The sequence below is a fragment of the Rhodobacter sp. SGA-6-6 genome, assembly GCF_011043545.1.
Classification (GTDB): domain Bacteria; phylum Pseudomonadota; class Alphaproteobacteria; order Rhodobacterales; family Rhodobacteraceae; genus Pseudogemmobacter.
Window position 1 is genome coordinate 274,741 of record NZ_JAAKGP010000005.1, and the last position, 54,929, is coordinate 329,669.

Sequence of the window (54,929 nt, forward strand, 5' to 3'; positions counted from 1 at the left end):
GTAGATATGCGCGCCCTCGGGGGCGGTGATCTCGACCCGCAGGTCGTAAAGCTCGAACTCGTCGGTCATTCCGCCCTCCGATAGGTGATCTCGCAAGCCCCCGTCTGGCGGATGCGGCCGCAGGCGGCGGCCAGCGCGGCGCGGTCCTCCGCCGCGACCTGCGCCACCACCGAGCCCGCCAGCCAGCCGATCGGGAACAGCATCCGCGCGCCGGGGCCGTAGAAGAGGCCGATGTCGAAGACCGGGTCCGGGTTGCCGCCCCACATCCGCGCCGGCACATAGGCCAGCACCACGTCGCCCGGCTGCGGGTGCAGGGTGGCGTTCTCGGGCGGCAGGGCAGGCTCGTCGCCCAGATGCGAGGGCGGGATCGGGCAGGAGATTTCCGGGCCGGTCCAGATCGCATGGATCGAGGGCACCACCCGGGGCGTTTCCAGATAGCGCCAGAGGAAGGCGGCATTGGCCGGGGCCTTGTCCTCCAGCAGGGCGGCGGCGACGGAGAGGCCGCTTTTCGCTTCGGAAATCAGGATGCTGCGGGTCATGCCATCTCTCCGGTCCTTGCCAGCTTCTCGCGCAGATAGGCGAAGGGGCGGCTGATGTCGGCCACCAGCGCCGCCCGCGCCGCCGCGGCGTCGCCCCGTTCCAGCGCCGACAGCAGGGCGCGGTGGAAGCTGGCGGTGTCGTGCTCGCCGGCCTCGGAGAAGGCGAAGATCGCCGCGCGGGTGCAGGGGCCGGATTGCAGCCAGAGGCTTTCGATCATCGGCAGCAGCACCTCCGAGCCGCAGGCGCGGTAGATGGTGAAGTGGAAGGCCTGGTTCAGCGCCGCCTCGCGGTCCATCGTCTCGGGGCTGGTGGTCAGCCGCAGCGCCTCCCATTCCCGCAGATGGCCGCGCAGGGTGGCGATCAGGTCCGGGGTCATCCGCGGCGCGGCCATCGCCACCGCCTCGCCCTCGATCAGGATGCGGGCGCGCAGGATGTCGTCCAGCCGCCCGGGCGTCGCCTCCGGCACCCGGATCTGCCGGCTGGGCAGCGCCTCCAGCGCCTGTTCGGTGATCAGCCGGCCGAGCGCCTCGCGCACGGGCATAGTGGAGGTCATCAGCGCATCGGCCAGCTGGCGGATGGTCAGCACCTGCCCGGGCGCGAACAGCCCGGTGATCAGCGCGCGGCGCAGTTCGGTATAGACCCGGTCCTGCACGGTTTCCCGCCCCACCGGCGCCAGGGCGATCCCGGCCTCCTGTCCCATCCGACCCTCCAACGAATCGTCTTGTCTCATCGGATTACACGTCCATACTGTGATCAAAGCAAGAGTGATCACAGATCAAACATCAGGGACGGACGATGACGACACCCCCGATACTGGAGGCTCAGGCGCTGACCAAACGCTTCGGCGGCGTGACGGCGGTGAATGGGATGTCGCTGGCCGTGGGGCAGGGCGAAATTCTCGGCCTGATCGGCCCCAACGGCGCCGGCAAGACCACGATGTTCGACCTGCTGGCCGGATCGGTGACGCCGACCTCGGGCCGCATCCTGCTGGCCGGGCGCGAGGTGACCGCCGATCCCGCGCATCGCCGGCTGTCGCGCGGGCTGGGGCGGACCTTCCAGATCCCGCGGCCCTTCCCGGAACTCTCGCTGGTCGACAACCTGCTGCTGGCGCGGCAAGGCCAGACCGGCGAGCATATCTGGGCCAGCTTCCTGTCGCCCCGCCGCATCGCCGCAGAAGAGCGGGCGGCGGCGGAGAAGGCCCGCGAGATCCTGTCGATGATGCTGCTGGACAAGTTGGCCGACCAGCCGGCGCGGGTGCTGTCGGGCGGGCAGCGCAAGCTGCTGGAACTGGCGCGGGTGATGATGGCCGACCCGCAGGTGATCCTGCTGGATGAGCCGGCGGCCGGGGTGAACCCCTCGCTGCTGGAGGTGCTGATCGACCGCATCCGCGCCATCAACGCCACCGGCGTGACCTTCCTGTTGATCGAGCACAACATCGACATGGTGACCCGGCTCTGCCACCGGATCGTGGTCATGGCCTCCGGCGCGCATCTCTGCGAGGGCACGGCCGAGCAGGTCTCGCGCGACCCCCGGGTGATCGAAGCCTATCTCGGGGGGGCGGCGGCATGAGCCTGTTGACCGTCAGCCAATTGGAAGCGGGCTACGAGCCGGGCTTGTCCATCGTCAAAGGCGCCTCGATCCATGCCGACAAGGGCGAGATCGTGGTGATCCTCGGTCCCAACGGCGCCGGGAAATCCAGCCTGATCAAGGCCATCGCCGGCATCGTTCCAGTGACCGGCGGCAGCGTCGTGCTGGACGGCGAGGACATCACCGCGGTGCCGGCGCATCTGAAGATCCGCAAGGGCCTGGCCTTCGTGCCGCAGACCGAGAACGTCTTCCCGCTGATGAGCGTGGAGGAGAACCTCGCCGTCGCCGCCGGGGTGTTCCGCGGCGCCGCCGCGCCCATCGAAGAGATGTTCGCCCTCTTCCCCGACCTCGCCCGCCAGCGCCGGCTGGCCGCGGGCAGCCTGTCGGGCGGGCAGCGGCAGATGCTGGCCTGCGCCCGGGCCCTGATCGTGCGTCCCGGGGTGCTGATGCTGGACGAGCCCTCCGCCGGCCTGTCGCCGAAATTCGTCGAGCAGGTCTTCGCAAGGCTGGTGGAGATCCGCGCCTCCGGCGTGACCATCGTGCTGGTGGAGCAGAACGCCCGCGCCGCGCTGGCCATCGGCGACCGCGCCTATGTGCTGGTCGAGGGGCGCGAGGCGCATGAGGGGCCGGCGAAGACCCTCTGGGACGATCCGCTGATCGCCGAGCTTTACCTCGGCCACCGCAAGGAGGGCGTGCAATGAGCCTGCAATTCCTGCTCGACGGGCTGATTTCCGGCGCGATGATCGGATTGGGCGCCATCGGGGTGACGCTGACCTATTCGATCCTGCGCTTCTCCAACTTCGCGCATGGCGACCTGATGGCCTGGGGCGCCTATGCCGCGCTGGTGGCGGTGGGGGTGGTCGGCGGCTTGGCCGGGCCGATCGCGCCCCTGTCCTTCGGCCTGCCGCTGATCCTTGCCACGCTTTTCGCCATGGGGTTCACCGCCGGGCTGGCGCTGCTGCTGGACTGGCTGCTGTTCGCCCGGCTGCGGGCGCGGGGGCAGGCGATCATCGTCGTCATGGCCTCCTTCGGCGCCTCGATGGCCTTGCGGAACCTGTTGGAGTTCCTGTTCTCCTCCAGCCCCGCCTATTACTCGCGCGCGCTTCAGATCGCGCAGCCGGTGGGCTTCGGCATCCGCATCACCCCCGACCAGGGGGCGCTCCTGGTGATGACCGTGGCGCTGGTGACCGGGATGCACCTGTTCCTGACCCGCAGCCAGCGGGGGCGCGAGATGCGGGCCTACAGCCAGAACCCGGCGCTGGCCCGCGTCACCGGCATCGACGTGTCCCGGGTGGTGCGGACGACATGGATCATCGGCGCGGCGCTGGCCGCCGCCGCCGGGGTGATGGTCGGCACACTGGTGCAGATCCGGCCGCTGATGGGGCTGGACCTGCTGCTGCCGATGTTCGCGGCCGCCATCCTGGGCGGCATCGGCTCGGTCCCCGGGGCGGTGCTGGCCGGGCTGATCATCGGCTTGTCCGAGGCCGCCGCGGTGATGTTCATCGGCGCGGAATGGCGGGCCGGGGTGGCCTTCGTGATCCTGATGGCGGTGCTGCTGGTCCGCCCCACCGGCCTGTTCGGAGTGACCGAGAGATGATCGACCTCATCGGCTACGGCGCCTTCTTCCTGTCCACCGCGCTGATCTTCGCCATCATCACCCTGGGCCTGAACCTGCAATGGGGGCTGACGGGGTTGTTCAACGTCGGCATCGCCGGTTTCGTGGCGATCGGGGCCTATACCTCCGCCATCCTGACCACGCCGGACACGCCCGACCGGATCGGCGGTTTCGGCTGGCCGATCCTGGCTGGCTGGGCGGCGGCGATGGCGCTGACCGCGGCGGCGGCGGGTTTCACCGGCTTCGCCACGCTGCGGTTGAAGTCGGACTATCTGGCGATCACCACCTTCGGCGTGGCGGTGGTGGTGCAGCTTGCCGCGCTGAACGCCGTCGGCCTGACCGGAGGGCCCTTCGGCGTCGCCTTCATCCCGCGCCCTTTCGCCGGGCTGCAATCCGACCCGCTGGCCTTCAACCTTGTCAACCTCGGCATCATCGCCGCGGTGACGCTCGCCTGCTACCTGGCGCTTGAACGCCTCTCGCGCAGCCCCTGGGGCCGGGTGCTGCGGGCTTTGCGCGAGGACGAACGCGCCGCCATTTCGCTGGGCAAAAGCGCGCGCAGCTACCGCATTCAGGCCTTCGCCGTGGGCGGGGCGGTGATGGGGCTGGCGGGCGCGGTGCAGGCGCATTTCATCGGCTTCATCGCGCCGGACAACTACATCCCGACGTTGACCTTCCAGGTCTGGGCGATGCTGATGGTCGGCGGGTCCGGCTCCAACCGCGGGGCGGTGATGGGCGCCGTCGTGGTCTGGGCGGTCTGGATCGGCGCGGGCTGGCTGACCTCGGCGCTGGTGCCGGTGGACTGGCAGGCGCGGGCGGCCTCGCTGCAGATCGTCGCCATCGGGGTGATGCTCTGCCTGATCCTGCTGGGACGGCCGCAGGGCTTCTTCGGGCCGCGGCGGGGCAGGGGGATGGAATGACGCCTGTCCCGGAGACCCTCTGGCACGCCACCGCCGCCGCGATCCCGCCCTTCCCGCCGCTGGCAGGGGGGGCGGAGGCCGATCTGCTGGTCGTCGGCGGCGGCTTCACCGGCCTCTCCGCCGCGCTTCATGCCGCCGAGGCCGGGCTGCGGGTGGTGCTGGTGGAAGCCGAGGGCATCGCCTTCGGTGCGACCGGCCGCAACGCCGGCTTCGTGGTGCCGAACTTCGCCAAGGTCGACCCCGACGACGTGCGCGCGAAGCTGGGCGAGCCCCGCGCCGCCCGGTTGCTGGCGATGGCCGCCGGCAGCGCCGATCTGGTCTTCGCACTGATCCGCCGCCATGGCATCGCCTGCGAGGCGCTGCAATCGGGCTGGATACAACCGTCCCACTCCGACGCCGCGCTGGCCCGGGCGCGGGAGAGGGTGCGGCAATGGCAGGCGCTGGACCGGCCGGCGGAGCTGCTGGACGCCGAGGCGGTGCAGGCGCTGACCGGGGTGAGGGGCTGGCGCGGCGGCTGGATCGACCGCTCGGGCGGGGTGCTGAACCCGGTGGCCTATGCCCGCGGGCTGGCGCTGGCCGCCGCCGCGGCGGGGGCGGCGATCCACGAGGGCACGCCCGTCACCGCGCTGGAGCGGGAGGGGCAGGGCTGGCGCGCCGCCACCCCGGGCGGAGACATCCGGGCCACGAAGGTATTGCTGGCGACCAATGCCCATGCCGGCGGGCTCTGGCCGCGGCTGGCCCGCAGCTTCTTCCCGCTGAAGGTGTTCCAGATCGCCACCGAGCCGCTTGCCCCGTCCGTCCGCGACCGCCTGCTGCCCGGCGGGCAATGCGTCTCGGACAGCCGCCGCAACCTCTTCACCTTCCGCTTCGACGCCGGGAACCGGCTGATCACCGGCGGAATGCACATCCTCGGCCCCGGTGCGGCGACCCGGGTGCCGCGGGCGATCCTGGCCCGCATGGCGCGGGCGCTGGACCTGCCGGAGGCCCCGCGGCTGCAATTTTCCTGGTCCGGCATGGCCGCCGTCACCCCCGACTTCCTGCCGCGGCTGATCGAGCCCGCCCCGGGCCTGCTGGCCGCCTTCGCCTGCAACGCCCGCGGCATCGCCCTGACCACCGCCCTGGGGCCGGAGCTGGCCCGCTGGGCGGCGGGAGAGCCCGCCGACAATCTGGCCCCGCCGCTGGCGCCCTTGCGGGCGATCCCCTTCCACGGGCTGGCGAGGATGGCGCCGAATGCGCTGTTGCCGCTGAGCATCCTGCGCGACCGCCGCGAAAGCCCGCCGGGGCTGGCGCGGTAGTCCGCGGCCTCGTTCGGGCGGGATCAGGCAAGGCACTGCCTTGCCCCCGCCCGTGCGCGGGGGTTGCACCCGGAGACGGTGCGGCACGAGACCCCGAGAGGCCAGCGCCCGACCCGGCGGGCGAGAAGCGCCTGGCCCAAGGGCGGGGCGGGCGCTGGCCGGGCCTTGAGGGCCCGGCCGGGACAAGGGGAAGCGTTGTGCTGTGGCGAAGGCACGCGCCTTCGCCATGGAGGCCGAGCGGAGGCCCGCCCCTCAGCCCCTCAGTTCAGCGTCGCGCGCTGCGACAGCGGGGTCCGGCCGTAGAAGGCGCGGAAGGTCTTGGTGAAATGCGAGGTCGACTTGAAGCCGCAAGCCATGGCGATCTCGGTGATCGACTGGTCGGTCTGCACCAAGAGGTTCCGCGCCCGGTGCAGCCGCAGCTCCATGAAGTAATGCTTCGGCGTGGAGTTCAGGTAGCGGCCGAACAGCCGCTCCAGCTGGCGGGTGGAAATCCGCAGCGTCTCGGCAATGCAGCTGGGCGAGCGCGGCTCCTCGATGCTCTGCTCCATCAGGCTGATCGCCCGCACCAGATGGGCGTTGCGCATCCCGTGGCGCGATTGCAGCGACACCCGTTGCGGCGCCGTCCCCTCGCGCACGGCGTTGTAGCACATCTGGTCGGCGACGGCGATGGCGAGGTCGGCGCCGTGCTGCTTGCCGATCAGGTGCAGCATCAGGTCGGCGGCGGCGGTGCCGCCCGAGGCGGTGATGATGCGTCGGTCGCAGAAGACGCTGGGCACCAGCCTCACCTCGGGGAATTCCTCGGCGAAGCTGTCGTGGTAGTCCCAGTGGATCGCGGCCTCCATCCCGTCCAGCATCCCCGCCCGCGCCAGCACATAGGCGCCCGAGCAGATCGCGCCGAGCGCGGTGCCGCGCGCCCTTTCGCGGCGCAGGAAGGTGAGGATCTCGGGCGAGCAATGCGCCTGCATGTTGATGCCGGAGATGACGAACAGCCGGTCCACGCCCTTCGACGGCTCCAGCCCGGCATCGACCAGCGTCACCGTGCCGTTGGAGCAGGCGGCGGTCCTGCCGTCGGCGCTGACCAGCGACCAGCGGTAGAGCGGCCGGCCCGAGACCAGGTTGGCGATGCGCAGCGGCTCCAGCGCGCAGGAAAAGGCGAGGTGCGAGAAATCCTGCAGCAGCAGGAAGGCGAAATGGGTGGTGGTCGTGGCTGGCGTCATGGCTGCAACGGCGAAAAGGGGGTGGTCGGGGGTAGGGGGCGGCACCCGGGCCGCCCCCTTGCCGGGTCATTCCGCGGCGGCGCGCGCCTCGGCCAGCCAGCCGTCGAAGGTGGCGCGGTTGTCCACGATCCACTTGTCGGCCAGGCCCCAGATCGCCTCGGTCGAGTTGGCGCCGTTGGCGATCTCCAGCGCCTGCGCGGAGACGTCGTTCACCGGGATCTTGGCGACCTCGAACAGCTTCGCCGCGGCCGGGTTGGCTTCGAGGAAGTCGTTGCGGGCCAGCACGCCGACGCTTTCGACCCCGAAGCCCACGTTCTTGCCGTCGACGATGGTGTTCAGGCCCTCGCTGCCCTCGGGCAGGGCGGTGTAGGGCACCGACAGCCATTCCACGTCCTTGCCCGGGACCAGCACGCCCGAGACCCAGTAGGGCGTCCAGGTGTAGTAGATGATCGACTCGCCGTTCTCGTGGCGGGCGATGGCATCGCCGATGATCGCCTGATAGGCGCCCTGGTTGTGGGTCACGGTGTCGCGCAGGCCGTATTCCGTCAGCTGGAACTCGATCGCCCGCTCGCAGCCCCAGCCGGGGGTGCAGCCGACCAGGTCGGCCTTGCCGTCGCCGTCGGCGTCGAAGCGCTTGGCGATCTCGGGGTCCTTCAGCATGGTGAAATCGGTGATGCCGGCGTCATAGCTGGCCTTGTCGACCAGATAGCCCTGCAGCGCGCCCTCGATCAGCACGCCGACCTTGGTCATCACCTCGGCGCCGCCGGATTCCTCGTAGAAGGCGGCGTGCAGCGCGTGCCAGTGGTTGGCGGTGAAGTCGGCGTCGCCGCCGCCGATGGCGATGTGCATGGTCTGGTATTCGGCCTCGGCCGGCTCGGCGGTCTCGTAGCCCAGTTCCTGCAGCGCGCGCAGCAGGATGTAGTGGTGGAAATGCTCTTCGATCTGCGCCGGCATCACCACGCGGACCGCGGGCTTGCCCTCGCCCGGCTTGTCGTTGGCGAAGAGCGGCGAGGCCAGCGACAGCGACATCGCCAGCGCGGTGGTCAGGGTGAACAGTTTCATCGGTGTCTCCTTGTTGGTCTGGATGGTCTTGCGGTTTCTTCTTGTCGTTGAAGTCTGAGCGGCTCAGCCCTTGGTGGTGAAGAGGCCGGTCACCAGCCCCACCGGGCCGGTCTGCCACCAGTGGCGGTGGCCGCGGTTGCGCCCCGACCGGCCCAACCCTTGCGTGATCCGGTCCAGCACGATGGCCAGCATGACGATGCCGAGGCCGCCGACGATGGCCTTGCCGGCGTCGAGCCGCCCCATCGCCCGCAGCACCTCGTTCCCCAGCCCCTTGACCGAGATCATCGAGGCGATCACCACCATCGACAGCGACAGCATGATGGTCTGGTTCAGCCCGGCCAGGATGGTGGGGGTGGCGAGCGGCAGTTCCACCTTGAACAGGATCTGCCGCGGCGTGGCACCGAAGGCGCGCGCCGCCTCGACCACGCCGGGGTTGACGGTGCGGATGCCGAGGCTGGTCAGCCGCACCAGCGGAGCGAGTGCGAAGATGATCGTCACGATCACGCCCGAGACGTTGCCGATGCCGATCATCATCACCACCGGCACCAGATAGACGAAGGCCGGGATGGTCTGCATGGTGTCCAGCACCGGGCGCACCGCGGCCTCGAACCTGTCGCTTTTCCCGGCCAGCACGCCGAGCGGCAGGCCGATCAGCACGCAGAGGATCACCGAGGCGATCACGATGGCCAGCGTGGTCATCGCCAGCGACCAGGCGTCGGGGGCCAGCAGGCCGAGGATCATCAGGCAGAAGAACACCAGGATGGCGACGCGCCGCCCGGCCGCCTGCCAGGCGATCAGCACCAGGATCACCAGCATGACCAGCGGCGGCACCGAATGCAGCCCCTTCTCGATGCCGGTGATCACCCCGTCGAAGAAGTTCTTCAGCGGCTGGATCACGCTGCGGTTGGACATCGCCCAACCCTTGATGCCGTCGGCCCATTTGCCGATGCCGAGGTCGATCGAGGCGAAGGGGTTCAGCCAGTCGAAGCTCTTGTCCATCACACCGCCTCCGCTGCCGGTTCCCGGGTTTCCTCGCGGCCCTGGATGCCGCGCAGGAGCGCGCGTTTCGACACCACGCCCACCGGCGCGCCGTTCTCGGCGATCAGGATCGGGTGTTCGGTGCCCACGGCCAGGTCGACCAGCGCGTTCAGCTTGTCGCCCGGCGCCGCGACCGGCCAGGCGGCGGTGTCGGCGGGGCCGTTCTTCTGCCGGTATTGCTCCAGCGGCTGCATGATCCGCGCCGCGGTCACCAGGTCCAGCTTGCTGATGCCCGCCACGAATTCCGCCACGTAGTCGTCCGCGGGCTCGGTGACGATCTGCTCGGGCGTGCCGGTCTGCACCAGCACGCCGTCCTTCATGATGGCGATGCGGTCGCCGATGCGGATTGCCTCGTCCAGGTCGTGGGTGATGAAGACCGTGGTCTTGTGCAGTTCCGCCGAGAGCTGCATGAAGGTGGTCTGCAACTGCCGCCGGATCAGCGGGTCGAGCGCCGAGAACGGCTCGTCCATCAGCAGGATGGTCGGGTCGGCGGCGATGGCGCGGGCCAGGCCGACGCGCTGCTGCATCCCGCCCGACAGCTCGTCGGGGTATTTCCTTTCCCACCCGGTCAGGTCCACCGCGTCGATGGCCTGTCCGGCGATCTTCATCCGCTGCTCTTCCGGCATCCCCCGGACCTCCAGCGAGAAGGCCACGTTCTCGCGCACGGTCCGGTGCGGCATCAGCGCCATCGACTGGAACACCATGCCGATGCGCTCGGCCCTCAAGCTGCGCAATTCGCGCGGGTTCATCGCGCTGACGTTCTGCCCCTCGATGTAGACGGTGCCTGCGGTCGGCTCGATCAGCCGGTTGATGTGGCGGATCAGGGTGGATTTGCCGGAACCGGAAAGGCCCATGATGCAGAAGATCTCGCCGCGGCCGACGCTGAAGCTGGCGTCCTGCACGCCGACCACGCAATCGAACTGCTCGCGGATGTCCTTCTTGGACAGGCCGCTGCTGCGCACGGCCTCCATCGCCTGGCGCGACCTGTCGCCGAAGATCTTCCAGATCCCCTCGCAGCGAATGACATCCTCTCGCGGGCTTTCTGTCATGCGGTTCCCCCCTCTTTTGGCGAAACAAACACAGATTTTTATTGTAGACAATATGTATTTTGTGCGGCTACACATTGGTCACGCTACTTGAGTCCCGGCCGGACAGCCGGCGGTTCAGGAATGGGAGAGCGCGCGTGGAAACCGAGACCAGGAGCAGGAAGGCGCTGTGCCTCGAGGATCTTCGCAGGAAGATCCTGACCGAGGAGCTGGCGCCCGGTTCCTACATCGACGAGATCGAAGCCGCGGAAATCTATGGAGTTTCCCGCCCGCCGCTGCGCGAGGTGCTGCGCCTGCTGGCCGGCGAGGGCTATATCGTCCTGCACGAGAACCGCGGCGCGCAGGTGGCGCCGATGACCCACAAGACCCTGCGGAATTTCTTCATGGCGGCGCCGATGATCTATTCGGCGGTGACCCGGCTGGCGGCCGAACATGCGACGCCGGCGCAGATCGTCAAGCTGAAGGAATGCCAGTGGTCGTTCCGCCAGGCGATTCGCAATGGCGATGCGGCGGAGCGGGCGCTGGAGAACGAACGCTTCCATTCGATCATCGGCGAGATGGCGGACAACGAGTTCCTGACCCCCTCGCTGCGCCGGCTGCTGATCGACCACACCCGCATCGGCATGACCTTCTACAGCCCGCGCAAGCCCCAGCTGGCGGCCGAGCGCGAGATCGCCGCCGACCAGCACGACCAGTTCATCGACCTGATCGAGGCCGGCGACGCCGATGCCGCCGCCGCGCTGGCCGTGGCGCATTGGGAGCTGTCGCGGGCGCAGATCGAAAGTTTCGTCACACCCGAGGGGATGCAGATCCCGCTGGGCCGCGCGCCCGGAGCAGACCGCAGAGGAGTCTCATGAAGTTCGAGGGAATCTACACGCCCGTCATCACGCCCCACCGCGAGGACGGCAGCATCGACCGCGACGCCTTTGCGGCGATGATCGACCATCTGATCGGGGCAGGGGTGCATGGCCTGATCAACGGCGGCTCCACCGGCGAATACTACGCCCAGTCGATGGAGGAGCGGGTCGAGATGGCCGCCTTCGCCAAGGAGGTGATCGGCGACCGGGTGCCGCTGATCGTCGGCACCGTGGCGATTCGGTTGGAGGATTCGCTGCGCATGGCCGAACACGCGGGGAAGATCGGCGCGGCGGCGCTGCTGGTGGGGTCTCCGCCCTATTCGGTGCCGACCGAGCGCGAGAACGCGCTGAACGCGCTGGCGATCGACCGGGCGGCCGACCTGCCGATCATGCTTTACAACTACCCCGGCCGGATGGGCATCATGATGGGCGAGGAATTCCTCGACCGCGTGGGCCGCAGCCGCAACTTCTGCGCCATCAAGGAAAGCTCGGGCGACATCAACCGGGTGCACCTGCTGGCCCGCGACTACCCGCATGTGCAGCTGTCCTGCGGCATGGACGACCAGGCGCTGGAATTCTTCGCCTGGGGCGCGCGTTCCTGGGTCTGCGGCGGCTCCAACTTCCTGCCGAAGGAGCATCTCGCGCTTTACCGCGCCTGCGCCGTCGAGGGCAATTTCGACAAGGGCCGCCGGATCATGTCGGCACTGATGCCGCTGATGCGGGTCTTGGAGCAGGGCGGCAAGTTCATCCAGTGCATCAAGCACGGCTGCGAGATGGGCGGCCATTACGCCGGCCCGCCGCGCCCGCCGCTGAAGGGCCTGAACAAGGACGACAAGCGGCAGCTGGAACAGGTGGTGCGCGTGCTGCAGCGCACCGTGGCCGAGATCGAAGCGGAGTGACGACGATGACCCTTCTGACCACCGAGGAATACAAGGCCATCGCCGCCGGGCTCTCCTTTCCGACCCAGGCCTTCATCGACGGCAGCTTCCGGCCGGCCAAGTCCGGCAAGACCTTCGACACCCTGAACCCGGCGACGGGCGAGGTGCTGGCGAAGGTGGCGGCCTGCGATGCGGCCGATGTCGATTTCGCCGTGCAGAAGGCCCGCGACGCTTTCGAGGACGGCCGCTGGTCGCGCCTGCACCCGCGCGAGCGCAAGGAGGTGCTGATCCGGCTGGCGAAGCTGATCAAGCGCAACGCCCGGGAACTGGCGGTGATGGAATCGCTGGATGCCGGCAAGACCATCTACGACTGCGAGACGGTCGATGTGCCCGAGACCATCAACTGCCTGACCTGGCACGCCGAGCTGATCGACAAGATCTACGACCAGGTGTCCCCGGCTTCGGACGACCATATCGCCATGGTGGTGCGCGAGCCGGTGGGCGTTGTCGGCCTCGTCCTGCCCTGGAACTTTCCGCTTCTGATGCTGGCCTGGAAGATCGGCCCTGCGCTGGCCGCCGGTTGCTCGGTGATCGTGAAGCCCGCGATGGAGACCAGCCTGACCGCGCTGCGCGTCGCCGAACTGGCGATGGAGGCCGGGGTGCCTGCGGGCGTCTTCAACGTGCTGCCCGGCGGCGGGGCCGAGGTGGGCGAGCCCATCGGCCGCCATATGGACATCGACGCGGTGTCCTTCACCGGGTCCACCGCCACGGGGCGGCGCTTCCTGGCCTATGCCAGCGAGTCGAACCTGAAGGAGGTGACGCTGGAGATGGGCGGCAAGAATCCGGCGGTGGTGCTGGACGATGCCGAGAACCTCGACCGGGTGGCGGCGCATGTCGTCAACGGCGCCTTCTGGAACATGGGCGAGAACTGCTCGGCCTCCTCGCGCCTGATCGTGCAGAAAGGGGTCAAGGACGCGCTTTTGGAGCGCATCTGCGCCCATGCCCGCGAATGGCCGATGGGCGACCCGCTGGACCCGGTGAACCGGGTGGGCGCTCTGGTCTCGAAGGCGCATTTCGACAAGGTTTCCGGCTATTTGGCGAAAGGTCCTAAAGTTCTGCTCGGCGGCACCGCCAAGGACGGTTTCGTCGAACCCACCATCCTCGACGTGACCGACCGCGAGGCGAAGCAGGTGCGGGAAGAGATCTTCGGCCCGGTGCTCTCGGTCCTGACGGTGGAGACCTTCGACGAGGCCATCGCGCTGGCGAACGACACCCAATACGGCCTTGCCGCCTCGATCTTCACCGCCAACGTCAAGCGCGCCATCCGCGGCGCCCGCGCCATCCGCGCCGGCACCGTCACCGTGAACAGCTTCGGCGAGGGCGACATCTCCACCCCCTTCGGCGGCTACAAGCAATCGGGCTTCGGCGGGCGCGACAACGGCATCCATGCCCATGACCAGTATACCCAGCTGAAGACGATCTGGGTCGACCTGGCCGACGACCGCGACGAGGCGGTGTGATGCAGGCCCTGACCGCGCGGCGCACCCCGGTGCATCGCGGCCCGGCCGGCTGGTCGGCGATCCTTCCGGGGCAGCCCGCCCCGGAGGTGCTGGAGGGCGACCTGACCGCCGATTTCGCAGTGGTCGGCGGCGGCTTCGCCGGCCTCTCGGCCGCGCGGCGCCTGCACCAGCTGAACCCGCAGGCGCGGATCGTGGTGCTGGAGGCGACCCGCATCGCCGAGGGCGCGGCGGGCCGCAACTCCGGCTTCATGATCGACCTGCCGCACGACATCTCCTCGGACGACTATTCCGGCCACGGCGCCGGCTCGGATGCGGCGATCATCGCGCTGAACCGTCACGCCATCGGCTTTGCCCGCGAGGCGGCGGCGGACTACGGCATCGACGCCAATTACTTCGACCCGGCGGGCAAGGTGAACGGCGCCGCTTCGGCCAAGGCCGATGCGCTGAACCGCAGCTATGCGCAGCACCTCACCAGCCTGGGCGAAGCCAGCGAGCATCTGGACGGGCAGCAGATGTTCGACCTGACCGGCAGCCGCCACTACGTCTCGGGCCTCTATACCCCCGGCACGGTGATGCTGCAGCCGGCGGGCTATATCCGCGGGCTGGCGGCGGGACTGCGGCGCGATGGTGTCAGGGTGTTCGAGAACAGCCCCGTCACCGGCTTGGCCCGCAAGGGCCGCGGCTGGGAGATCGCCACCCCGCGCGGCAAGGTCGGCGCGGCCTATGTGATCCTGGCCAACAACGGCCATCTGGAAAGCTTCGGCTTCGCCCGCGGCCGGCTGATGCATGTCTTCCTCTATGCCTCGATGACCGTCGACCTGGACGCGGCGGCGCTGGCCGCGCTCGGCGGCCAGCCGCGGTGGGGGATCACCCCTTCGGACCCGATGGGCACCACCATGCGCCGGATCGACACCGGGCAGGGCGGCAACCGCATCGTCACCCGCACCTGCGCCACCTACGAGCCGGGGATGGAGGCGTCGGAGGCCTCCCTCCGCCGCACCGCTGCCGTCCACCGCGAGAAATTCGCCGAGCGCTTCCCGCAGATCGCCGATGTGCCGATGGAATACGCCTGGGCCGGGCACCTGTGCCTGACGCGCAACGGCGTCTCGGTGATGCGGCGGCTGGACGAGGGCCTGTTCGCCGCCTGCGTCTGCAACGGGTTGGGCACCGCCCGCAGCACCCTGACCGGCATCGGCGCGGCAGAGCTGGCCTCCGGCGTGGAAAGCGACGTGACCCGCCACTTCACCGCCGAGGTGCAGCCCCCCCGCCTGCCGCCGCCGCCGTTCTCGACCATCGGCGCGAATGTGTTCCTGCGCTGGAAGGAATGGCGGGCGGGGGAGGAGTAGGGGGCGAGGTCGGCGCGGGAAAAACCCCGAGAGGCCGGCACCGCCGAGGCTGGAGCCCTACCAGAGCCGGTTCCCGGCCAATCCCTCCCCGAACCGCGAAATCCCCGGCGCCAGCGGGAAGAGGTCGGCCTGCAGGGCGTGGTAGATGTCGGGCTTGCCGTCGAACTGGCCGGTTGCCGGGGTTCCGTCTTCGCCGACCTCGGGGAACCAGCCGCCGCGGGCGTGGTCGATGAAGGCGGCGTCGGCGGAGGTCCAGAGGCGGCGATACCAGGCCTCGTCCTCGGCCCGCCGCTCCAGCTTGACCAGCGCGGCCATCACCCCGATCGCCTCGGTCACCGGCCACCAGTAGCGCGAGCGGATCGCCGGCCGGCCGTCGAAATCCAGCGTGTAGTGGATGCCGCCGCGGGCTTCGTCCCAGCCGTCGCGCAGCGCGGCCTCGGCGATGCTGCGGGCCAGGACGGGGGAGCCGTCCTGCGGCCGCCCGCACAGGTCCCACCAGTGCAAGAGCAGCCGGGCCAGCTCGAAGCTGTGACCGGGGGTGGTGCCGGCGGGGCGGAACATCGGGTTGCCGGAATAGCCGCGGTCGATGGACCAGTCCTCGCGGTAATGCTCCGGGATGCGCCAGCGGTTCTCCGGCGCGATGCGGCGCAGGAAGAAGTCCAGGATGCGGCCGGCGCGGTCGAGGTAGACCTGCCGCCCCGTCGCCTCATGGGCCGCCAGCAGCGCCTCCACCCCGTGCATGTTGGCGTTCATGCCGCGGTAGCTGGAGAAGGGCGTCCAGTCGCGGTTCCATTCGTCGGCGAAAAGGCCGGGGCCTTCCTCCCAGAAATGCCGGTCCAGGATGGCGGTGGCCTCGTCGATCAGCGCCTGCGCCTCCGGGTGGCCGGCGAGCTTGGCCGAAGACGCCGCCAGCAGCACGAAGACATGGCCATAGGCCAGCTTGCGGCTGTCGTGGATGGCGTCGCCCTCCAGCGCCCAGAGCCAGCCGCCATGGGCGCGGTCGCGGTGGTGGCTGGCGAGGTAGCGCATCCCCTGGTCGATGATCGCATCGCAGCCCGGCCAGCCGGCCAGCTTTGCCAGCGCGTAGGAATGGATCAGCCGGGTGGTGGTGTGCAGTTCCTGCACTCGGCTGGCCAGCGGGGCGCCGTCGGGACCGAGGGTATGGAAGCCGCCTTCCGCGGCCGGGCTGGCGGCGAAGAAGCGCAGGGCGGCGGCGGCATCGCCGGCCAGAAAGGCGCGGTGGCCGGGATCGTCCAGCCAGAACCCCGTTGCCGCCTGATCTCCGGGTCCGTGCCGAGCCATCCATGCCTCCTTTGCCTGTGCCCGACTTATAGGCCGGAGGCGTCCTGTCCCGCCAGCCCACTCTGAGGTCGGGTTGGGCGGGAGAAGGCGAGGCACTGCCTCGCCCCGCCCGTGCGCGGCGACTCAACCGGAGACGGTGGCGTCACGAGACCCGGAGAGGCCAGCGCCCGACCGGGCGGGCGAGAAGCGCCCGCCGAGGGCGGGGCGGGCGCTGGCCGGGTGCTTTGAGCACCCGGCCGGAAAAGGTGAAGCGTTGCGCTGTGGCGAAGGCGATGGCCTTCGCCAGGGAAACCGGGATGTGGCGGGGTTCACCCCGCCCCCTCACGCCACCGCCAGTTCCGTCGCCAGCCGCTGCACCTGGTCGCGGATGTCGGGGATGGCGGTGATCTCCCAGAAGGCGGCGCGGGAGACCGGGCCGATGGCCAGCAGGCGGTCCGCCGGGCGGCCCCGGCCATCGACCAGGCGGCAGCGCGTGTCCACCTCCAGCCCGATCCGCAGCGGATCGACCCGCGCCCGGCCCCGCGCCAGCAGGTCGGCGATCAGGGCCGAGGCATTGCGGCCGGGATCGCGCCGGATGCCGCGGCAGTCGAAGATGCGGGCGGCGGGGATCGAGGCGCCGACCTCGCCGCCGAAAAGGCGGATGCGGGCCACCGGACCCGAGGGCAGCAGCTCCGCCCCCAGGAATTCCGCCCGTTGCAGCCGCAGCTGGCCCGAGGCCAGCGCCGCATGGACCACCGCTTCCGAGGCCGGCGGCACCCGGTGGCGATGCACGTCCCACCAGGCCGCGGCATGGCGCAGGAAGCGGGCGCGCTCCACCGGCGGCAGGCTGCGCCAGATCGCCTGCACATGCGGGCGGATGCCGTCCACCGCGTCGCGCCAGCTGCCGCCCTGCGCCTCGGCCCGCCGCACCAGGGCCCTTGCCCAGCCGGCCAGCGCGCTGACCGGCGCGCCGAAGGGCACCTCGGCGCGCGACACCGGCAGCGGGGCCCCGGCGGCATGGGCGCGCGGGACCAGGCCGCGGCGCGAGACCGCCAGGATCTCGCCGCGATGGCCGGATTTCAGCAGCGTCACCACCCGGTCCACCATGGAAAGGCCGGAGCCGACGAGGATCACCCTGCCGTCGGGATCGGGCGGCGCCGGCGCGTCCCAGGCCCCGCTCAGCCCCGGGGCGGGCGCCTCGTGGACATGGCCGGTCGCCAGCACGGCGAGGTCGCCGATCACGGTCTGGCCGTCGGCCAGGCGGACCACCACGCCGCGGGCGCTGTCCTGCAGCCGCAGCGCCTCCTGCCGGACGATGCGCAGCCGCTGCGGCACCGCCTCGCCGGCCCAGGGGGCCAGGAGGTCGGCGAGATAGGCGCCATAGGTGGCGCGGCTGACGAAACATTCGGGCGTCGCGCCCTCCGCCCGCGCCGCCAGCCAGTCGTGGAAATGCCCGGGCCGGTCGGGAAAGGCGCTCATGTTGCGCACCCGGGTGTTCAGCAGGTGGTCCGGGTCGGCGGTGGCATAGGCAAGGCCGGGGCCGGGCAGCCGGGCGGGCTCCAGGAGCGTCACCCGGAAGGCGCGGTCGGGGCGCGACAGCAGCTGCACCGCCATCAGCACCCCGCTGGCCCCGCCGCCGATCACCACCACATGCGGCTGCGGCGGCAGCCAGCCCAGGCCCGGCGGCCGGGCGGCGGCGGGCTGGTCCGGCCGGGTCATGGCAGCACCGCGAAACAGGCCAGCAGGGCTAGGCCGATCAGCACCGCGGCCAGAAGCACCGGGCCGGTGGCGGAGCCCGGCGGGCCTTTCTCGCGGCCGGCGAAGATTTCCATGAAATGCTGGTCGAAGCGTCCGTCGATCATCTTTCCATCCTCCTTGCAGGGTCAGAGGGCCAGCCGCTGCGGCTCGGCCCGGCGAAGCGGGGCCTGCACCAGCAGCCCGTCGCGCAGCGCCTTGCCGCGGGGCCAGGGACCGAAGCCGGAGGCGACGTTGACATGCCCCGCCTGGCCCATGTCGACGAAGCCGCCGCCCCAGGCCGCCGCCAGTCCGCGCGCGCGGGAGAAATCCATCCAGGGATCGTTGCGGCTGGCGACCACCAGCGTCGGGATGTCGAGCCGCTGCTCCGGGATCGGGCCGAAATGGCCGATGCGGTCGCTGCCTGCGGTCTCGGCCGGGGCGACCAGCAGCGCCGCCCGCACCCGCAGATGCGGCCAGGTCGTCAGCAGCCGGGCGATCAGCACCGCCCCCAGCGAATGGCCGACCAGCACGGAGTCGGGGTGGTGCAGGATCATCGAGGCCAGTTCCACCTCCCACAAGTGCGGCATCGGCCGGCCGGGGTTGGTCAGCTCCACGGTCAAGGCGCGCGGGTCGGTTGCGGCCCACCAGTGCTGCCAATGCGGCTCGGGCGAGCCGTCGAGCCCGGGAACGATCAGCGTCTTGGTCATGTCCTTGCTCCTGCTGCGGTCGATGATTAAATCTAGCAGGTGTGTCGTGATTTCGGTTTCCAAAGAGCGGGACGGGAAGGGAAGATCCTTCTCCGCTTTTGGCGACAAACCCGACATTGATTCCCGGGGTTGCAGGGCGTAACGCTGATCCATGATCACGCAGAAGATGAAATACGCGCTGAAGGCGCTTCTGGCGCTGGCCGACGAGGCGGCGAAGGAGAAGCCGCAGGCGCTGACCATCGAGGAGATCGCCCGCCGCTCCGGCACGCCGAAGCGGTTCCTGGAGCATATCCTGCTGGAGGTGCGCAATGCCGGCGTGATCGCCTCCACCCGCGGCAGGGCCGGCGGCTACAGCCTGATCAAGAAGCCGGCGGAGATTTCCATCTCCGAACTGCTGCGCACCATCGACGGCCCGATCGCGCCGCTGCCCTGCCTGTCGCGCCGGGCCTACCAGCGCTGCGAGGATTGCTCCGACGAGGCCGCCTGCCGCATCCGCAAGGTCTTCGCCGAGGTGTTCTGGTCCTACCTGCTGATCATCGACTCGCTGACCCTGGAGGACATGCTCCGCCAGGGCAGCATCGCAGATCAGGTCCTCGGCGTGGAAGCGCAGGGGTAACATTCCCCGGAGCCAAGGGGCGGCCGGGCGGGAACAGGCGAGGCACTGCCTCGCCCCCGCCCGTGCGGGACAATTGCACCCGGAAACGGTTGCAGTCCTAGACCCGGGGAGGCCAGCGCCCGACCCGGCGGGCGAGAAGCGCCTGGCCCAAGGGCGGGGCGGGCGCTGGCCGGGCCTTTGGGGCCCGGCCGGATGGGTGGAAGCGTTGCACGGTGGCGAAGGCGATGGCCTTCGCCAAAGAGAGGCGGGAGAAGGTTTGCGCGAAATCACGACTATATTTAGCGTGAATATTCCCTTGCGCCGGAGCCTGCCCTGTGGCGCAATCGGCGGCAGGCGGGACCGAAGTCCCGGCCGCCGTGAAAGGAGACGGATGATGACCGCAGCGACGACCTTCCCCCGCAGCCCCCTCGGGCAGGCCGGACGGGCCATTCCCGCCGCTGGACAGCTGCTTCCCACCTGCGCCGTGCGGCTGATCGACCGCCGCACCGGCCGGCCGCACCGGATCAACGGCAGCCCGCTGGTGCTGTTCACCCGCCGCCCCGAGGAAGCCGCCGCCGAACTGCTGGACGGCCGCGACCCCGCCGTCTGGGAGGCGAGGGTGGAGCCGATGGGAACCTGAGCCTTCCTTCTCAGAATACTGATCTGAAACGGAAACCCCCGGGAGCCGCCAAGGCTGCCGGGGGTTTTCAGGTCCCGCCGCTGCGGCGGACAGCAGCCTCTCTTCCCCCCGGCGGCCAGCCAGCCCCTGTCCGGCGATGTCGCAAAATCGCCAATCCGCTTCGCCAATGTTACTGTCGGCCTGCGCCCTTCGCCGCCTTATGCGCGCAAAGTCCATGCTTTCAGGGGCCGACGAGATGAACGAGACCACCCTCCGGCAAGGCCGCGCAGGCGGGCGCGGCGCAAGGCGAGCGATGCGCTCCGCCCCGGATTTCGAGATGCTGCCCGCCCTGAAGCGCGGGCTGCCGCTCTGCGAGCCGATGACGCCCGAGCAGGTCGAGCGCATCGACGATGCCTCGATGGCGATCCTCGAAGAGGTGGGCGTGATCTTCCGCGACGAGATCGCGCTGGCGGACTGGAAACGCGCCGGCGCCGATGTCCGCGGCGAGCGGGTCCATCTGGACCGGCATCTGGTGCGCGAGCTGATCGCCAGCATCCCCTCGACCTGGACCTACCGGGCGCGCAACCCCGACCGCTCCTTGCCCTTCGGCGGCAAGCATTCGATCTTCGTGCCGATGACCGGCGCGCCCTTCATCCGCGACCTGGACGACGTGCGGCGCTGGCCGACGATTGCCGACCTGAACGACTTCCACAAGCTCAGCCACATGTCGCCGGCGCTGCATTCGACCGCGCATCACATCGTCGAGCCGATGGACATGAAGGTCAGCCACCGGCACCTGCACATCACCTATTCCTCGATGAAACACTCGGACAAGACCTTCATGGGCATGACCACCTCGGGCAAGAACGCCGAGGACGTGATGGCGATGTGCGAGATCCTGTTCGGCAAGGATGTGATGGAGGAAACGCCGGTAACCACCGGGAACTGCAACGGAAACTCGCCCCTGGTCTGGGACGAGACCATGCTTTCGGCGATGCGCGCCTTCGTCAGGCGGCGTCAGCCGGTGCTGTGCTCGCCCTTCGTGCTCGGCGGCGCCAACACGCCGGCCTCGGTCGCCCCCGCGGTGGCGCAGCTGAACGCCGAGGCCCTCAGCGCGCTGGCCTATACCCAGGTCATCCGCAAGGGTGCGCCGGCGATCTACGGCCATTACCTCTCGACCGTCAGCATGAAATCCGGCGCGCCGATGGCGGGGACGCCGGAGATTTCCCTGATGAACTTCATGATCGGCCAGATGGCGCGGTTCTACGACGTGCCGTGGCGGACCAGCAACCTGCTCGGCGGGGCCAAGACCTTCGACGCGCAGGCCGGCTATGAAAGCGCCATGACGATGAACGCCGTCCTCCACGCCGGGGCCAATTACATCTGGCACTCGGCCGGCTGGAACGAGGCCGGGATGCATTGCTCGATGGCGAAATTCGTGGTCGATGCCGAGATGTGCGCCATGGGCTACCGCATGGCCGAAGGCCCCCGCTGGGACGACTTCGACGAAGGGCTGGCGGCGGTGCGCGATGTCGGCCCGGGCGGCCATTACCTCGGCCATCCGCATACGCTGGAGAACTTCGAGCGCGCCTTCTTCATGCCGAAGCTGTTCGACAACAACTCGATCGAGCAATGGCAGGCCGAGGGCTCGGTCGAGATCACCCGAAGGGCGCTGGACCATGCGAGGAAGCTGCTCGGCGACTACGAGGAGCCGAAGCTGGACCCGGGCGTGGACGAGGCGCTCCGCGACTATATCGCCCGGCGCGAGCGCGAGATCCCGGCCGAGGACGCGCTGAACACCGAATACTGAAACCTCCCCGACTGGCCGCCCTCCCGGCGGCCGCTTTTTTCCGCATGAGCATGAAATGAAGATCACGGAGATCCACGTCTACGCCCACGACCTGCCGGTGAAGAACGGCCCCTATACCATGGCCAACGCCAAGGTCTGGTCGCTGGACACCACGCTGGTGAAGATCGTCACCGATACCGGCCTGGTCGGCTGGGGCGAGACCTGCCCGGTCGGCCCGACCTATCAGCCGCACCATGCCAGGGGCGCGCGGGCGGCGCTGGAGGAGATGGCGCCGGGGCTGATCGGCAGCACGCTGCATCCCGTCGCGCTGCGGCGCCGGATGGACGGCCTCCTGAACGGCCACCGCTATGCCAAGGCCGCGGTGGACATCGCCGCCCACGACCTGCTGGGCAAGGCTTGGGGCGTGCGGGTGGCCGACCTGCTGGGCGGCGCGGTGACGGAAAACGTGCCCTCCTACTACGCCACCGGGGTGGGAGAACCGGAGGAGATCGCCCGCATCGCCGCCGAGAAGGTGGCCGAGGGCTATCCCCGGCTTCAGGTCAAGATCGGCGGCCGCCCGGTCGAGGTGGACATCGAGGTCCTGCGCCGGGTCTGGGAGGTGATCCGCGGCAAGGGCGTGCGGCTGGCCGCCGACGGCAACCGCGGCCTGCCCACCCGCGACGCGCTGCGGCTGAGCCGCGAATGCCCCGACATCCCCTTCACTATGGAGCAGCCCTGCAACTCCATCGAGGAGATCGCCGCCATCCGCGGGCAGGTGCAGCATGGCATCTACATCGACGAGGCCGGCGAGGACCTGGCCACGGTGATCCGCGCCGCGGGACAGGGGCTCTGCGACGGCTTCGGCATGAAGGTGACGCGGATCGGCGGCTTGCAGCAGATGGCCGCCTTCCGCGACATCTGCGAGGCCCGCACGCTGCCCCACACCTGCGACGACGCCTGGGGCGGCGACATCATCGCCGCCGCCTGCACCCATATCGGCGCCACCGTCAGCCCGCGGCTGATGGAGGGCGTCTGGCTGGCGCAGCCCTATATCGAAGGCAACTACGACAAGGCGGGCGTGAACATCGTCGGCGGCCATATCCGGCTGCCGGAAGGCCCCGGCCTGGGTGTGGTGCCCGACGAAGGCATCTTCGGCGCGCCGGTCGCGTCTTTCGGATGAGGGGAACCATGGGACGTTTTCAGGACAAGACCGCGCTGGTGACCGGCGCGGCGGGCGGCATCGGCGCCGCGGTGGTGCGGATGCTGCGGGCGGAAGGCGCCCGCGTGGCGGCGGCCGACCGCGATGTCTCGGCCGTCGAGGCCGAGGCGCATCTGCCGGGCAACCTGCTGGAGCCCGCCTATGCCGACGGCCTGCCCGCGGCGGCGGCAAGGGCGCTCGGCCGGCTGGACATCGTGGTGAACAACGCCGGGGTGATCACCCGCGGCAAGGTGACCGAGACCTCGGACGAGGACTGGGCCCTGACCCTCGGCGTCAACATCGAGGCGCCGTTCCGCATCACCCGCGCCGCGATCCCGCTGATGGCGGCGCAGGGCGGCGGTTCCATCGTCAACACCGCATCGTGCTGGGGGCTGCGGCCGGGGCCAGGCCATGCGGTCTACTGCATGTCCAAGGCCGCGCTCGCCAGCCTGACGCAATGCATGGGCATGGACCACGCGGCGCAAGGCATCCGCATCAACGCCGTCGCCCCGAACGAGGTCAACACGCCGATGCTGCGGACGGGCTTCGCCAAACGCGGCTTCGACCCGGATACCGCAGTGGCGGAACTCGGCAAGACCGTCCCCTTGGGCCGCATCGCCGAGCCGGAAGACATCGCCGAGGTGATCCTCTTCCTCGCCTCCGACGCCGCCCGTTATGTCTGCGGCGCGGTCTACGAGGTCAACGGCGCCAAGGCGGTGGCATGATGCGGTTCTCGGGAAAGGTCGCCCTCGTCACCGGGGGCCGGATGGGCATCGGCCTCGCCATCGCGCGGCGGCTGCGGGCCGAGGGCGCGCGCGTCTTCACCGCGCAGCGCGGCATGGACCCGGAGTTCGAGAGCTTCCCCGCCGATTTCGCCGACCCGGACTGCCCGGCCACGGTGATCGGCCAGGTGGTCGCCGCGGCGGGCCGGCTGGACGTGCTGGTCAACAACGCCGGCTTCATGCAGGAGGCCCGCGCCGAGGACATGGCGCCGGAGGACTGGAACCGGATGATCGCGGTCAACCTGACCGCGCCTTTCCTGCTGATCCGGGCCGCGCTGCCGCATCTGCGGGCGACGAAGGGCGCCATCGTCAACATCGGCAGCATCGAGGGCATCGGCTGCAACCCGCACCACGCCGCCTATTCCGCCACCAAGGCCGGGCTGCACGGGTTGACCCGCGCCATCGCCGTGGATCACGGCGCCGAGGGCATCCGCTGCAACGCCGTGGCACCGGGCTGGATCGACACCGAGCTGTCCGAGGTCTACATCGACTCGATGCCCGACCCCGCCGCCTTCCGCGCCAACATCGGCCGCATCCATCCTGTCGGCCGCACCGGCAAGCCCGAGGACGTGGCCGCCCTGGTCGCCTGGCTGGCGTCGGAGGAGTCCGCCTTCGTGGCGGGGCAGGTCTGGACCATCGACGGCGGCAGGATGACAAAGCTCAGCCTGCCGTGAGACGCCGGCCCGACCGCGGCAGAAGGGGTCACTCCGCCGCCGCCTCCAGACAGGCGAGCAGAGCCCGCGCCGGGGCCGAAAGCCGCCGGGCGGGCGTCGAAAGGTAATATCCCCAGGGGCAGGGCCAGCTTTCCGCAAAGGGCGCCACCAGCGCGCCGCGGGCCAGATAGGGCCGGGCCAGCGTCTTCACCGCCAGCGTCACCCCCAAGCCGGCCGCCGCCAGTTCCAGCGAGACGTTGCTGCTGTTGGTGCGCATCACCTCGGCCGGCGGGGCATCCTCCAGCCCGTGGGCGGCGGCGAAGATGGCGAAATACTCCTGCCGTCCCGCTACCCGGATCTGCGGAAGCGCCAGCGCCGCCTCCGGCCCCGTCACCCGCGCCGCCACAGAGGGCGCGCAGACCAGCATCAGGTCTTCGCGCAGCAGCAGCCGGCAGTCCGGCGGCACCTCGTCGTCGCGGCGGACCGAGATCACCACATCGGCCGGATCGGTCTCGTCGCGGTCCCAGATCGTCGCCTGCACCAGCACCTCCACCCCCGGATGCGCCGCCCGGAATCCGGCCAGCACCGGCGGCAGCCAGCCCTCCGCCAGGCTGATCGGGCAGGAGAGCACCACGCTGCGCTCGCGCGCCGACTTGGCGATGGCCTCCGCCGCGCCGTCGATCTGCCGCAGCGCCTGCCGCAAGGTCGGCAGCAAGGCCTCGCCGACCTCGGTCAGATCCAGGCTGCGGGCGTTGCGGCGGAAGAGCCGCTGGCCGAGATGCGCCTCGAGGCCCCGGATATGGGTGCTGACGGCGGCCTGGGTATAGCCCAGGTCCTCCGCCGCCCGGGTGAAGGACAGGTGCCGCGCCGCCGCCTCGAAGGAGCGCACGAAGTTCAGCGGCGGCGGCGCGCGGCGCTTGGGGGCCATTCCACATCTCCTGCAAATCCGCCCCATCCATAACATTCCCGCCGCCAATGGCATCGAAATATTTATGCGACAGCCTCGCGCGCCCCGGCTAGCTTGCCGGTGGAAACAGGCGGAGACGAAGATGCGGAGCCATGCGCAGGCGGTGGTGATCGGCGGGGGGGTGATCGGCTGCTCGATCCTCTACCACTTGGCGAAACTCGGCTGGACCGAGGTGGTGCTGCTGGAACGGTCGGAGCTGACCTCCGGCTCCACCTGGCACGCGGCGGCCAATATCCACGGCCTGCATGACGTGACCAACATCAGCCGGCTGCAGCACTACACCATGCAGCTTTACAAGGAACTGGAGGCCGAGACCGGGCAGGGCTGCGGCGTGTTCCAGCCCGGCAGCCTGTATCTGGCGCAGACCGAGGCGCGCGAGCAGCAGTTGCGGCTGCAGGAGGCCAAGGCGCGGCGCTACGGGATGAACTTCCACGAGGTCTCGCGGGCGGAGGCGGAGCGGCTGCACCCGCTGGTCGATTTCGACGGCATCCGCTGCATCATGTATGAACCCGACGGCGGCAACGTCGACCCTTCGGGCGTGACGCAAGCCTATGCGGCGGGCGCGCGGGCAAGGGGCGCCGAAATCCACCGCTTCACCCCCGTGACGGCGACGGAACGCCAGCCGGACGGCAGCTGGATCGTGCGGACGGAAAAGGGCGAGATCCGCACCCCCTGGGTGATCAACGCCGCCGGTCTCTGGGCGCGCGAGGTGGGCGCCATGGCGGGGCTGGCGCTGCCGCTGATCCCGACCGAGCACCAGTATTTCGTCACGGAGACCATCGGCGAGATCGCCGCGCTGGACCGCCGGTTGCCGTCCGTGGCCGACCGCGACGGCGAATACTACCTGCGGCAGGAAGGGCAGGGGCTGCTGGTCGGCGCCTATGAGCGCGACATGAAGTTCTGGGCCGAGGAGGGCACGCCGCCCGGCTTCGGCCACGAGCTTTTCGCCGACGACCTCGACCGCATCACGGACAACATGATGCGCGCCATCGCCCGGGTGCCGGCGGTGGGGACGGCGGGGATCAAGCGGGTGATCAACGGCCCGATGATCTGGTCGCCCGATTCGGCGGCCTTGTTCGGCCCGGTGCCGGAACTGCCGGGCTATTTCTGCTGCTGCGGCATCATCCCGGGCTTCTCGCAGAGCGGCGGCCTCGGCCGGCTGGCGGCGGAGTGGATGGTGGAGGGCGAGCCCTCGCTGGACCTGTTCGGCTGGGACCTCGCCCGTTTCGGGGATTGGGCGGACCGCGCCTTCACCAAAGCCCGCGTGCAGGACCAGTATTCCCACCGCTTCAAGATCCATTTCCCCGGCGAGGAACGCGCCGCCGGCCGCCCCGCCCGCACCCGCCCGGTCTACAAGCTGCAGAAGGACCTCGGCGCGGTGTTCGGGCTGAACACCGGCTGGGAGCATCCGCTCTATTTCGACGCCGCCACCCCGGATTCCGCCGGCTTCACCCGCCAGCCCTGGTGGGACAGCGTCGGCCGCGAGGCGCGGATGCTGCGCGAGCGGGCGGGGATCATCGACATCTCCAACTTCGCCCGCTATCGCGTCGCCGGGCCGGGGGCGGAGGACTGGCTGAACGGGCTTTTCGCCAACCGGATGCCGCGCCAGACCGGCCGCTCCTGCCTGACCCCGCTGATCGGCAAGCGCGGCGGCATTGCGGGGGATTTCACCGTCACCCGGCTGGGGCCGGAGGAGTTCTGGGTCATCGGCTCCGGCATGGCCGAGCGTTTCCACCAGCGCTGGTTCCGCGCGGTGCCGCTGCCGGAAGGGACCAGCTTCGAGTCGCTGACCGAGGCCACCGCGGGCTTCAATATCGCCGGGCCGCAGTCGCGCAAGCTGCTCGGCCGCCTGACCAATGCCGACCTCTCCGACGACACCTTCCCCTTCTTCCGCTCGGCCCGGATCGCCGTGGCCGGGGTGGATTGCGTGGCGCTGCGGGTCTCCTTCACCGGCGACCTGGGGTGGGAGCTGCACTGCGCCGAGGCCGACCAGCAGGCGCTGTATCTGGCGCTCTTGGAGGCCGGGCGGGACCTCGGCGCCGGGCCGGTGGGCAGCCGCGCACTGATGAGCCTGCGTGTGGAAAAGGGCTACGGCTCCTGGGGCCGGGACTATTCGCCCGAATACTGGCCGCAGGAATCCGGGCTGGCCGGGCTGATCCGCGACGACAAGCCCTTCCTGAACCGGGAGGCATGGCTGGCGGTGAAGGACAAGGCGCCGCGCGACCTGATGGTGATGCTGGAGATCGGCGAGACCGGCGCCGATGCGCTCGGCGGCGAGCCGGTGTTCCTGCCGGACGGCACCCCGGCCGGGCAGGTCAGCTCCGGCGCCTATGGCTATACGGTCGGCAAGCCGCTGGCGATCGCCTATCTGAAGGCCGGCCTCGCCGCGCCGGGGACGGAGCTGCGGGTGGCGATCCTCGGCGGCTCGGTCCCGGCCCGGGTGCTGGAGCGGCCGCCCTTCGACCCGGAGGGCCGGCGGCTGCGCGGGGGGTGAGGGCGCCTTTGGGGAAGCGGCGGGGTGAACCCCGCCCTACGCCATCGGTAGGGCGGGGTTCACCCCGCCGTTCCTGCCGCTTCAGGCCAGCGCGACCAGATGGTTGTCCCAGGACAGGTTGTGTCGAGCCAGAAGCCGCAGCCCTTCCGGCTCCACCGCCCAGATGCCGCCCTGGCCGTCGGTGGCGACCAGTCCCTCCGGCCCCGGCGCCACGCCGGACAGGTCGGCCCGGCGGTGCACCGCCAAGGGCGCGCCGGCTGCGTCGAAGACCATCAGCACCCCGCCCGGCGGCGAGGTCAGCGCCACCAGCCCCTGCGCCGCGGCGATGGAGCCGGCATAGCCCTTCATCGCGAAGGCCTCGGCCTCCCCCGGCGGGCACAGCCACGGCGCCTGCCCGGGCTGCCAGAGGCCCAGCTGGGGCACCGGCTCGGCCGGGTCGCCCTCCCATTGCATGGCGAAGGCCACCCGGTTGCCCATCAGCGCCAGATGGCGGATCGAATTGGTGTGCAGGTCCTCCTCCAGCACCGCCTGTTCCAGCACCGCGCCCTCGGGCGACAGCAGCGTCAGGTTCGGCCGCATGGTGGCGATGTTCAGCTTGCTGCGGTCCTTCGGATCGGTCTCGATGCCGCCGTTCGCCACCACCAGCCGCCCGTCCGCCAGCCGCTTCATGTCATGCGGGCCGATGCCGCCCGAGTCCCATTCGCCGATGCGGGTGTAGGTTTCGGTCTCCCACAGCCCGATCCGGCCGAGCGAGCCTTCCGCCACCACTTCCGAGGTCATCAGCAGCCCGCCCTCGGCGGTGAAGACGCCGTGACCGTTGAACTGCCGCCCCTCGGGCGGGGTGAGCCGGGCCTTCACGGTGCCGGCCACGCAGTCGATCACCAGCGCGAAGGTGCCGGGGCGGCGGGCGAAGGCGACGGCCTCGGCCCGCACCGGATGGGCGGCGGCGGCATGGCCGCGGGCGGGCAGGGGGATGGCGAAGAGGCTGTCGCCCGCGGCGGTCAGCCCGTGCAATTCGTAGGCCTCGCCCGCCTTGGCGGCGGCGAGGAAATCCGGGCTGCCCGCCGCGGCCCAGCCGATGCGGGGCAGGCCCGCCGCCATCATCCCCGCCAGAAAGCCCCGCCGTGTCGCCATGGTCAGTCCCCGTCCGCCGAGTTGAAGCCCACGCTCACCCCCAGCTGGCCGCCGAGTTCGGCGATCACCGCCTGCCGCAGGCTGCGGATCGACTGTTGCAGGATCTCCACCTTCAGGTGGCCTGAGGGATCTGCGACGCCGGCGAAGACCGGGTCCTCCAGCGCCTCGGCCCGGGCGATGGCGCGGTCGAAGGCGGCCAGGCTTTGCGGCAGGTCGGGCGAGAGTGTCTGCGCGAAATCCCGCAGCGCCTGCAAGGACAGCACCAGATTGCGCAAGGACCGGCCGGAGGCCGCGGCCTCCGCCCGTTCCGGCCGCGGCTTGTCGAAGGTGCCGAGGGGGCGGCCGAGCCGCTGGTCGGCATCGAATTCCAGCGCGGTCGCCAGTTGGGTGAAGAGGGCCTGCTTCGCCTCCTCGGCGGTCAGGTAGGTGGTGTTGCCGGCCTCGCCCGCCGTCAGCAGCACCTCGGCGAAACCGTCCTGCCAGCCGGCCTGCACCTCCCCGGCCATGCGGGCCAGGTCGGCGGCGGTGGCGCGGATCAGCGGGCAGGGATCGGCGGGCAGGTCGCCGGCGGGGTAGAGCAGCCGCTCCAGCCCGAACAACCCGCGCGCGGCGACCGACTGGTCGGCGAAGGCCGCGGGCTCCAGCGCCGCCGGGTCGCCCGCCATCAGCGCCTGCTGGTGCTTCCACCCCAGCCCCTTGGGATCGGGCCAGAAGGCGATGGCGAGGCCGCGGCCGTCCTCCTCCACCGGGCCGAGATGCAGGTGCGAAACGCCCATCCAGGCGTCGAAGGCGGCGTTCCAGGCCGGGCGCAGCACCTGCGGGTCGCAGGAGGTTTCCGCCGCCTGCGCCAGTTCCCCTGCGGCCTCGGCGAAAGCGGCATAGCCGGGCAGGATGTGGTCGCGCAGGGCATCGGCCACGTCGGCCTGCGCCGGGGTGGCCAGAAGGGCGAACAGGGCCAGGGTCTTGCGCATCAAAGGCTCTCCAGGAAGGCGATCAGCGCCTCGCGGTCCTCCTTGGGCAGGCCAACCACGCCGTCGCGCGCGCCTTGGGCCTCGCCGCCGTGCCAGAGCACCGCTTCGAGAAGGTTGCGCGCCCTTCCATCATGCAGGAACTGGGTGTGGCCGGAAACATGCTTCGTCAGCCCGATGCCCCAGAGCGGCGGCGTCTTCCACTCCGACCCCGAGGCGCGGCCCTCGGGCCGGTCGTCGGCCAGCCCCGGGCCCATGTCGTGCAGCAGAAGGTCGGTATAGGGCCAGATCAGCTGGAAGCTCTGTTCCGGCTGGCCCTCCAGCCGGTGGGTGACGAATTTCGGGTGGTGGCAGGACTGGCACCCCAGCCCGTAGAACACGTCCTTGCCGCGCAGCACCTGCGGGTCGTCGACCCTGCGCCGCTCGGGCACGCCGAGGTTGCGGGAGTAGAAGGCCACCATTTCCAGGCTCTCGCGGTCCACCTCCAGCCCGTCGCGGCTGCCGTCCTCCTGCCCGTTGGGGGCGGCGCGGCAGGCGGATTCGGCCCCGGTGCAGTCGCCCCAGGGATCGGGATGCAGCACGGTGGACAGCCCCATGTCGCCGGAGAAGGCGCCCGAGGACTGCTCCTTCACCGTCGGCGCCCCGGCCTTCCAGCCGAAGCGCCCCAGCATCGGCACGCCGAATTCGACCGAAGGCACGATCTGCGCCCGGCCGGAGATGCCGTCGCCATCGGCATCCCCGGGGTCGGCCAGCGCCAGGATGTCGGCGGCGGGGATCGCCTCCAGCAGGCCGAGGCCGATCATCTGCGGCGCCACCCGCGGGCTGATCATCAGGTCGGCGGAGGGCGCGCCATAGCCGGGATCGGCGAAGGCATAGGTCGGCGCGCGGAGCGAGACGACCGTTCCGTCCGAAAGGGTTACCGGCTGTTCCTCATACGTCACCTCCATCCGCCCCTCGGCGGCATGGCCGGGGGCGGCGAGGTCCTGCAACTGGCCGCCGTAGACCGGATCGGGCTGAGTCGCCAGCCACTCGGCGATCCCCTCCGGGTCCGGCCCGCCGGGGATGGAAAGGCGCAGGAACATCGACACCCGGCCGTCCTCCGGCCCCTCGGGCGGGTGGCCGCGGCCGTCCTTCAGGTGGCAGTCCTGGCAAGCGCGGGCGTTGTAGAACGGCCCCAGCCCGTCGGAGGCCAGCGTGGAGGAGGGCGAGGCGACCCAGGTCTTGCGGAACAAGGCATTGCCCAGCTTGAAGGTCATCTCCGAAGAGAAGGGCATGTTGCCGGAGAACTGGCTGAAGGCATCGCGGTTCGGCCGCGCCCGCACCGAGGCCGCGCCGCCCGGCATGGCCTCGAAGGCCTCGGGCTTGGAGAAATCCGTGGGCGGGGCCAGCACGCCGGCGATCCTTGCGGCCTCGTCCTCCGTCCGGGCGACGATGGCCAGGTGGCGGTCGTCCAGAGCGGCATCCGGGGGGGCGGCCGCCGCGACGCGGGTTTCCTGCGCAAGGGCAGGGGCGGCGGCAAGGCAGAGGAAAGCGGCGAGACGCATGGCAATGCTCCTTGCCGCCGAGATAGCGCCCCTTTCCTTACGGTTTCAATCGGAAAGCGGGCACTTCCCCGCGACCCCGCGCCGCGCCCCTCCGCGCAAGCCAAAGGGCAAGGCCCGATGCCTTGCCCCTTCGTCCCGGTCCGGGTCCCGCGCGAGAAGGTCCGGAGGGGCGCGAGGCCCCTCCGGTCACGGCTGCGATGGCTATTCCGCCTGGTCGGCGGGCTTGGCGTTCAGCAGGCCGTATTTCTCTTCGCCCAGCTTGTCGAACAGGCCCAGCTGGGTTTCGAGGAAGTCGATATGGCCTTCCTCGTCCTGGATCAGGTCGTCGAAGAGGGCGCGGGAGACGTAATCGCCGACCGCATCGCAATGCCGCCGCGCCTCGATATACAGCGTGCGGGCGTCATGCTCGCCGGCCAGGTCGCATTCCAGCGTCTCGCGGATGGTCTGGCCGATGCGCAACGGGTCCAGCTTCTGCAGGTTCGGATGGCCCTCCAGGAAGATGATCCGGGCGATCAGCCGGTCGGCGTGGTGCATCTCCTCGATCGACTCGGCGCGCGACTTGGCGGCGAGGTGACCGAATCCCCAATCCTCCTGCAGCCGGAAGTGCAGCCAGTATTGGCTGACCGCCGTCAGCTCGGACCGGAGTGCAGCGTTCAGATATTCAATGACTTTCGCGTCGCCCTTCATGGCCGTTCCTTTCGCGCTGTGCAGGACTGTTCCCCGGCTTCGGCAGTCCGCCGTGGCTTGGATGGCGCGAAAGTAATCGCGCCGCCCGCCCTTGTCCATGGGGCGGCGACGACAATCGTAGATTTTTCAATACCTTAGCAAAGAAGTAAGGTTTGTCGGCGGAAGTTCCGCGGTCTGGCCGGGCGGGAAAAGGCGAGGCACTGCCTCGCCCCGCCCGTGCGGACGGGGTCACCCGGAGACAGTGGTGACGCAAGACCATGAGAGGCCAGCGCCCGTCCGGGCGGGCGAGAAGCGCCCGCCAGGGGGCGGGCGGGCGCTGGCCGGGCCTTTGGGGCCCGGCCGGGACAAGGGGAAGCGTTGCGCCATGGCGAAGGCACGCGCCTTCGCCAGAGGGGCCGTCGCAATCAGGAATACATCCCTAGCGCCGGGCGATCACCGCCAGCCGGTTGCGCAGCATCGGCGGCGCCTCTCCGGCGGGGACGGGGAAGCTGTCGCGCGCCCGCATCGTGTCCAGAAGCAGCGGCATGCAGCCGCCGCAATCGGCCCGCTTGCCGAGCGCATGGTAGATCTTGCCCGGGGTGATGACGGTATCGGGGTCCGAGGCGCGCATCCAGTCCACCGCGGCGCGGATGTCGTGGTCGGTGATGCTCTGGCAGTGGCAGACGATCATCTCGGGCCCCGGGGTTCGCTTACTGGAAGACGGCGGAAGGGTTGTCGAGGCTGTCCGAACCCTCGAAGTCGATCTTCGACAGGCCGAGCGCCGCCACCGCCCGCTCGATGGATTTGGTCTGGGTGACCAGCGCGTCCACGCCGCCCATGATCAGCGCCTCGCCCTCCTTGTTGCCGGGGGCCAGCATCATGTCATAGGCGAAGCCGCCCTCGGCCGCCGCCTTGATCGCGCCGAGCGCGGCGACGGTGGCGTCCAGTTCGGCCTTCAGCTGGGTATCGACGGCGGCGTCCTTCGCGGCCACCAGCTCCGACAGCGAGGGGCCGGAGACGACCGAGCCGTCCACGCGGGTATAGCTGCCCAGATAGACATTCCGCACCCCGAGACCATCGTAGTAATGGCTGTTGTGGGTGTTGTCCGAGAAGCAGTCGTGCTCTTCCTCGGGGTCGTTCAGCATCAGGCCCAGCTTCATCCGCTCGCCCGCCTGCTCGCCGTAGGAGAGGCTGCCCATGCCGGTCAGCATCGCCAGCAGCCCGGCGTTCGGGTCGGCGGTGACCGTGGCGCGGCCCTCGCCGCCCTCGGCCCATTGGGCGGCCATGAATTCCAGGTCGCTGACCAGCAGGTCGGTCGCCGCCTTCAGATAGGCGGCGCGGCGGTCGCAGTTGCCGCCGGTGCAGCCGTCGCCCTGGACGTAATCGGTATAGGGACGGTTGCCGGCGCCGGCCTCGGTGCCGTTCAGGTCCTGGCCCCAGAGCAGGAATTCGATGGCATGGTAGCCCGAGGCGACATTGGCCTCGATCCCGTCGGCTTCCTGCAGGGTGTCGGAGATCAGGTCGGGGGTGATCTGCGTCGCATCGACCTCGGTGCCCGACAGGGTGAACTTCGGCGTGGCGATCACGTTCAGCCCGGCCAGCGCGTTCTCCTCGTTCTCGGCGGTGCCCTGCGCCACGTAGTCGATCAGCCCCTCGTCCAGCGGCCAGGCGTTCACCTTGCCTTCCCAGTCGTCGACGATGGCATTGCCGAAGCGGAAGACCTCGGTCTGCTGGTAGGGCGCGCGGGCGGCGAGCCAGGCGTCGCGGGCGGCCTTCAGGGTTTCGTCCGAGGGCGTGGCGATCAGCGCATCCACCGCGGCCTGCAGCGCCTTGGCGGTGGACAGGCTATCGGCATAGCCCGCGGCGGCGATGTCGGCATAGGTCCTGACCACGTCGGCCGGATCGGCGGCGCGGGCCGTGGCGGGCAGGATCAGCGCCAGGGCGGTCGACAGGGCAAGCATCTTGACGCGGGTCATTGCAGGGGCCTCGGTATGGAACGGGGAGGGAACGGAAACGGGTCATTTGGTCAGGATCAGCTTGCCGGCCCGGGTGATGCGCAGGGCATAGACCTGATCGCCCAAGAGGATGCGGGCGGAGCTGCCGCCACCCGTCAGGACCCGCGCATCGTGGCAGGGCTCGCTGCCGAAGGGTTTCGGCGCGGCGGGGGGCAGGGCCGGTTCGGCGGCCGGGTCGGCCTCCTTGCGGTCCATGTCTCACCTCCATCAAGGGCATGTCGCTTGCTTGCCTTCCGGGGCTGGCTGCGGATTGCCCTATAGGTGACAAAATCAGTCGGAAGTGTAAAGCCGATTTTTCGGTAAGGTATCTTTCCGGCCTTTTGCCGCAGGCCCTGCCGCCAAGGTGAATTGACAGAATCACGAGGCGCAGGCGTAAGCTGCGGCCACAGGCGCCTGCCCGGCGCCGCTTCCTTGTGTTCCCTTTCGCGCGGCATCCGGGCGGACCAAGACCTGACGGGACGGAATGGTCCGGTCCCGGATAACATCGCAATCAGGGAATACGGAATTGACCCAATCCTCCACCCTCAGCCGCCGCCGCTTCCTGAAGGCCTCGGCGGCCGGCGCCGGCCTGCTGGCCGCGCCCGCGCTCGTCTCCTCCCGCGTGCTCGCCTCTTCGGGCGAGCTGAACTTCGTCGGCTGGGCGGGCTATCCCGTGCTGGCCGAGAAGGTCTTCCCCGCCTTCACCGCCGCCACCGGCATCACGGTGAACTTCAAGGAACTGCCCGACCAGGACACCATGTTCGGCGAGGCCAAGGTGGCGCTGCAGTCGGGCGGCATCGACGTGATCGAGCCGACGATCGACCGCGTCGGGGCCTGGGCATCGAACGGCTTGCTCGGCGCCTTCGACGAATCGAAGCTGGCGATGGACAACTACCTGCCCGGCCTGGCCGACGGCGCCGCGGGCGAGCGCAGCCGGGTCGACGGCCAGCTGGTCTATGTGCCGTCGAACTGGGGCACCGAGTCGCTGGTGGTCAACGAGGCCGATGCCAAACTGTCCGACCCGCCCTCGCTGGGCGACCTCTTCAACCCCGAGAACCCCAGCGTGGTGCGCCCGCATTCGGCGCTGGCGGCGATGGGGCGCTGGCTGGATGCGCAGGGCAAGCTGCCGCGGCCCTGGATCGACGGCTACAGCGACATGGGCGCCATGGTCGAGCTGTGGGACATCGCGCTGGCCGAGGCGATCAAGGTCAAGGGCAACATCGTGCAGTGGTGGACCGGCGAGAACGACGCCAACGCCGGCTTCACCGCCAACGGCGCCACCATCGGCCTGTGCTGGGACGCCACCGGCTACAACCTGCGCAAGGACGGCTACCGCTATGTCGCCCCGACCGAGGGCGCCTTCGCCTGGCATCAGGGCTTCATCATGATGAAGAACGCCACCAACGTCGACCAGTCGCATGAGTTCGTCAAATGGGTCTCCACCCCGGAAGGGGCGGCGCATTGGGCCTCGGCCTTCTCGTCCAACCCGGTGGGCAAGGGCGCGTCGGACCTGCTCGATCCCGAAGTGGCCGCCTATTACAACGGCACCTTCAACGACGAGGCGCTGTCGAAGCTGTGGTGGTGGCCCGACCAGTCGGCCGACTTCCTGGCCAAGCGGGCCGAGTATTCGGACAAATACAAGGCGGCGTAAGCGGACGCAGGGTCCGGGCGGGAGAAGGCGAGGCATTGCCTCGCCCCGCCCGTGCGGACGGGTTCACCCGGAAACGGTGTCCGCGAGAAACCCGGTGAGGCCAGCGCCCGACCGGGCGGGCGAGAAGCGCCCCGCCAGGGGGCGGGCGGGCGCTGGCCGGGACTTATGGTCCCGGCCGGGAAGGTTGAACCGTTGCGATGTGGCGAAGGCACGCGCCTTCGCCAGACCGTTCCTTTCAGGTCAGTGTCGGCCAATGCATCGACGGCGGGCGGCGGGGATTCCCCCGCCGCCCGTTTTTCGTTCACCGTTCCGCCATCGGCGCGTTACACAGGACTGGCAAGGCTGCGCCCACCCGCGCGCCGTTGCGCAGATGAAGGAGAGCGTGATGACCACCCGACTGAACCGCCGCAGATTCCTGCAGACCTCCGCCGCCGGGGCGGGCCTTCTGGCCGCGCCCGCGCTGGTCTCCTCCCGCGCGCTCGCCTCTTCGGGCGAGCTGAATTTCGTCGGCTGGGCGGGCTACCCGGACCTGGCCGAGAAGATCCTGCCCGCCTTCGAGGCCGCGACCGGGATCAAGGTCAACTTCAAGGAGGTCCCCGACCACGAGACGATGTATGCCGAGACCAAGATCTCGATGGAGACCGGCGGCATCGACCTGATCGAGACCACCATCGACCGCTGGGGCAGCTACAACGCCAACGGCCTCTTGCAGCCCTGGGACGAGACCAGGGCCGACCTGAACGCCTATCTGCCGGGGATGCTGGACGGCGAGGCGGGCGAGATGTCGCGGCTGGAAGGCGCGCTGATGATCCTGCCCTCGGTCTGGGGCACCGAGTCGCTGGTGGCCTCGGAGGCCGACGCCAAGCTGTCGTCGCCGCCCTCGCTGGGCGACCTGTTCAACCCCGAGAACCCCGCCGTGCTGCGCCCGCATTCGACGCTGGCCGCCATGGGCCGCTGGCTGGAGGCGCAGGGCAAGCTGCCGAAGCCCTGGCGCGAGGGCTACCGCGACATGGCGGTGATGACCGAGCTGTGGGACATCGCGCTGGCCGAGGCGATCAAGGCCAAGGGCAACGTGGTGCAATGGTGGTCGGGCGAGAACGAGGCGGTGGCCGGCTTCCAGGCCAACGGCGCGGTGATCGGCCTGTGCTGGGATTCGACCGGCTTCAACGTCCGCAACGACGGCTACAAATACATCGCCCCGGTCGAGGGCGCCTTCGCCTGGAACCAGGGCTTCTCGCTGGTGAAGGGGGCGAAGAACGCCGATGCCGCGCTGGAGCTGGCGAAGTTCGTCGCCACCCCGCGGGCCTCGGCCGACTGGGCCACCGCGTTCAAGGCCAACCCGGTGGCCAAGGGCGGGCCGGAGCTGATGGAGCCGGAGATCGCCGCCTATTACGCCGGCACCTTCGACGAGGCGGCGCTGAAGTCGCTGTGGTGGTGGCCCGAGCAGGGCGCCGAATTCGTCGCCAAGCGCGGCGAATATGCCGACAAATACAAGGCGGCCTGAACGGGTGACGAAGACGGTTTGCCGTGGCGAAGGCCATCGCCTTCGCCACAGTGCGATCTTGCAATCGGGGCCGGCCGGGCCTCAATGGTCCGGCCAGCGCCCGCCCGCCCCTCGGCGGGCGCTTCACGCCCGCCCGGGCGGACGCTGGCCTCTCGGAGTTTGGCATGACCAATGTTTCCGGGTGCTACCGTCACGCACGGGCGGGGCGAGGCAATGCCTCGCCTTCTCCCGCCCGGCCCTGCCACTTTATCCGCCATTCGCGGGCCTTCCGCCGTGTCCTCTCGGCCCGCCCCGCGATAGTATTTTGCACACGGCCCGTGGCCTGCTAGCTTCGCGCAAAACAACAAACTCTCAGGGGGACCACGACGCGATGAGCGCCGGCATTGATCTGGAAAACGTCTGCTGCGATTTCGGCACCTTCCGCGCGGTGGACGACGCCAACGTGTCGATAAGACCGGGCGAGTTCTTCTCCTTCCTCGGCCCCTCCGGTTGCGGCAAGACCACCATCCTGCGGATGATCTCGGGCTTCATCGAACCCACCGCGGGGGTGATCCGCATCGGCGGCCAGGACGTGCGCGGCAAGCGGCCGAACCAGCGGCCGACCGCGCTGATCTTCCAGAACCTCGCGCTGTTCCCGCTGATGCCGATCTGGGAGAACATCTCCTTCGGGCTGGAGGTGCGGGGCGTCGACAAGGCCACCCGCCGCCGCAAGGCCGAGGACCTGCTGCGGCTGGTGGACCTGCCCGACGCCGCCGACAAGATGGTCAGCCAGCTGTCCGGCGGCCAGAAGCAGCGCGTCGCCATCGCCCGGGCGCTGGCGGTGGAACCCTCGGTGATGCTGCTGGACGAACCCCTCTCCGCCCTCGACCTTAAGCTGCGCCAGCACATGCGGGCGGAACTGCGGGCGATCCAGAAGCGCACCGGCGTGACCTTCGTCTACATCACCCACGACCAGGGCGAGGCGCTGGCGATGTCCGACCGGGTGGGGGTGATGAGCCAGGGCCGCATCCAGCAGATCGCCGACCCGCGCGAGATCTACAACACTCCGGTGAACGGCTTCGTCGCCAGTTTCGTCGGCGAGAACAACATCTTCGAGGGCAGGGCGGGCGCCGCCGCCGGGGGCATGGCCGCCTTCGACACCGAGGAGGGCCGCTTCCGCGCCCGGCTGGCGCCGGAGGCGGAGGGCAAGCCGGTCAAGCTCTATGTCCGCCCCGAACACACCGTCCTCACCGCCGCCCCGGGCACCGAGAATTCGGTGCCCGTCACCGTTGCGGAGGTCTCGTTCGAGGGGCCGTTCATCGCCGTCCTCGCCCGCACCGCCAAGGGCCGCGCCATCGTGTCGGAAATCCGCAACGACGGCCAGGCCACGGTGCCGCAGATGGGCGCCGCCATGCACGCCAGCTTCGCCGCCGAGCGCGCGGCCTTGCTGCCCGATGCCAGCGTCAGGGGGTAGCGATGCAGGACATGATCCGCCGCTACGGCCCCGGACTGACGCTGATCATCTGCCTTCTGGTCGCCTTCTGGCTGGTGATGCTGGTGATCGTGCCCAACATCACCCTTCTGGAGCAGAGCTTCCGCCCCTACCTGCCGGTGGCCGAGATCGGCGGGCCGCGGGACACCTACAGCCTGGGCAACTACATGAAGGTGCTGGACGGCACGGTGGAGAAATCGCTGCTCGGCATCTCCTTCACCATCCCGGTGCATGTCTACACCTTCTTCCTGACCATCTTCTATTCGATCCTGGTCACCTTCATCTGCTTCCTGCTGGCCTATCCGCTGGCCTATTACCTGGCCAAGATCGTCAGCCCGAAGTCGCTGCCGACGCTTCTGCTGATGCTGTTCATCCCGCTCTGGGTGTCCGAGGTGCTGCGCGCCTTCGCCTGGTGGATCATCCTCGCCTTCAAGGGGCCGCTGAACGCCATGCTCCTGGGGATCGGCCTGATCGACGCGCCGATCCGCTGGACCAACATGGGCTATACCGGCGTCGTGGTCGGGCTGATCTACACCTATGTCCTGTTCATGCTGTTCCCGCTCTACAATGCGGTGCAGTCGCTGGACACCAACCAGATCGAGGCGGCCGAGGACCTGGGCGCGCCCTGGTGGAAGATCCACTGGAAGATCGTGCTGCCGCATTCCAAGCCGGGCATCGCCTCGGGCTCGGTGATGGTGTTCATGCTGTCGGCCGGATCGCTGCTGGTGCCCTCGATCCTCGGCTCCACCACCTCGCAATGGTTCACCCAGACCATCGACCAGTGGTTCAAGGACGCGCTCGACTGGAACACCGCCTCGGCCTATGCCTTCCTGCTGCTGATCCTCTGCACGCTTTTCGTCACCGTGGCGCTGAAGCTGTTCCGGGTCCGGCTGTCGGACATCGCCAAGTAGGGAGGGGAAGATGCACAAGTTCCGCCTGGGCCTTTCCCACCTCTACATGGGCCTGTTCCTGCTGTATCTGCTCCTGCCGCTGGTGGTGATGTCGGGCGCGGCCTTCAACGACAGCAAGTTGCCCTCCATCGTGCCCTGGAAGGGCTGGACTACGATGTGGTTCAGCGAGATGATCGCCGACCAGCGGATGATGGTCGCCTTCCGCAACACGCTGCTGGTGGCCGTTGCGGTGGCGGTGCTGGCCATCGTGGTCGGCACGGCGGCGGCGATCCTGGTCAATTCGATCTCCGGCCGGCTGCGCACGGCGCTTTACGGGATGATGATCTCGACCATCCTGATCCCGGGGGTGGTGATCGGCATCTCGACGATGATCATGTGGACGAAGCTGGGCAATGCCATCGGCACCGACTTCATCCTGTTCAAGCCGGGGCTGCATCTCAGCGTGCTGGGGCAGGTCAGCTATATCGCCGCCATGGTGATGCTCTTGGTGCTGGCGCGGCTGCAAAGTTTCGATGCCGGGCTGGAGGAGGCGGCGCTGGACCTTGGCGCCAGCCATGCGCAGGTGATGCGCCGCATTCTCTTGCCGCATCTCTATCCGGCCATCGGGGCCGGGGCGGCGGTGGCCTTCTTCCAGTCGATCGAGAACTTCAACGTCACCCAGTTCACCCGCGGCGGAGCGGACACGCTGACGGTCTATGTCTTCTCGAAGGTCCGCTCCGGCATCACCCCGACGATCAACGCGCTGGCCTTCCTGCTGATCTGCATCACCCTGGTGCTGGCCGCGGTCTACGAGGTCAACCGCCGCCGCCGCGCCCGGGCCGAGGCTGCCCGCCTGGCCCAAGCCCGACGCGCCGAGGCCGAGGAGGGGATCGGCGCGGCGTGAGGGCGCCGGAAAGGGAAAGGCCCGGCGGAGGCCGGGCCTTTGCGTTCCGTCAGGGTCGATCAGGTCAGGAAAATCTTGACCACCGCAATCGCCGCGCCGAACAGCGCCGCCGTTGCCACGAAGGGATACCACCGCGCCTCGGCATTGATCTTCGAGGTCTCGGCCAGAAGCTTGGCGATCTCGGCCCGCATCTTGTCGTCGGCGAGGCTTTGTTCGGCGCTGGTCATGTCCGTTCCCCTGCCTCGCGTCAGAGACCGAAGAGCTTCGGCAGGATGGTCAGCACGGCGACCAGCACCCCGGCAAAGATGGTAAAGGGAATCCAGAACCGCTCCCGCGCGATCTTCGCGGTCTCGGCGTTCAGCTTTGCGGTTTCGGCGGCCATCTTGGAGATTTCGCCGAACATCTTGGCGATCTCGGCGCGCATCTTGTCGTCGGCAAGGGCCTGTTCGGCGGTGGTCATTGCAGCAGCGCTCCGCTTTCGTCGGTGGGGCGGGCCATGCCCGGAATCTGGGGCCGGCGGGTCCGCATGTCAATCACCTGCGGGGCGAGCCTAGCCTCGATTCGTTAACGGGACTTTACCATCCGCCGTGCCGTGCCCGGTCTTCTGCAAGCCGGCCTCTCCCCCCTGCAACAAGGTCTCGACCAGCGCCGAATGCGGGTCGGCCATTGCGTCGATCACGTCGAAGTGGTGGCGGCCGGGGTCGGGCGTCCAGGGGCAGTCCCATTCCTCGGCCAGCACCCGCGCCTGCCACAGGAAGGCCGGACGCTCGGCCGCGCCGACCCAGACATGGGCCGAGACTCCATCGCGCAGGGCCAGCCGGGCCGGGCTTTCGGCGGCGCATTCCTCCGGCGTCAGCCGCAGCTTGCCGTTCATCTGCGTCGCCATCAGCGGCCCCAGCTCGGCCAGCGGCGAGATCGGCACCACCCGCCGCACCGCGGCCAGGCCGATGTCGGCACAGCCCATCCGCGCCGCCAGATGGCCGCCGGCCGAATGGCCCGTCACCACCATCGGCCCCGCGACCTCGCCCGCCACCGCCCGGCAGGCCGCGGCGATCTCTTGCGTCATCGTGGAGATCCGCGCCTCGGGCGCCAGCGTGTAGGAGGGCATCGCCACCGCCCATCCCCGGGACAGCGGCCCCGCCGCCAGATGCGACCAGCTTTCCCGCCCGAAGGCCATCCAGAACCCGCCATGCACGAAGACCACCACCCCCGCCGGCGCGTGCGCGGGCAGGAACAGGTCGAAGCGCTGCCGCTCGCCCGGCCCGTAGGGCAGGTCCAGCCGGGCGCGGTCGCCGGCATTGGCGCGGAAGGCGGCGGCGACGGCGGCCCAAGTCGGGGGATAGCTGTCGCCCTCGGCGATGAAGGCGCCGTTGGCGTAGTCGCGGTCGGGATCGGGCCAGGAATATGCAGGTTTCATCATGGATTGGTGCTGAAGGCGGGAGCGGGCAGGGCAAAGGGCGATGCTGGCTAAGGCACATCCCTGGCGAGGCCCGGGAAGCCATATCTTGTGCACAACTTACACGGTCGGGCAAGCCCGCGCTTGCATGTCATGGGCGGGACACGGCCGGTTTCCGCCCGGCGGCGGAACGGGCCGTCAGGCCCCCGAAGGCCGCCCGGCGAGGTGGAGGCAATAGGCGATCCGCGGGATCGCATCCGCCACCTCGAAGTATTTCGCGCCGGGAAAGCTGTTGATCTCGAAAAGCCAGGGGCGCCCCGCCGCGTCGAGGCCGAGGTCGATGCCGAGCGCGTCGATCCGGAACGCCTTGTATACGGACTGGGTCCAGACCGGGATGTCCCGGGCCAGCCGCTCCAGCGTCTGCATGACGGCCGGGGCGCCCTGGCCGTAGCGCTGCGCCAGCAGGGGCAGCGCCTCGCCGATGCTGCCGCCCGTCGCCACGTTCGAGGTGATCGAGCCGGAAAGCCCGATCCGCGCATAGATCTTCACCGTGGTCCAGGCCCCGGTCCCGTCGCGGCGGCTGTGCAGCCGGATGTCGAAGGGATTGCCGGCATCCGTCCGCGACTCCACGTATTTCTGCAGAAGATAGCGCCGCCCGCCGGTGATCCTCTGATGCAGCCCCCCGGCCTGCGGCAGGTCCTCGCTGACGCCCGGGCCTTGCAGGTGCAGGCCGCCGGGCCGGCGGCGCAGCTTCCAGACGTTGCGGCCCTGCGAGCCGAAGACCGGCTTCAGCACGATCTCGCCGAAGGTCTCCAGCCCGCGGGCGATGTCGGCATCGTCCTGCGGGATGGACTGCGGGATGATCAGCGGGTCGAAGTCCCTGCACCCGGCGATCAGCCGCGCGACGGCCGCCTTGCCGCCCAGCCGGCGGGTGGTGTAGGCGGCGGTCTCGCGCAAGGGCGCCCAGCCGTCCCAGTATCTGCCCGAGAGGCAGGCATCGTCGTTCTCGATGATGTCGGGATAGCGGCTGTCGACCTCGGTCCAGCGGGTGCCATCGAAGGCTTTCGCGCGGATGCGCCGCCGGTCCGGTGCGATGTCCGCGGGCCGGAAGAACACCAGGCCCGCCCCCTGGCAGCGCGCCGCCATCGCCATCGCCGTGGCGACGAGACCGGGGGACCCGCTGGCCCGCAACATGCCGATCAGGCAGCGATCCGACGATGACACGGGCCAAACCTCCTTGGACAGGGACCGGGCCCCGGGATAGCGCGAGACCGCCGCGCCTGTCCACCTGTCCCGCCAGACCGGCGAGGCGCGGAACGGGCGGCGCCGGGCCGGCTTGAACCTTGCGCGCCGATGTGGAGATACTGCGGCGGGAGAGGGCCGCATCCACATGAAACCGATCGTCATCCTGGGCATCTTCGTCGCCGACACCGCCTATCGCGCCGCCCGCCAGCCGCGGCTGGGCGAGACGGTCCTGGGCCAGGGCTTCGCCCTCGGCCCCGGCGGCAAGGGGTCGAACCAGTCGGTGGCCGCCGCGATGGCCAGTTCGGGGGCAGGGGGCAGGGTGCATTTCATCACCCGGCTCGGGCGCGACGACTTCGCCGCCCTTGCCCGCGCGACATGGGAGAAGGCGGGGGTGCGGCCGGAAGTGACCGAGGACCCCGAAAGCTATACCGGCGCCGCCTTCATCTTCCTGGAGGCCGCCACGGGGAACAATGCCATCATCGTCGCGCCGGGCGCCGCGGCGCGCATCTCCGCCGCGGATGTCGAGGCGCGGGCCGGGCTGATCCGCGGCGCCGCCGCCTTCGTGACCCAGCTGGAACAGCCGGTGGAGGCGGCGCTCAGGGGCCTGCAGATCGCGCGGGAGGCCGGGGTGACCACCATCCTCAACCCCGCGCCGGCCGCCGACCTGCCCGACGGGATGCTCGCGCTCTGCGACTACCTGACCCCGAACGAGACCGAGGCCGGGATGCTGACCGGCATCCCCGTCGCCGACCTTGCCAGCGCCGAAAAGGCGGCCGATGCGCTGCTGGCGCGCGGCGTCGGCGCCGTGGTGATCACCCTCGGCGCCAACGGCGCGCTCTACCGCGATGCCGCACGCTCCGTCCATGTCCCCGCCATCTCCGCCGGCCCGGTGGTGGAGACCACGGGCGCGGGCGATGCCTTCAACGGCGGCTTCGCGGTGGCATTGGGCGAGGGCCGCGAGGTGATCGAGGCCGTCCGCTTCGGCTGCGCCACCGCCGGGATCTCGGTGACCCGGGCGGGCGCCGCCGCCTCGATGCCCGCCCGGGCCGAGATCGAGGCGCTGCTGGCCCGCAGCCGCTGATTTTACAAAACTGTCATACAGCGGTTACAGAACCGCAGCATTCCCATGGCAGATGGGTGACGCCGGGCGGACCCTCCGATCCCGGCCCGGGCAGGATCAGACGATGCAGGAACCGCATATCCGCAGCCGCTTCGACGTGGAGCTGGAGGCCGTGCAGGCCCGGGTGATGAAGCTGGGCGGCATGGTCGAGGCCGCGCTCCTGGACGCCGCCGAGGCGCTGGAGCGGCGCGACGAGGCGCTGGCCGACCGGGTGCGCCTGGGCGACAGCGACATCGACGCGCTGGAGGACGAGATCCAGAACGATTGCGCCCGGCTGCTGGCGCTGGAATCCCCCGCCGCCGGCGACCTGCGGCTGGTGCTGTCGGTGATGCGGATCGCCTCGGCGCTGGAACGCGCCGGCGATTATGCCAAGAACCTGGCCAAGCGGACGCTGGTGCTGCTGTCGATGCCGCCGGTGGGCAGCTCGGGCGGGGCGGTGCGGCGGATGGCAAGGGCGGTGGTGGCGATGCTGTCGGACGCGCTGGACGCCTATGTCGCCCGCGACGCCGCCCGCGCCGAGGAGGTGCGATTGCGCGACCACGAGGTCGACCAGCTTTACAATGCGCTCTTCCGCGAGTTCCTCACCTACATGATGGAGGACCCGCGCAACATCACCCCCTGCATGCACCTGCATTTCATCGTCAAGAACATCGAGCGGGTGGGCGACCACGCCACCGGGATCGCCGAGCAGGTGATCTATCTGGTCGAGGGGCAGATGCCGGGCCGGGCCCGGCCCAAGATGGATTCGACGGGGCTGGCCTCGGGCTGAGGCTCCGGAAAGGAGAACAGGATGGCGCAGAGCGAAAGGCCGGTGGTGCTTCTGGTCGAGGACGAGCCCGCGCAGCGCGAGGTGCTGGCCTACAACCTGGACGCCGAGGGCTTCCGGGTGGTGCCCGCCGACAATGGCGAGGACGCGATGATGCTGGTCGAGGAAGAGGGGCCGGACATCATCATCCTGGACTGGATGATGCCGAAGCTGTCGGGGATCGAGGTCTGCCGCCGGCTGAAGATGCGGCCCGAGACCCGCGGCATCCCGATCATCATGCTCTCCGCCCGGGCCGAGGAGGTGGACCGCATCCGCGGGCTGGAAACCGGGGCGGACGACTACGTGATCAAGCCCTATTCGGTGTTGGAGCTGATGGCACGGGCGCGGGCGCAGCTGCGCCGGGTGCGGCCGTCCTCGGCGGGCGTGGTGCTGGAATGGGGCGACATCAGGCTAGACCCGGAAACCCACCGGGTCTACCGCGCCGACAAGGTGCTGAAGCTGGGCCCGACCGAGTTCCGCCTGCTGACCGCGCTGATCGAGAAGCCGGGCCGGGTCTGGAGCCGCGAGCAGCTGCTGGACCGGGTCTGGGGCCGCGACATCTATGTCGACACCCGCACGGTGGACGTGCATGTCGGGCGCCTGCGCAAAAGCCTGATGGCCCATGGCGGCGACGACCCACTGCGCACGGTGCGCGGCGCGGGATATGCCCTGGGGTAAGGGAGGGCGATTTTTCGGCGCGGCTGAAGCGTTGTCTCCGGGGACATCGGTGATCCCCGGTTTCTCCGGGCGGGAACAGGCGAGGCACTGCCTCGCCCCCGCCCGTGCGCAGCGGTTGCACCCGGAAACCTTTCAGTCCGAGACCCGGAGAGGCCAGCGCCCGCCCGGGCGGGCGAGAAGCGCCCGCCAGGGGGCGGGCGGGCGCTGGCCGGGACTTGTGGTCCCGGCCGGTCTGGTTGAAGCGGTGCGCTGTGGCGAAGGCACGGGCCTTCGCCAGATGGGCCGCCTACGTCGCAGGGGGTTTTCATTCGCGGCCTACAGCCGCGGCAACAGGCGGGCCACCGTCTCCACCACCTGCGCGGCGTTGGCTTCCGAGAAGGGCAGCGGCGGGCGCAGCTTCAGGATGTGGCCCTGCGGGCCGGTGGCCGAGATCAGGATGCCCTCGTTGCGCAAGAGGTTGACCAGTGTCGCGGCCCGGTCCGGGGCGGGGGCGCCCTCGCGCAAGACGTCGGCGCCGAGGAAGAGGCCGGCGCCGCGGACCTCTCCCATCACGTCGCCCGACAGCGCCGCGAGACCGTCGCGGAAGGCGCGGCCGACGCGGGCGGCGTTCTGCATCAGCCCTTCGTCGCGGATCACGTCCAGCACGGCAAGGGCCACCGAGGCGGCCACCGCATTGCCGCCGAAGGTGTTGAAATAGCGCGCCTTCGCGCCGAATTCGGCGATGACTTCCGGCCGCAGCGCCAGCGCGGCGACCGGATAGCCGTTGCCCATCGGCTTGCCCATCGACACCATGTCCGGCACGACGCCATGGCGCTGGAAGCCCCACATATGCCCGCCGGTGCGGCCGAAGCCCGGCTGCACCTCGTCGGCCAGGAACAGGCCCCCTTCGGCGCGGATGGCGGCGACGGCGGGGGCGAGGAAGCCCTCGGGGTCGGGCCAGACCCCGTCGGAGGAGAAGATCGTGTCGGCGATCAGCATCGCCGGGCGGATGCCCTGCGCCCGCATCGCCGCGCAGGCCCCGGTGACGGCGGCGGCGAAGCCCTGCGCCACCCCTTCGGGGTAGTTGGCAGGCGTCGGCGCCGGGATGGCGAAGACCTCCGACCCCGGGGCCACCGCCGGGCCGATCGACATCGACATCCCGGCGGTGGCCAGCGTCACCCCGTGATAGGCGTTGCCGGTGACGATCACCCCCGTCCCTCCGGTCGCCGCCCGGGCGATGCGATAGCCGAGGTCGTTGGCCTCCGACCCTGTGCAGGTGAACATGACGTGGCCGATCTCGGCGGGGAAGGTGGCCAAAAGCCGTTCGGCCAGCTCCAGCACCGTCTCGTGCAGATAGCGGGTATGGGTCGCCAGCCGCGCCGCCTGCGCCGCCATCGCCTCCACCACCCGCGGATGGGCATGGCCGACCGAGGCGACGTTGTTGTAGCAGTCCAGCCAGGCCCGGCCCGCGGTGTCGTAGAGATGGACCCCTTCGCCCCGCACCAGATGCAGCGGCGTCTCGTAGAACAGCCGGTAGGCGGGTCCGAGCAGGCGCAGCCGCTTCTCCGCCAGCGCGGCATCTTCGGGTGAAAGCGCCCCGCTGCCGGGGGTCCAGGCGTTGATCATGGCGCCGGTGGCGCGTTGCGGCTGGGTCATCGGTCACGCTCCTGCCCGGCGGCGCGGGCGATGGTTCCGGTCACGCGCTCCCGGCCCAAGGCGCGGAAGGCGGCCAGCCCCTGCCGAGCGGCGGGGGCGTTGCGCAGGATATAGCCGGCATTGCCGGGATAGAGCGCCGCCCGCCAGGCGGTGATGACCAGCGTTGCCACCATCCGGGCCTGGATCAGGTCGTAAAGCAGGTCGATTTCCTCGGGCGCGAGCGGCAGGCGGTCGGCGTAGCCGCCGACCAGCCCGGCCAGCGCCTTCAGCGGCTCCTCCCCCGCCATCCGGTAGGAGGCGGCGACGGCCAGGTCGCAGGCGCGCGGCGTCCGCACCATGTCGCCGAAGTCGAGGATGCCGGTCAGCCGGGAGGGATCCTGCGGGTCGGCCAAGAGGTTGTGCGGGTTGAAATCGGCATGGCAGACCTGCCGCGGCAGCCGGTCCAGGGCCGGAGCGACGCGGGCGGTGAAATCGGCGAGGAAGGCTTCGGCCTCGGCCCTGAGGCCAGTGTTTTGCAGCGCGGGCAGGCGCGGCGCCAGCGCGGGCAGCCGGCGGATGTCCCACAGCAGCGCATGGTCGGCGGCGGGGTGGTGGTAATCCTCCAGCGCCGCGGTCAGCCGGGCCAGCGCCGCGCCGATGGCCCGGGACTGGCCGGGTGCGCGCGGCAGCCGGGCCAGCGGCGTGCCCTCCAGCCAGGTGAAGAGCCGCAGCCGCCCCTCGGGCAGGGCGAGGTCATGGCTTCCGTCCGCCAGCGGCACCAGCCGCTGCACCGGCAGGCCGGGGTCGCGGGCGGCGACATGAAGATGCGCCCGGGTCTGGAAGTCGGTCATCTCCGCCGGCTCGGCCGGATGGGTCAGCCGCAGCACGAAGCTGCCCGTCGCGCCGTCCAGCCGATGATTCAGGTCGCGCTCCGAGGTCAGCGGGGTCAGCCGCCCGGTGAGCCCCCAATGCCGGGCCAGATGGCCGGCCAGTTCCTCGGCCGTCATCCGCGGCGGCGGCAGGGTCAGAAGGGAGTCGTCGGAGGCTGTCACGGGCGGAACCGATGCGGAGGGACCGGGCCAGATGACCACAGCCGGGGGGCGGGCGCCAGAGGGTCAGGCCCCCACCAGTTCCCGCCGCGCGACCTGGGCGAGGAAGGCGGACCGGGTCAGCCCCCGAGTTTTCGCGGTCTCGTCGATGGCGCGGAGAAGCCCGCGCTCCATGGTGATGTTGACCCGCTCCACCGCCGTGTCGGCGGGGATATAGGGCACCGGCAGCAGCACCGCACCGGCGGCGAGGGCGTCCTTCTGGCTAAGGCGCAAGGCGTCCAGCGACGACGGTTCCACATCCGGCTGGTCGTCGAACCAGAGGTCCAGCGCTTCGGTCGCGGCGGCGGGGATGGCGTCCCAGCTGTCGGCGGCGGCAAAGCAGCCGGGAAGGTCGGGGAAGGTCAGGCCGAAGGCGCTGTCCCCGTCCTGATGAACGATGGCGATGTAATAGCGCATGTCATTTCCTTTCTGGCAGGCGGCTGAAGCAGCCCTGCCTGCTGGTAGATGCTCCTGACCGTCCCGAGCGGCAGGTCCTTCTTCGGATGCGGCAGGATCACGGTGCGGTCGCCTTTCCGCAGCTTGAGATGCGATCCCTTGCTGGACACCTCCTCGAAGCCTGCCTCCTTCAGAAGCTTCAGCAGCCTGCGGGAGTTGGTTTCCAGCTCCATCTGCCTTATCCTTTATATGGACACATATATACACACCCGCGTGGTCGCCATCAAGAGAGAATGCGCATCTAAGTGTGTATTGCCCCGTCCCGGATCATCGCCGCCAGCCGTTCCGCCGCCGGGGGCAGGGTGGCGCCGCTGCGGGTGAGAAGGCCGAAGGGCTCCACCTCGATGCCGAGGTCGGCGGGCAGGCGGATGTAGGGGGCGTCGGGGGCGCGGGTGAAGGCATCGACCACCGCCGTCGCCACCGGGGCGATGGCGTTCGACTGCTGGATCAGCGCCAGCGTCAAGAGGAAGGAGGCGGTGGAGAGGCGCTGCGGCGGCTCGGGCAGGCCGAGGCGCGACAGGCGGTCCAGCACCGTGCGGGTCAGGATCGAGTCGCGCGGCGGCATCACCCAGTCCTGCGCCATCAGGTCGGCGGCGGCGATGGGGCCGGGCCGGTCCAGCGGATGGTCGCGGCGGGCGATCAGCGCGACCGGCTCGGCGGCGAGCCTGGTCTCGTCGATCAGGGCGCGGTCGGGGCCGGCGGGGCGGCGGGCCAGCGCGAAGTCGATGCGGCCCGACAGCAGCTGCTGCGCCAGTAGGTCCGACGGCGCCACCACCACCTCGGCGGTGATCTGCGGCAGGGTCAGCCGGGCGGCGCGCAGGGCGGGCAGCACCAGCTCCATCGCCGCCCCGGTGACGGCGCCGATGCGGACATGGCCGGACTGGCCGGAGCCGACCTCGGCCAGGTCGCGGGCGGCGTCCATCAGCTCCGCCTGCACCCGGGCGGCGCGGCGGGCCAGCGCCAGCCCGACCTCGGTCAGCGCCATGCCGCGCCCCGTCCGCCGATGGACCGGCCGGCCGGCGATGCGTTCGACCTCGGCCAGCAGGCGCGAGGCGGCGGGCTGGGTGATGCCGAGCCCCTCGGCCGCCTGGCCGATCTGGCCGGTCTCCAAGAGCGCGGCCATCAGGCGCAGGTGCGACAGCTTCAGGCCGCGGGCCTGCAGCGGGTCGGGGCGGGGGATCGGCATGGCACCTCCTCGGCCGCCCTTGGCGGCTCGTCGGGGCATCATATACCGTATCGGATATGAAATGCTATGAAATCGCAATTTGACGGGTATGTCCGCATTTGCCATCCCTGCGCCACGGCCGCAGGGGCGGCCATGGGGAGGAACAGCATGAAACTTACCAAACGCGCCCTTCTGGCGCTGGCCGGCGCGACTCTGGCCCTTGCACCGCATTTCGCCGCGGCCGAGGGCAAGGGCTCGGTCGGGATCGCCATGCCGACGAAATCCTCGTCGCGCTGGATCTCGGACGGCAATTCGATGGTCGAGCAGTTCCAGGCGGCGGGCTATACCACCGACCTGCAATATGCCGAGGACGACATCCCGACCCAGCTGTCGCAGGTCGAGAACATGATCTCGAAGGGCGTGAACGTGCTGGTGATCGCCGCCATCGATGGCACCACGCTGTCGAACGCGCTGGAGAATGCGCAGGCGGCGGGGATCAAGGTCATCGCCTACGACCGGCTGATCCGCGACAGCGGCGCGGTGGACTATTACGCCACCTTCGACAACTTCAAGGTCGGCGTGCAGCAGGCGGAAAGCCTGGTGCAATGCCTGAAGGAGCGCTTCCCGGAGGCGAAGCCCTGGAACGTGGAGCTGTTCGGCGGCTCGCCCGACGACAACAACGCCTTCTTCTTCTACGATGGCGCCATGTCGGTGCTGCAACCGATGATCGACGCGGGCGAGATCGCCATCCCCTCGGGGCAGGTCGGCATGGATGTGGTCGGCACCCTGCGGTGGGACGGCGCGGTGGCGCAGTCGCGGATGGACAACCTGCTGGCCGCCAACTACGGAGACAAGCCGCTGATGGGGGCGCTGTCGCCCTATGACGGGCTGTCGATCGGCATCCTGTCCTCGGTCAAGGGCGTCGGCTACGGCTCGGGCGACATGGTGATGCCCTGCGTCACCGGGCAGGATGCGGAGATCCCTTCGGTGAAGTCGATGCTGGCGGGCGAGCAGTATTCGACCGTGTTCAAGGACACCCGCGCGCTGGCCGGGGTGACGGTGAAGATGGTGGATGCGATCCTGCAGGGCGGCGAGCCGGAGATCAACGATACTTCGACCTACGACAACGGGGTGAAGGTGGTGCCGTCCTACCTGCTGGAGCCGGTGTCGCTGGGGGTCGGCGACATCGACAAGGTGCTGGTGGAGTCGGGATATTACACGGCCGACCAGATCAAGTGACGGGCCTGGGGGAAAGCGGGGGGCCAGCCCCCCGCACCCCCCGGGATATTTATGAACAGATGAAATGCAGGCCGTTCGGGGAGGGGCTGATGGCGCTTCTGGAGATGCGGGGGATCGGCAAGGCCTTCCCGGGCGTGCGGGCGCTGGACCGGGTGGACCTGAGCGTCGAGGCCGGCGAGATCCATGCCATCTGCGGCGAGAACGGCGCCGGCAAGTCGACGCTGATGAAGGTGCTGTCGGGGGTCTATCCCGCCGGCTCCTACGAGGGCGAAATCCTTTATGACGGCGAATTGTTGGCGCTGCGCGGCATCCGCGACAGCGAGGCGCGGGGGATCATCATCATCCATCAGGAGCTGGCGCTGGTGCCCTTGCTGTCCATCGCCGAGAACCTTTTCCTCGGCAACGAGGTGGCGGCGCGCGGCGTGATCGACTGGCCGCAGGCCTTCCATCGGACCGAGGGCTGGCTGCGGAAGGTGGGGCTTTTCGAGCCGCCCTCGACCCCGGTGGGCAAGCTGGGGGTGGGCAAGCAGCAACTGATCGAGATCGCCAAGGCGCTGGCCAAGGACGTGCGGCTCTTGATCCTCGACGAGCCGACCGCGGCCTTGCAGGAGAACGACAGCCAGAAGCTCCTTGACCTGATGCTGGAGCTGAAGGCGCAGGGGGTCACGCAGATCCTGATCAGCCACAAGCTGAACGAGATTTCCCGGGTGGCCGACCGCATCACCGTGCTGCGCGACGGCGCGACGGTCTCCACCATGGACCGCCGCGAGATCACCGAGGACCGCATCATCCGCGACATGGTGGGCCGCGACATGGCGCATCGCTACCCCGAGCGGGTGCCCGCCCCGGGCGAGCGGCTGCTGGAAGTGGAGGGCTGGACCGTGCTTCACCCCGAGGAGGCCGGGCGGGTGGCGATCCGCGACGCCTCCTTCCATGTCCGCGCCGGCGAGATCGTCGGCATCGCCGGGCTGATGGGCGCGGGGCGGACCGAACTGGCGATGAGCCTCTTCGGCCGCAGCTACGGCCGCTGGCAGGCGGGCGTGGTGAAGCTGCGCGGGCAGGCGGCGGATGTCTCGACGGTGGAGAAGGCGATTGCGGCCGGAATCTCCTATGTCACCGAGGACAGGAAGGCGCTCGGCCTGATCCTGGAGGAGCCGATCCTGAAGAACATCTCGCTGGCCAACTTGGCCGGGGTGGCGCTGCGCGGGGTGCTGGACAAGCGGCGCGAGGCGAAGGTAGCCGAGGACTACCGCCGCCAGTTGGCGATCCGCACCCCCGGCGTTCAGCAGAAGGTGGTGAACCTGTCCGGCGGCAACCAGCAGAAGGTGGTGCTGTCGAAATGGCTGTTCGCCGATCCGCAGGTGCTGATCCTGGACGAGCCGACCCGCGGCATCGACGTGGGGGCGAAGTTCGAGATCTACCAGATCATGAACGACCTCGCCGCACAGGGGCGGGGGGTGGTGATGATCAGCAGCGAGATGCCGGAACTGCTGGGCATGTGCGACCGCATCTACGTGATGAACGAGGGCCGTATCCTGGGAGAACTGTCCCGCGCAGAGGCGACGCAGGAGCGGATCATGGCGATGATCATGAAGGCGGCCGGCCGGGCCGCGGGCGAGGGGGAGGCGGCGTGATGGCGCAAGGCAAGGGCATCGGCGCCCATCTGGGCGGGCATCTGCGCGAGAACGGGATGCTGGTGGCGCTGGTCGCCATCGTCGCCTTCTTCACCGTGATGCTGGCGCTGCAACCGCAGCCGGTCAGCTTTTTGCAGCCGCTGAACATCAACAACCTGTTCCTGCAGAACGGCCATGTGATCATCCTCGCCCTGGGGATGCTCTTGGTGATCGTCTCGGGCCACATCGACCTTTCGGTCGGCTCGGTCGCCGCCTTCACCGGGGCCTGCTCGGCCTGGATGACGGTCTCGCTGGGGCTGCCCTTCCCGCTGGTGATCCTGCTGACGCTGGCGATCGGCGGGGCCATCGGGGCGGCGCAGGGCTATTGGGTGGCCTATTGGCGCATTCCTTCGTTCATCGTCACGCTGGCCGGGATGATGGTCTTCCGCGGCGCGACGATGTGGATGCTGGGCGGGCAGAACATCGGGCCCTTCCCGAAGGGGTTCCAGTCGCTCTCCTCGGGCTTCATCCCCGACCTGACCGGGATCGGCCGGCCGCACGGGTTGACGCTGCTGCTGGTCGCTGCCGGGATCGCGGCGATCTTCTGGCTGGGCTTCCGCGGCCGGGCCCGCGACCGCGAGTTCGGCATCGAGCCGGAGCCGATGGCGCTGTTCTTCGGCCGCCAGATCGCGGTGGCCGCCGCCGTGGGCTTCGTCGGCTGGCAGCTGGCCAGCTTCCGCGGGTTGCCCAACGTGCTGGTGGTGCTGGCCGTCCTTGTCGTCTTCTACGCCTTCTTCACCGAGAACACCGTGATCGGCCGCCGCATCTATGCCGTCGGCGGTAACGAGAAGGCGGCGAAGCTGTCGGGCATCCGCTCGGACCGGCTGGTGTTCCTGTGCTTCGTCAACATGGGGATGCTGGCGGCACTGGCGGGGATGATCGTCACCGCAAGGCTGAACTCCGCCACCCCCAAGGCCGGCACCGGCTTCGAGCTGGACGCCATCGCCGCGGTCTTCATCGGCGGCGCCTCGATGACCGGCGGCTCGGGCCGGATCGTCGGCGTGGTGGTCGGCGCGCTGATCATGGGGATCATGAACATGGGGATGTCGATCCTCGGCGTCGGCATCGACTACCAGCAGATGATCAAGGGGCTGGTGCTGCTGGCCGCGGTGATCTTCGATGTCTACAACAAGAGCAAGTGAGGGGCGGCCATGCTGATGTCGCAGGTTCTCCGGCCGGAGGGCGGGCTTTCCGTGGTCGTCCGCGAGGGATCGGAGGCGGCGGTGGTGCGCGGCGCCGCTTCGGTGCTGGCGCTGGCGCAGGAGGCCATCGCCTCGGGCCGCGGGCTGAAGGCGGTGGTGGCGGCGCATGGCCTGGGCGAGGCGGTGGACCTGGCCCGGCTGGCGGCGGAGGGGCGGCTGGCGCTGCCGGTGACGCATCCGGACCCCGCCCACATGCACCTGACCGGCACCGGGCTGACCCATCTCGGCTCTGCCGCCGCGCGGGATGCGATGCACGCGGGGGCGGCGGTGGAGGAGGCGACGACGGATTCCATGAGGATGTTCCGCATGGGGCTGGAGGGCGGGCGGCCCGCCCCCGGCGAGGTGGGGGTGCAGCCGGAATGGTTCTGGAAGGGCAACGGCCATGCCGCCGTCGCCCCGGGCCAGCCGCTGACCGCGCCCGGCTTCGCCGGGGACGGCGGCGAGGAGCCGGAGGTTGCCGGCATCTACCTGATCGGGCCTTCGGGCCAGCCCTTCCGCATCGGCTGGGCCTTGGCGAACGAGTTTTCGGATCATGTGGTGGAGCGGGGGAATTACCTCTGGCTCGCGCATTCCAAGCTGCGGCAGGCCAGTTTCGGGCCGGAGATCCTTGTGGGCGACCTGCCCGCCGATCTGCGCGGCACCAGCCGCATCCGCCGCGGGGGCCGGGTGATCTGGGAACGCCCGTTCCTGTCGGGCGAGGCGAACATGTCGCACAGCCTCGCCAACCTGGAACACCACCACTTCAAGTATGACCTGTTCCGCCAGCCCGGCGATCTGCATGT

Annotated in this window: 56 protein-coding genes (2 of these 56 only partly in view); 28 read left to right on the forward strand and 28 right to left on the reverse strand. The window is 69.8% G+C overall.

Going from position 1 to position 54,929, the window contains the following annotated elements:
* The 3 genes in view from G5B31_RS11925 to G5B31_RS11935 are tightly spaced (each overlapping or abutting the next) and all read right to left on the reverse strand, a layout consistent with a single transcriptional unit that may run on beyond the window.
* Positions 1-69, reverse strand: the 5' end (the start) of a protein-coding gene (locus G5B31_RS11925) for a TIGR04076 family protein (protein ID WP_165017843.1). Its footprint begins 276 nt before the window's first position; the window shows 69 of its 345 coding nt (coding positions 1-69); its start codon is at positions 67-69; the stop codon falls past the left edge of the window.
* A complete protein-coding gene (locus tag G5B31_RS11930; RefSeq protein ID WP_165017845.1) occupies positions 66-539 on the reverse strand; it encodes a DUF3830 family protein in 474 nt (157 codons plus the stop codon). Before G5B31_RS11930 ends, G5B31_RS11925 begins: the two co-directional genes overlap by 4 nt.
* Entirely contained in the window at positions 536-1,240 is a 705-nt protein-coding gene (locus tag G5B31_RS11935) for a GntR family transcriptional regulator (protein WP_205911910.1), read from the reverse strand. Before G5B31_RS11935 ends, G5B31_RS11930 begins: the two co-directional genes overlap by 4 nt.
* Before the next feature lie 95 nt (positions 1,241-1,335).
* Here G5B31_RS11935 and G5B31_RS11940 point away from each other — a divergent pair, with 95 nt between their 5' ends.
* Genes G5B31_RS11940 through G5B31_RS11960 form a run of 5 tightly spaced genes read left to right on the forward strand, consistent with a single transcriptional unit; the run spans position 1,336 to position 5,954 of the window.
* Positions 1,336-2,109 (forward strand): ABC transporter ATP-binding protein, encoded by a 774-nt coding sequence (locus tag G5B31_RS11940; RefSeq protein ID WP_165017849.1) that lies wholly within the window; start codon positions 1,336-1,338, stop codon positions 2,107-2,109.
* Complete coding sequence (locus tag G5B31_RS11945; RefSeq protein ID WP_165017851.1) at positions 2,106-2,828, forward strand: ABC transporter ATP-binding protein; 723 nt, start codon at positions 2,106-2,108, stop codon at positions 2,826-2,828. Before G5B31_RS11940 ends, G5B31_RS11945 begins: the two co-directional genes overlap by 4 nt.
* Positions 2,825-3,724 carry a branched-chain amino acid ABC transporter permease gene (locus G5B31_RS11950; RefSeq protein ID WP_165017853.1) on the forward strand — a complete coding sequence of 300 codons (900 nt, stop codon included), beginning with the start codon at positions 2,825-2,827 and terminating at the stop codon, positions 3,722-3,724. Before G5B31_RS11945 ends, G5B31_RS11950 begins: the two co-directional genes overlap by 4 nt.
* Positions 3,721-4,659, forward strand: coding sequence for a branched-chain amino acid ABC transporter permease (locus tag G5B31_RS11955; RefSeq protein WP_165017855.1), 939 nt, complete (start codon positions 3,721-3,723; stop codon positions 4,657-4,659). Before G5B31_RS11950 ends, G5B31_RS11955 begins: the two co-directional genes overlap by 4 nt.
* Positions 4,656-5,954, forward strand: a complete 1,299-nt coding sequence (locus G5B31_RS11960; RefSeq protein WP_165017857.1) for an FAD-binding oxidoreductase — start codon at positions 4,656-4,658, stop codon at positions 5,952-5,954. Before G5B31_RS11955 ends, G5B31_RS11960 begins: the two co-directional genes overlap by 4 nt.
* A gap of 260 nt (positions 5,955-6,214) precedes the next feature.
* On the opposite strand, the gene G5B31_RS11965 is transcribed toward G5B31_RS11960, so the two are convergent.
* The 4 genes from G5B31_RS11965 to G5B31_RS11980 all read right to left on the reverse strand — a co-directional run bounded on the left by G5B31_RS11965 (position 6,215) and on the right by G5B31_RS11980 (position 10,320).
* A complete protein-coding gene (locus tag G5B31_RS11965) occupies positions 6,215-7,171 on the reverse strand; it encodes a GlxA family transcriptional regulator (protein ID WP_165017859.1) in 957 nt (318 codons plus the stop codon).
* 66 nt (positions 7,172-7,237) lie between these two features.
* On the reverse strand, positions 7,238-8,233 hold the full coding sequence (proX, locus tag G5B31_RS11970; RefSeq protein WP_165017861.1) for a glycine betaine/L-proline ABC transporter substrate-binding protein ProX: 996 nt from the start codon (positions 8,231-8,233) through the stop codon (positions 7,238-7,240).
* Between the two features lie 63 nt (positions 8,234-8,296).
* The gene (locus G5B31_RS11975; protein WP_165017863.1) at positions 8,297-9,232 is read right to left on the reverse strand and encodes a proline/glycine betaine ABC transporter permease; all 936 of its coding nucleotides are present in this window, start codon (positions 9,230-9,232) and stop codon (positions 8,297-8,299) included.
* The gene (locus G5B31_RS11980) at positions 9,232-10,320 is read right to left on the reverse strand and encodes a glycine betaine/L-proline ABC transporter ATP-binding protein (RefSeq protein ID WP_165017865.1); all 1,089 of its coding nucleotides are present in this window, start codon (positions 10,318-10,320) and stop codon (positions 9,232-9,234) included. Before G5B31_RS11980 ends, G5B31_RS11975 begins: the two co-directional genes overlap by 1 nt.
* Positions 10,321-10,454: 134 nt before the next feature.
* Here G5B31_RS11980 and G5B31_RS11985 point away from each other — a divergent pair, with 134 nt between their 5' ends.
* From G5B31_RS11985 to G5B31_RS12000, 4 genes are read left to right on the forward strand one after another with little or no spacing between them, the layout of a single operon-like run.
* Entirely contained in the window at positions 10,455-11,174 is a 720-nt protein-coding gene (locus tag G5B31_RS11985; protein WP_165017868.1) for a GntR family transcriptional regulator, read from the forward strand.
* Positions 11,171-12,073, forward strand: coding sequence for a dihydrodipicolinate synthase family protein (locus G5B31_RS11990; RefSeq protein WP_165017871.1), 903 nt, complete (start codon positions 11,171-11,173; stop codon positions 12,071-12,073). Before G5B31_RS11985 ends, G5B31_RS11990 begins: the two co-directional genes overlap by 4 nt.
* A gap of 5 nt (positions 12,074-12,078) precedes the next feature.
* The gene (locus tag G5B31_RS11995) at positions 12,079-13,572 is read left to right on the forward strand and encodes an aldehyde dehydrogenase (RefSeq protein ID WP_165017874.1); all 1,494 of its coding nucleotides are present in this window, start codon (positions 12,079-12,081) and stop codon (positions 13,570-13,572) included.
* Positions 13,572-14,918 (forward strand): FAD-binding oxidoreductase, encoded by a 1,347-nt coding sequence (locus G5B31_RS12000; protein WP_165017879.1) that lies wholly within the window; start codon positions 13,572-13,574, stop codon positions 14,916-14,918. Before G5B31_RS11995 ends, G5B31_RS12000 begins: the two co-directional genes overlap by 1 nt.
* Before the next feature lie 57 nt (positions 14,919-14,975).
* On the opposite strand, the gene G5B31_RS12005 is transcribed toward G5B31_RS12000, so the two are convergent.
* From G5B31_RS12005 to G5B31_RS12020, 4 genes are all read right to left on the reverse strand, one after another.
* Positions 14,976-16,220, reverse strand: coding sequence for an AGE family epimerase/isomerase (locus G5B31_RS12005; protein WP_165017883.1), 1,245 nt, complete (start codon positions 16,218-16,220; stop codon positions 14,976-14,978).
* Positions 16,221-16,541: 321 nt separating this feature from the next.
* Positions 16,542-17,918 (reverse strand): FAD/NAD(P)-binding protein, encoded by a 1,377-nt coding sequence (locus tag G5B31_RS12010; RefSeq protein ID WP_165017886.1) that lies wholly within the window; start codon positions 17,916-17,918, stop codon positions 16,542-16,544.
* Positions 17,915-18,061 (reverse strand): hypothetical protein, encoded by a 147-nt coding sequence (locus tag G5B31_RS12015; protein WP_165017889.1) that lies wholly within the window; start codon positions 18,059-18,061, stop codon positions 17,915-17,917. Before G5B31_RS12015 ends, G5B31_RS12010 begins: the two co-directional genes overlap by 4 nt.
* A gap of 21 nt (positions 18,062-18,082) precedes the next feature.
* Complete coding sequence (locus G5B31_RS12020; protein ID WP_165017892.1) at positions 18,083-18,643, reverse strand: alpha/beta hydrolase; 561 nt, start codon at positions 18,641-18,643, stop codon at positions 18,083-18,085.
* Positions 18,644-18,794: 151 nt separating this feature from the next.
* On the opposite strand from G5B31_RS12020, the gene G5B31_RS12025 reads away from it, so the two are divergent.
* From G5B31_RS12025 to G5B31_RS12050, 6 genes are all read left to right on the forward strand, one after another.
* Positions 18,795-19,259 (forward strand): Rrf2 family transcriptional regulator, encoded by a 465-nt coding sequence (locus G5B31_RS12025; RefSeq protein ID WP_165017895.1) that lies wholly within the window; start codon positions 18,795-18,797, stop codon positions 19,257-19,259.
* Between the two features lie 373 nt (positions 19,260-19,632).
* On the forward strand, positions 19,633-19,878 hold the full coding sequence (locus tag G5B31_RS12030; protein WP_165017898.1) for a hypothetical protein: 246 nt from the start codon (positions 19,633-19,635) through the stop codon (positions 19,876-19,878).
* Between the two features lie 235 nt (positions 19,879-20,113).
* Positions 20,114-21,667 carry a trimethylamine methyltransferase family protein gene (locus G5B31_RS12035; protein WP_165017901.1) on the forward strand — a complete coding sequence of 518 codons (1,554 nt, stop codon included), beginning with the start codon at positions 20,114-20,116 and terminating at the stop codon, positions 21,665-21,667.
* Positions 21,668-21,722: 55 nt separating this feature from the next.
* Complete coding sequence (locus G5B31_RS12040; protein WP_165017904.1) at positions 21,723-22,826, forward strand: mandelate racemase/muconate lactonizing enzyme family protein; 1,104 nt, start codon at positions 21,723-21,725, stop codon at positions 22,824-22,826.
* Positions 22,827-22,834: 8 nt separating this feature from the next.
* The gene (locus G5B31_RS12045; RefSeq protein ID WP_165017907.1) at positions 22,835-23,569 is read left to right on the forward strand and encodes an SDR family NAD(P)-dependent oxidoreductase; all 735 of its coding nucleotides are present in this window, start codon (positions 22,835-22,837) and stop codon (positions 23,567-23,569) included.
* Positions 23,566-24,300 carry an SDR family NAD(P)-dependent oxidoreductase gene (locus G5B31_RS12050; RefSeq protein WP_165017910.1) on the forward strand — a complete coding sequence of 245 codons (735 nt, stop codon included), beginning with the start codon at positions 23,566-23,568 and terminating at the stop codon, positions 24,298-24,300. Before G5B31_RS12045 ends, G5B31_RS12050 begins: the two co-directional genes overlap by 4 nt.
* A gap of 28 nt (positions 24,301-24,328) precedes the next feature.
* Here the strand turns inward: G5B31_RS12050 and G5B31_RS12055 are convergent, their stop codons facing one another.
* A complete protein-coding gene (locus G5B31_RS12055) occupies positions 24,329-25,207 on the reverse strand; it encodes a LysR substrate-binding domain-containing protein (protein WP_165017913.1) in 879 nt (292 codons plus the stop codon).
* A gap of 121 nt (positions 25,208-25,328) precedes the next feature.
* On the opposite strand from G5B31_RS12055, the gene G5B31_RS12060 reads away from it, so the two are divergent.
* On the forward strand, positions 25,329-27,740 hold the full coding sequence (locus G5B31_RS12060; protein WP_165017916.1) for an FAD-dependent oxidoreductase: 2,412 nt from the start codon (positions 25,329-25,331) through the stop codon (positions 27,738-27,740).
* Between the two features lie 81 nt (positions 27,741-27,821).
* On the opposite strand, the gene G5B31_RS12065 is transcribed toward G5B31_RS12060, so the two are convergent.
* The 7 genes from G5B31_RS12065 to hemP all read right to left on the reverse strand — a co-directional run bounded on the left by G5B31_RS12065 (position 27,822) and on the right by hemP (position 34,262).
* A complete protein-coding gene (locus G5B31_RS12065) occupies positions 27,822-28,874 on the reverse strand; it encodes a DUF1513 domain-containing protein (RefSeq protein ID WP_165017919.1) in 1,053 nt (350 codons plus the stop codon).
* A 2-nt stretch (positions 28,875-28,876) separates the two neighbouring features.
* Positions 28,877-29,845: an imelysin family protein gene (locus G5B31_RS12070; protein WP_165017922.1), complete on the reverse strand. Its 969-nt coding sequence runs from the start codon at positions 29,843-29,845 to the stop codon at positions 28,877-28,879.
* Positions 29,845-31,386, reverse strand: coding sequence for a di-heme oxidoredictase family protein (locus G5B31_RS12075; RefSeq protein WP_165017925.1), 1,542 nt, complete (start codon positions 31,384-31,386; stop codon positions 29,845-29,847). Before G5B31_RS12075 ends, G5B31_RS12070 begins: the two co-directional genes overlap by 1 nt.
* Before the next feature lie 201 nt (positions 31,387-31,587).
* A complete protein-coding gene (gene bfr / locus G5B31_RS12080; RefSeq protein WP_165017928.1) occupies positions 31,588-32,073 on the reverse strand; it encodes a bacterioferritin in 486 nt (161 codons plus the stop codon).
* Positions 32,074-32,491: 418 nt separating this feature from the next.
* The gene (locus G5B31_RS12085; protein WP_165017931.1) at positions 32,492-32,743 is read right to left on the reverse strand and encodes a bacterioferritin-associated ferredoxin; all 252 of its coding nucleotides are present in this window, start codon (positions 32,741-32,743) and stop codon (positions 32,492-32,494) included.
* A 19-nt stretch (positions 32,744-32,762) separates the two neighbouring features.
* Positions 32,763-34,028 (reverse strand): imelysin family protein, encoded by a 1,266-nt coding sequence (locus tag G5B31_RS12090; RefSeq protein WP_165017934.1) that lies wholly within the window; start codon positions 34,026-34,028, stop codon positions 32,763-32,765.
* A gap of 42 nt (positions 34,029-34,070) precedes the next feature.
* A complete protein-coding gene (hemP, locus tag G5B31_RS12095; RefSeq protein ID WP_165017937.1) occupies positions 34,071-34,262 on the reverse strand; it encodes a hemin uptake protein HemP in 192 nt (63 codons plus the stop codon).
* 310 nt (positions 34,263-34,572) lie between these two features.
* On the opposite strand from hemP, the gene G5B31_RS12100 reads away from it, so the two are divergent.
* The 5 genes from G5B31_RS12100 to G5B31_RS12120 all read left to right on the forward strand — a co-directional run bounded on the left by G5B31_RS12100 (position 34,573) and on the right by G5B31_RS12120 (position 40,466).
* A complete protein-coding gene (locus G5B31_RS12100) occupies positions 34,573-35,697 on the forward strand; it encodes an extracellular solute-binding protein (protein WP_165018063.1) in 1,125 nt (374 codons plus the stop codon).
* A gap of 385 nt (positions 35,698-36,082) precedes the next feature.
* On the forward strand, positions 36,083-37,201 hold the full coding sequence (locus G5B31_RS12105) for an extracellular solute-binding protein (RefSeq protein ID WP_165017940.1): 1,119 nt from the start codon (positions 36,083-36,085) through the stop codon (positions 37,199-37,201).
* 370 nt (positions 37,202-37,571) lie between these two features.
* Positions 37,572-38,654 carry an ABC transporter ATP-binding protein gene (locus tag G5B31_RS12110; RefSeq protein ID WP_165017943.1) on the forward strand — a complete coding sequence of 361 codons (1,083 nt, stop codon included), beginning with the start codon at positions 37,572-37,574 and terminating at the stop codon, positions 38,652-38,654.
* A gap of 2 nt (positions 38,655-38,656) precedes the next feature.
* A complete protein-coding gene (locus tag G5B31_RS12115) occupies positions 38,657-39,583 on the forward strand; it encodes an ABC transporter permease (protein ID WP_165017946.1) in 927 nt (308 codons plus the stop codon).
* 10 nt (positions 39,584-39,593) lie between these two features.
* On the forward strand, positions 39,594-40,466 hold the full coding sequence (locus tag G5B31_RS12120) for an ABC transporter permease (protein ID WP_165017948.1): 873 nt from the start codon (positions 39,594-39,596) through the stop codon (positions 40,464-40,466).
* Positions 40,467-40,525: 59 nt separating this feature from the next.
* On the opposite strand, the gene G5B31_RS12125 is transcribed toward G5B31_RS12120, so the two are convergent.
* The 4 genes from G5B31_RS12125 to G5B31_RS12140 all read right to left on the reverse strand — a co-directional run bounded on the left by G5B31_RS12125 (position 40,526) and on the right by G5B31_RS12140 (position 43,086).
* On the reverse strand, positions 40,526-40,693 hold the full coding sequence (locus G5B31_RS12125; RefSeq protein WP_165017951.1) for a hypothetical protein: 168 nt from the start codon (positions 40,691-40,693) through the stop codon (positions 40,526-40,528).
* Positions 40,694-40,713: 20 nt separating this feature from the next.
* Complete coding sequence (locus G5B31_RS12130; protein WP_165017195.1) at positions 40,714-40,926, reverse strand: hypothetical protein; 213 nt, start codon at positions 40,924-40,926, stop codon at positions 40,714-40,716.
* 90 nt (positions 40,927-41,016) lie between these two features.
* Positions 41,017-41,886, reverse strand: coding sequence for an alpha/beta hydrolase (locus G5B31_RS12135; RefSeq protein ID WP_205911912.1), 870 nt, complete (start codon positions 41,884-41,886; stop codon positions 41,017-41,019).
* Positions 41,887-42,060: 174 nt separating this feature from the next.
* The gene (locus tag G5B31_RS12140; RefSeq protein ID WP_165017954.1) at positions 42,061-43,086 is read right to left on the reverse strand and encodes a YheC/YheD family protein; all 1,026 of its coding nucleotides are present in this window, start codon (positions 43,084-43,086) and stop codon (positions 42,061-42,063) included.
* A 166-nt stretch (positions 43,087-43,252) separates the two neighbouring features.
* On the opposite strand from G5B31_RS12140, the gene G5B31_RS12145 reads away from it, so the two are divergent.
* From G5B31_RS12145 to phoB, 3 genes are all read left to right on the forward strand, one after another.
* Entirely contained in the window at positions 43,253-44,188 is a 936-nt protein-coding gene (locus tag G5B31_RS12145) for a ribokinase (protein ID WP_165017957.1), read from the forward strand.
* A 103-nt stretch (positions 44,189-44,291) separates the two neighbouring features.
* Complete coding sequence (gene phoU / locus G5B31_RS12150) at positions 44,292-44,996, forward strand: phosphate signaling complex protein PhoU (RefSeq protein WP_165017960.1); 705 nt, start codon at positions 44,292-44,294, stop codon at positions 44,994-44,996.
* 21 nt (positions 44,997-45,017) lie between these two features.
* Positions 45,018-45,710, forward strand: coding sequence for a phosphate regulon transcriptional regulator PhoB (gene phoB, locus G5B31_RS12155; RefSeq protein ID WP_165017963.1), 693 nt, complete (start codon positions 45,018-45,020; stop codon positions 45,708-45,710).
* Positions 45,711-46,025: 315 nt separating this feature from the next.
* Here the strand turns inward: phoB and G5B31_RS12160 are convergent, their stop codons facing one another.
* From G5B31_RS12160 to G5B31_RS12180, 5 genes are all read right to left on the reverse strand, one after another.
* Positions 46,026-47,345 carry an aspartate aminotransferase family protein gene (locus G5B31_RS12160; RefSeq protein WP_205911913.1) on the reverse strand — a complete coding sequence of 440 codons (1,320 nt, stop codon included), beginning with the start codon at positions 47,343-47,345 and terminating at the stop codon, positions 46,026-46,028.
* Positions 47,342-48,376, reverse strand: coding sequence for a phosphotransferase (locus G5B31_RS12165; protein WP_165017966.1), 1,035 nt, complete (start codon positions 48,374-48,376; stop codon positions 47,342-47,344). The genes G5B31_RS12160 and G5B31_RS12165 overlap by 4 nt, the downstream gene beginning before the upstream one ends.
* Positions 48,377-48,439: 63 nt before the next feature.
* Positions 48,440-48,829, reverse strand: coding sequence for a type II toxin-antitoxin system HicB family antitoxin (locus G5B31_RS12170; protein WP_165017969.1), 390 nt, complete (start codon positions 48,827-48,829; stop codon positions 48,440-48,442).
* Entirely contained in the window at positions 48,775-49,041 is a 267-nt protein-coding gene (locus G5B31_RS12175; protein WP_205911914.1) for a type II toxin-antitoxin system HicA family toxin, read from the reverse strand. The genes G5B31_RS12170 and G5B31_RS12175 overlap by 55 nt, the downstream gene beginning before the upstream one ends.
* 68 nt (positions 49,042-49,109) lie before the next feature.
* On the reverse strand, positions 49,110-50,054 hold the full coding sequence (locus G5B31_RS12180) for a LysR substrate-binding domain-containing protein (RefSeq protein WP_165017972.1): 945 nt from the start codon (positions 50,052-50,054) through the stop codon (positions 49,110-49,112).
* Positions 50,055-50,201: 147 nt separating this feature from the next.
* Between G5B31_RS12180 and chvE the strand changes: the two genes are divergently transcribed.
* The 4 genes from chvE to araD1 all read left to right on the forward strand — a co-directional run.
* A complete protein-coding gene (gene chvE, locus G5B31_RS12185) occupies positions 50,202-51,272 on the forward strand; it encodes a multiple monosaccharide ABC transporter substrate-binding protein (protein WP_165017975.1) in 1,071 nt (356 codons plus the stop codon).
* Between the two features lie 86 nt (positions 51,273-51,358).
* Entirely contained in the window at positions 51,359-52,906 is a 1,548-nt protein-coding gene (mmsA, locus tag G5B31_RS12190) for a multiple monosaccharide ABC transporter ATP-binding protein (protein WP_165018073.1), read from the forward strand.
* The gene (gene mmsB / locus G5B31_RS12195; RefSeq protein WP_165017978.1) at positions 52,906-54,087 is read left to right on the forward strand and encodes a multiple monosaccharide ABC transporter permease; all 1,182 of its coding nucleotides are present in this window, start codon (positions 52,906-52,908) and stop codon (positions 54,085-54,087) included. The genes mmsA and mmsB overlap by 1 nt, the downstream gene beginning before the upstream one ends.
* A 15-nt stretch (positions 54,088-54,102) precedes the next feature.
* Positions 54,103-54,929: the 5' portion of an AraD1 family protein gene (gene araD1 / locus G5B31_RS12200; protein ID WP_276616158.1), read on the forward strand. Its footprint extends 160 nt past the window's final position; the window shows 827 of its 987 coding nt (coding positions 1-827); it begins with the start codon at positions 54,103-54,105; its stop codon lies beyond the right edge, outside the window.

Bases quoted from the DNA above. Each gene is read 5' to 3' on its own strand.
- G5B31_RS11930 (WP_165017845.1), bottom strand. From the start codon at position 539: ATGACCCGCAGCATCCTGATTTCCGAAGCGAAAAGCGGCCTCTCCGTC.
- G5B31_RS11935 (WP_205911910.1), bottom strand. From the start codon at position 1,240: ATGGGACAGGAGGCCGGGATCGCCCTGGCGCCGGTGGGGCGGGAAACC.
- G5B31_RS11940 (WP_165017849.1), top strand. From the start codon at position 1,336: ATGACGACACCCCCGATACTGGAGGCTCAGGCGCTGACCAAACGCTTC.
- G5B31_RS11945 (WP_165017851.1), top strand. From the start codon at position 2,106: ATGAGCCTGTTGACCGTCAGCCAATTGGAAGCGGGCTACGAGCCGGGC.
- G5B31_RS11950 (WP_165017853.1), top strand. From the start codon at position 2,825: ATGAGCCTGCAATTCCTGCTCGACGGGCTGATTTCCGGCGCGATGATC.
- G5B31_RS11955 (WP_165017855.1), top strand. From the start codon at position 3,721: ATGATCGACCTCATCGGCTACGGCGCCTTCTTCCTGTCCACCGCGCTG.
- G5B31_RS11960 (WP_165017857.1), top strand. From the start codon at position 4,656: ATGACGCCTGTCCCGGAGACCCTCTGGCACGCCACCGCCGCCGCGATC.
- G5B31_RS11965 (WP_165017859.1), bottom strand. From the start codon at position 7,171: ATGACGCCAGCCACGACCACCACCCATTTCGCCTTCCTGCTGCTGCAG.
- proX (WP_165017861.1), bottom strand. From the start codon at position 8,233: ATGAAACTGTTCACCCTGACCACCGCGCTGGCGATGTCGCTGTCGCTG.
- G5B31_RS11975 (WP_165017863.1), bottom strand. From the start codon at position 9,232: ATGGACAAGAGCTTCGACTGGCTGAACCCCTTCGCCTCGATCGACCTC.
- G5B31_RS11980 (WP_165017865.1), bottom strand. From the start codon at position 10,320: ATGACAGAAAGCCCGCGAGAGGATGTCATTCGCTGCGAGGGGATCTGG.
- G5B31_RS11990 (WP_165017871.1), top strand. From the start codon at position 11,171: ATGAAGTTCGAGGGAATCTACACGCCCGTCATCACGCCCCACCGCGAG.
- G5B31_RS11995 (WP_165017874.1), top strand. From the start codon at position 12,079: ATGACCCTTCTGACCACCGAGGAATACAAGGCCATCGCCGCCGGGCTC.
- G5B31_RS12000 (WP_165017879.1), top strand. From the start codon at position 13,572: ATGCAGGCCCTGACCGCGCGGCGCACCCCGGTGCATCGCGGCCCGGCC.
- G5B31_RS12005 (WP_165017883.1), bottom strand. From the start codon at position 16,220: ATGGCTCGGCACGGACCCGGAGATCAGGCGGCAACGGGGTTCTGGCTG.
- G5B31_RS12010 (WP_165017886.1), bottom strand. From the start codon at position 17,918: ATGACCCGGCCGGACCAGCCCGCCGCCGCCCGGCCGCCGGGCCTGGGC.
- G5B31_RS12015 (WP_165017889.1), bottom strand. From the start codon at position 18,061: ATGATCGACGGACGCTTCGACCAGCATTTCATGGAAATCTTCGCCGGC.
- G5B31_RS12020 (WP_165017892.1), bottom strand. From the start codon at position 18,643: ATGACCAAGACGCTGATCGTTCCCGGGCTCGACGGCTCGCCCGAGCCG.
- G5B31_RS12025 (WP_165017895.1), top strand. From the start codon at position 18,795: ATGATCACGCAGAAGATGAAATACGCGCTGAAGGCGCTTCTGGCGCTG.
- G5B31_RS12030 (WP_165017898.1), top strand. From the start codon at position 19,633: ATGACCGCAGCGACGACCTTCCCCCGCAGCCCCCTCGGGCAGGCCGGA.
- G5B31_RS12035 (WP_165017901.1), top strand. From the start codon at position 20,114: ATGAACGAGACCACCCTCCGGCAAGGCCGCGCAGGCGGGCGCGGCGCA.
- G5B31_RS12040 (WP_165017904.1), top strand. From the start codon at position 21,723: ATGAAGATCACGGAGATCCACGTCTACGCCCACGACCTGCCGGTGAAG.
- G5B31_RS12045 (WP_165017907.1), top strand. From the start codon at position 22,835: ATGGGACGTTTTCAGGACAAGACCGCGCTGGTGACCGGCGCGGCGGGC.
- G5B31_RS12050 (WP_165017910.1), top strand. From the start codon at position 23,566: ATGATGCGGTTCTCGGGAAAGGTCGCCCTCGTCACCGGGGGCCGGATG.
- G5B31_RS12055 (WP_165017913.1), bottom strand. From the start codon at position 25,207: ATGGCCCCCAAGCGCCGCGCGCCGCCGCCGCTGAACTTCGTGCGCTCC.
- G5B31_RS12060 (WP_165017916.1), top strand. From the start codon at position 25,329: ATGCGGAGCCATGCGCAGGCGGTGGTGATCGGCGGGGGGGTGATCGGC.
- G5B31_RS12065 (WP_165017919.1), bottom strand. From the start codon at position 28,874: ATGGCGACACGGCGGGGCTTTCTGGCGGGGATGATGGCGGCGGGCCTG.
- G5B31_RS12070 (WP_165017922.1), bottom strand. From the start codon at position 29,845: ATGCGCAAGACCCTGGCCCTGTTCGCCCTTCTGGCCACCCCGGCGCAG.
- G5B31_RS12075 (WP_165017925.1), bottom strand. From the start codon at position 31,386: ATGCGTCTCGCCGCTTTCCTCTGCCTTGCCGCCGCCCCTGCCCTTGCG.
- bfr (WP_165017928.1), bottom strand. From the start codon at position 32,073: ATGAAGGGCGACGCGAAAGTCATTGAATATCTGAACGCTGCACTCCGG.
- G5B31_RS12085 (WP_165017931.1), bottom strand. From the start codon at position 32,743: ATGATCGTCTGCCACTGCCAGAGCATCACCGACCACGACATCCGCGCC.
- G5B31_RS12090 (WP_165017934.1), bottom strand. From the start codon at position 34,028: ATGACCCGCGTCAAGATGCTTGCCCTGTCGACCGCCCTGGCGCTGATC.
- hemP (WP_165017937.1), bottom strand. From the start codon at position 34,262: ATGGACCGCAAGGAGGCCGACCCGGCCGCCGAACCGGCCCTGCCCCCC.
- G5B31_RS12105 (WP_165017940.1), top strand. From the start codon at position 36,083: ATGACCACCCGACTGAACCGCCGCAGATTCCTGCAGACCTCCGCCGCC.
- G5B31_RS12110 (WP_165017943.1), top strand. From the start codon at position 37,572: ATGAGCGCCGGCATTGATCTGGAAAACGTCTGCTGCGATTTCGGCACC.
- G5B31_RS12115 (WP_165017946.1), top strand. From the start codon at position 38,657: ATGCAGGACATGATCCGCCGCTACGGCCCCGGACTGACGCTGATCATC.
- G5B31_RS12120 (WP_165017948.1), top strand. From the start codon at position 39,594: ATGCACAAGTTCCGCCTGGGCCTTTCCCACCTCTACATGGGCCTGTTC.
- G5B31_RS12125 (WP_165017951.1), bottom strand. From the start codon at position 40,693: ATGACCAGCGCCGAACAAAGCCTCGCCGACGACAAGATGCGGGCCGAG.
- G5B31_RS12130 (WP_165017195.1), bottom strand. From the start codon at position 40,926: ATGACCACCGCCGAACAGGCCCTTGCCGACGACAAGATGCGCGCCGAG.
- G5B31_RS12135 (WP_205911912.1), bottom strand. From the start codon at position 41,886: ATGATGAAACCTGCATATTCCTGGCCCGATCCCGACCGCGACTACGCC.
- G5B31_RS12145 (WP_165017957.1), top strand. From the start codon at position 43,253: ATGAAACCGATCGTCATCCTGGGCATCTTCGTCGCCGACACCGCCTAT.
- phoU (WP_165017960.1), top strand. From the start codon at position 44,292: ATGCAGGAACCGCATATCCGCAGCCGCTTCGACGTGGAGCTGGAGGCC.
- phoB (WP_165017963.1), top strand. From the start codon at position 45,018: ATGGCGCAGAGCGAAAGGCCGGTGGTGCTTCTGGTCGAGGACGAGCCC.
- G5B31_RS12160 (WP_205911913.1), bottom strand. From the start codon at position 47,345: ATGACCCAGCCGCAACGCGCCACCGGCGCCATGATCAACGCCTGGACC.
- G5B31_RS12170 (WP_165017969.1), bottom strand. From the start codon at position 48,829: ATGCGCTATTACATCGCCATCGTTCATCAGGACGGGGACAGCGCCTTC.
- G5B31_RS12175 (WP_205911914.1), bottom strand. From the start codon at position 49,041: ATGGAGCTGGAAACCAACTCCCGCAGGCTGCTGAAGCTTCTGAAGGAG.
- G5B31_RS12180 (WP_165017972.1), bottom strand. From the start codon at position 50,054: ATGCCGATCCCCCGCCCCGACCCGCTGCAGGCCCGCGGCCTGAAGCTG.
- chvE (WP_165017975.1), top strand. From the start codon at position 50,202: ATGAAACTTACCAAACGCGCCCTTCTGGCGCTGGCCGGCGCGACTCTG.
- mmsB (WP_165017978.1), top strand. From the start codon at position 52,906: ATGGCGCAAGGCAAGGGCATCGGCGCCCATCTGGGCGGGCATCTGCGC.